This window comes from Streptomyces sp. GESEQ-4 (assembly GCF_017948455.1).
In the GTDB taxonomy this organism is placed as follows: domain Bacteria; phylum Actinomycetota; class Actinomycetes; order Streptomycetales; family Streptomycetaceae; genus Streptomyces.
Genome location: NZ_JAFFSU010000007.1, coordinates 284,610 through 341,116 on the forward strand (window position 1 = coordinate 284,610; position 56,507 = coordinate 341,116).

A 56,507-nucleotide genomic window follows, 5' to 3' on the forward strand; every position below is an offset into this window, starting at 1 on the left:
CGGGCATCGGAGCGCCACTGACGAGGAGAGAACGGCGCTATGCCGAAGAACAAGTCGCACAGCGGTGCCAGCAAGCGCTTCAAGGTCACCGGCTCCGGCAAGGTGCTCCGTGAGCGCGCCGGCAAGCGCCACCTGCTCGAGCACAAGTCGTCCCGACTGACGCGTCGCCTCACCGGCAACGCCGAGATGGCCCCGGGCGACGCCAAGAAGATCAAGAAGCTTCTCGGCAAGTGACGTACGGGCGCCTGGTCTTCTGATCACCGAGCGCCGTACGCCAAGACCGGGACCCCATCGATTCCGGGCCGTGTGAGTCCAACCACGGCCCCGCTACAAGGAGTTAACAAGTGGCACGCGTCAAGCGGGCAGTCAACGCCCACAAGAAGCGCCGGGCGATCCTCGAGCAGGCCTCCGGCTACCGCGGTCAGCGCTCGCGCCTGTACCGCAAGGCCAAGGAGCAGGTCACCCACTCGCTGGTCTACAACTACAACGACCGCAAGAAGCGCAAGGGTGACTTCCGCCAGCTGTGGATCCAGCGCATCAACGCCGCTGCCCGCGCCAACGGCATCACGTACAACCGCTTCATCCAGGGCCTGAAGGCCGCCAACGTCGAGGTCGACCGCAAGATCCTCGCCGAGCTGGCCGTCAACGACGCGCACGCGTTCGCCGCGCTCGTCGAGGTCGCGCAGAAGGCGCTGCCGGCGGACGTCAACGCGCCGAAGGCCGCGTGACGCTGGCGCTGAGCCTAGGCCGACGTGACTGAACGGACCCGTGGGTTTCGCCTGCGGGTCCGTTGCTGTGTGAGCACCGGTTGGTTCGGCACCGCCGAAAGCCGCCGTCGTGGTTGATCGCCGTTGCGGCGGAAGATAGTTGCTGAAGGTGAGTTGAATGTCCCCCGTCACCCCCGAGCTGATCTCCCCCCGGTCCCCCCGGGTCTCCGCCGCCCGGCGGCTGGCCAGGCGGAACTTCCGGGGGAAGGAGCGGCTGTTTCTCGCGGAGGGGCCGCAGGCCGTGCGGGAGGCGGGGGAGCAGGCGGACACATTGGTCGAGTTGTTCGCCACCGTCGAGGCCGCGGAGCGGTACGCCGACATCGTCGGGCGGGCCCGGGACATCGGGGTGCGCGTGCACCTCGCCTCCGAGCAGGTCATCGCCGAGATCTCGACCACGGTCACCCCGCAGGGCCTCGTCGGGATCTGCCGGTTCCTGGACACGCCGTTCGAGGAGATCCTCGCCGCCCGGCCCAAGCTGGTCGCCGTGCTCGCGCATGTGCGGGACCCGGGGAACGCCGGGACCGTGCTGCGGTGTGCCGATGCCGCCGGGGCCGAGGCGGTCGTACTGACCGACGCGTCCGTCGATCTGTACAACCCCAAGGCCGTGCGGGCCTCCGTCGGGTCCCTGTTCCACTTGCCGGTCGCCGTCGGGGTCCCCGTCGAGCGGGCCGTGGCGGGGCTCAAGGACGCCGGGGTGCGGATTCTCGCCGCCGACGGGGCCGGGACCGACGACCTGGACGACGAGTTGGACAACGGCACCATGGGCGGGCCGACGGCCTGGGTGTTCGGCAACGAGGCGTGGGGACTGCCGGAGGAGACCCGCGCGTTGGCGGACGCCGTCGTGCGGGTTCCGATCCACGGGAAGGCCGAGAGCCTGAACCTCGCCACCGCCGCCGCCGTATGTCTCTACGCGTCCGCCCGTGCACAGCGCGCCTCCGGAGGGTGCCGCTCCGTCACCGTGAGCTAGTAGGGTGACCTGCTCGGGGGCCCTGCGCCGTCGTGAGAGGTGGGGTACGGGGATGACCATCGGCACCAGCAACGCGCCGGGAGCACGGGACGTAGGGCGAGGGCCCGTGTCCCGGCCGTCCGGCGATGTCGCCGGGCTCGGCATCGACCCCGATCAGCTGCCGGACGGCCTCGTCGTCGCCGATGAGCACGGGTACGTCGTCTGCTTCAACGCCGCCGCCGAGCGCATCACCGCCGTCCCCGCCGCCGACGCCCTCGGCCGGCGGCTGGACAAGGCCCTGCCATTAGAGGACCTGGAGGGCAGGCGCTGGTGGCAGCTGACCGATCCGTACGGCGGGCTCGCCATCAGGGTCGGCCAGCCCGAGCGGAATCTGCTGCTGCCCGGCGGGCGTGAAGTCCTCGTCTCCGCGCGGTACGTCCGTACCGAACCCACCGGGCCCGTCCACCGCGTCGTCGTCTGTCTCCGCGACACCGAGGCCCGCCGCCGCACCGAGCGCAGCCATGCCGAGCTGATCGCGACCGTCGCCCACGAACTGCGCTCCCCCCTCACCTCCGTCAAGGGCTTCACGGCCACTCTCCTCGCCAAGTGGGAGAGGTTCACCGACGACCAGAAGCGGCTGATGCTGGAGACCGTCGACGCCGACGCCGACCGCGTCACCCGCCTCATCGCCGAGCTCCTCGACATCTCCCGCATCGACTCCGGGCGGCTGGAACTGCGCCGCCAGCCCGTCGACATCGGCGCAGCCGTCGGCCGGCACATCCAGGCGTACGTCGCCGCCGGACTGCCCGCCGACCGGTTCCTGCTCCGCGTCGAACAGCCGCTGCCCGATCTGTGGGCCGATCCCGACAAGGTCGACCAGGTGCTCAGCAATCTGCTGGAAAATGCCGTGCGGCACGGCGAGGGAACCGTCACGATTGACGTCACGCCCGCCACGTCCCCCCGCGAGGGAGAGGACATCGGCACATCGGTCACCGTGAGCGACGAGGGCCCAGGTATCCCGGAGGAGTCCATGAACCGCGTCTTCACCCGCTTCTGGCGGGGCAGCAAGCGCGGCGGCACCGGCCTCGGGCTCTACATCGTCAAGGGCATCGTCGAGGCCCACGGCGGCACCATCACGGTCGGCCGCGCCCCCGGCGGCGGCGCCGAGTTCCGATTTACGTTGCCCGTGAGCACTCCGGCCTACCTGGCCTGAGCAGCCCGCGGGCGCATTCGCACACCTCCACCCCGTTAGACTCGGCCTTTGGCACCCATGTGTCCCGGATACGGCCATGACGAGTCGGCGACGGGGACCTTCAGCCAGCCAATCGGAAGCACGGGAAGAGATGTCGGCACCGAATAAGTCGTACGACCCTGTCGAGGTCGAGGCGTTGAAACCGGAAGAGATCGAGCGCATGCGGGACGAGGCGCTCGCCGCCTTCGCCGCCGCGGACTCCCTCGACGCGCTCCAGGAGGCCAAGGTCGCTCACACCGGCGGTACCTCCCCGCTGGCCCTCGCCAACCGCGAGATCGGGGCACTGCCCCCGCACGCCAAGGCCGAGGCCGGCAAGCGCGTCGGCATGGCCCGCGGCGCCGTGAACAAGGCGCTCACCGCCCGCCAGGCAGAACTGGAGGCCGAGCGTGACGCCCGGGTGCTGGTCGAGGAGGCAGTGGACGTCACGTTGCCGTACGACCGCGTACCGGCCGGCGCCCGCCACCCGCTCACCACCCTCTCCGAGCGCATCGAGGACGTCTTCGTGGCCATGGGCTACGAGGTCGCCGAGGGCCCGCAGGTCGAGGCGGAGTGGTTCAACTTCGACGCGCTCAACATCGGCCCGGACCACCCGGCCCGCGGCGAGGCGGACACGTTCTTCGTGCAGGGCCCCGACGGCGGCGCCGAGTCGAGCGTCGTGCTGCGCACCCACACCTCGCCCGTGCAGATCCGCTCGCTGCTCGACCGTGAGCTGCCGGTGTACGTGATCTGCCCCGGCCGCGTGTACCGCACGGACGAGCTGGACGCCACGCACACCCCGGTCTTCCACCAGGTCGAGCTGCTCGCCATCGACGAGGGCCTGACCATGGCCGACCTCAAGGGCACGCTGGACCACATGGTGCAGTCGCTGTTCGGCGAGGGCATGAAGACGCGGCTGCGGCCGAACTTCTTCCCGTTCACCGAGCCGTCCGCCGAGATGGACATGGTGTGCTACGTCTGCCGCGGCGAGTCCGTCGGCAACCCCGACCGGCCCTGCCGTACCTGCTCCAGCGAAGGCTGGATCGAGCTCGGCGGCTGCGGCATGGTCAACCCGCGGGTGCTCACCGCCTGCGGCGTCGACCCGGAGAAATACAGCGGCTTCGCCTTCGGGTTCGGCATCGAGCGGATGCTGATGTTCCGCCACAACGTCGAGGACATGCGAGACATGGTCGAGGGTGACGTCCGGTTCACCCGGCCGTTCGGGATGGAGATCTGATGCGGGTCCCGCTTTCTTGGCTGCGGGAGTACGTCGACCTGCCGGAGACGCAGACCGGTCGTGACGTGCAGGCCAAGCTCATTTCGGCCGGTCTGGAGGTCGAGACCGTCGAGCAGCTCGGCGACGGCCTCAAGGGCCCCCTGGTCGTCGGCCAGGTGCTGACCATCGAGGAGCTGACGGAGTTCAAGAAGCCGATCCGCTTCTGCACCGTCGACGTCGGCACCGCCAACGGCACCGGTGAGCCCCAGGAGATCGTCTGCGGCGCCCGCAACTTCGCCGTCGGCGACAAGGTCGTGGTCGTGCTCCCGGGCGCGGTCCTGCCCGGCGGCTTCGCGATCAGCGCCCGCAAGACCTACGGCAAGACGTCCCACGGCATGATCTGCTCCAGCGACGAGCTGGGCATGGGCGACGACGGCACCAAGGGCATCATCGTGCTGCCGCCGGAGTCCGAGATCGGCAAGGACGCCATCGAGCTGCTCGAACTCGTCGACGAGGTACTGGACATCGCCGTCACCGCCAACCGCGGCGACTGTCTGTCCATCCGCGGCGTCGCCCGCGAGACCGCCATCGCCTACGGCCTCCCGCTGCGCGACCCCGCCCTCCTCGACGTCCCCGGCCCGAACGCCTTCGGCTACCCGGTCCAGGTCTCCGACCCGCTCGGCTGCGACCGCTTCACCGCCCGCACGGTCACCGGCCTCAGCTCCGAGGCGCGCTCCCCGATCTGGCTGCGGCGCCGCCTGCAGAAGGTCGGCATGCGCCCGATCTCGCTCGCCGTCGACATCACCAACTACGTGATGATGGAACTCGGCCAGCCGCTGCACGCCTACGACCGCTCCCTCGTCCAGGGCACGATCGGTGTCCGCCGGGCCACCGAGGGCGAGAAGATCGTCACCCTCGACGGCGTCGAGCGGAAGCTGCACGCCGAGGATCTGGTGATCACCGACGACCGCGGCCCGATCGGGCTCGCCGGTGTCATGGGCGGCGCCAACACCGAGATCGCCGACCACGAGGACGTCGAGAACGCGACGACCGACGTGGTGATCGAGGCCGCGCACTTCGACCAGGTCGCGATCGCCCGCACCGCCCGCCGTCACAAGCTGTCCTCCGAGGCGTCCCGCCGCTTCGAGCGCGGCGTCGACCCGCAGGCCGCCGCCGCTGCCGCCCAGCGCACGGTCGACCTGCTGGTCCTGCTCGCCGGCGGCACCGCCGAGGCCGGGGTCACCGAGGTCATCGCCCCGTCCGCGCCGCACACCATCACCGTCCCGGCCGACCACCCGGACAAGGTCGCCGGAGTCGACTACGGCCGGGAGACCGTCGTACGCCGCCTCCAGCAGGTCGGCTGTGATGTGTACGGGCAGGACGAGCTGATCGTCACCGTCCCGTCCTGGCGGCCCGACCTCATGGAGAAGAACGACCTCGCCGAAGAGGTCATCCGCCTGGAGGGCTACGAGAACCTGCCCTCCACGCTGCCCAAGCCGCCGTCCGGCCGGGGTCTGACGCACCGCCAGCGGCTGCACCGCCGCGTCGGCCGGGCGCTGGCCGGCGCCGGATACGTCGAGGCGCCGAACTACCCGTTCGTCAGCGAGCAGGTCTTCGACCAGCTCGGCCTGGACGCGGACGACCCGGCCCGCCGTGTCGTCAAGCTCGTCAACCCGCTCAACGACGAGGAGCCCGCGCTCCGTACGTCGCTGCTGCCGGGCCTGCTGGGCGCGCTGCGGCGCAACGACGGCCGCGGCTCGCACGACCTCGCCCTGTTCGAGACCGGGCTGGTCTTCCAGCCGCGCGAACAGCAGCGGGTCGCCGCCCCCCATCTGCCGGTCGACCGGCGTCCCACGGACGAGGAGATCGCCGCGCTGAACGCCGTGCTGCCGGAGCAGCCCCGGCATGTCGCGGTCGTCCTCGCGGGCGCGCGCGAGCAGACCGGCTGGTGGGGCGAGGGCCGTCCGGCCGGGTGGGCGGACGCGGTGGACGCGGGGCGCGTCGTCGCGCGGGAAGCCGGGGCCGACCTGATCGTCCGCGGCGGTCAGTACGGTCCGTGGCACCCGGGTCGCTGCGCCGAGTTCGTGGTCGTCCTCGACGGCACGGAGACGGTCGTGGGCCATGCGGGCGAGTTGCACCCCCGTGTGCTCAAGGCCCTGGGCCTGCCCGCGCGTACCTGTGCGATGGAGCTGGACCTGGACGCCCTGGAGCAGGTGGGCGACGGTGTCCCGCAGGCGCCGCGCATCTCCACGTTCCCGGTGGCCACGCAGGATGTCGCCCTGGTCGTCGACAAGTTCGTGCCGCAGGCCGATGTGGAGGCCGCGTTGCGTGAGGGCGCGGGTGAACTCCTCGAGGCGATCCGGCTGTTCGACGTCTATGAGAACGAGGACCAGCTCGGGGAGGGCCGCAAGTCGCTGGCGTACGCGCTGCGGTTCCGGGCGGGGGACCGGACGTTGACCGTGGATGAGGCGTCTGCTGCTCGGGATGCGGCGGTTGCCCTTGCGGGCGAGCGTGTGGGGGCGGTTCTGAGGGGCTAGGCGCCGTGGGGGACTGTGTGGTCTGCCGGGTGCGGGTTTTCGGTGGTTGATCGCGCAGTTCCCCGCGCCCCTAAAGGGGCGCTGCAGTCACCTCACTCAATGGGGTGACTTCTTCGGGCGAACTGGTTCTTCCTGGCCATGCGGTCGACAGAATCGGACCGGTCTTTCGGGGCCGGTCCGATTCTGTGCTGTCAGGGCCTATTGGGGGGCCATCGGCATGAACCGCATCAATGCTGGGGTTCCCCGCAGGCCGGGGCGCCGGGTGCTCGCGATCGGGCTGCCGACGGTGTGGGGCGCCATAGCGATCACGTACAAGATGGCCTGTCCGCTCGCCCAGCAGAACGGGTTCGGGGCGCGCATCGTCACCAGCGCCGTCTTCTTCGCCGTCGGGACGGGCCTGATCGTCCATGTCCGGCAGGCGCTGCTGCGGGAGCTGCGGCAGGTGCGCCGGGTCGCGGGCGCCGCCCAGAGTGTGCTGCTACGGCCGTTGCCGCCCCGCATCGACGGGCTGCACGTCGCCGCCGCCCAACTGTCCGCGGAGCGCGGCGCGGTCATCGGCGGCGACCTGTACGAGGTGATCGCCACCGAGCACGGCGTACGGGCGGTGATGGGCGACGTACGCGGACACGGTCTGACCGCCATCGGCACCGTCGCCGCCGTCCTCGGCAGCTTCCGTGAGGCCGTGCACGACGAGCCCGACCTCGGTGGTGTGCTGCGCAGGCTGGAGCGGGCGCTGGCCCGGCATCTGCGCGAGCGCGCCCGCGCCGCGCCCGACAGCCCGGTGGCCGAGGAGTTCATCACGGTGCTGCTCCTGGAGATCGGTCCGGACGGCGACATGCACGCCCTCAACTGCGGCCACCCCTGGCCGTACCGCCTCACCGGCACCCACGTGGAACCCCTCACCCACGCCGACCCCCTGCCCCCGCTGGGCCCGTTCCCCCTCCCGGCCGACCTGCCCGCCGTACGCTGCGGCCAACTACGCCCCGAAGAGGCACTGTTCCTCTACACGGACGGCGCCGAGGACGCCCGAGACGCTCATGGCCGGTTCTTCCCACTGCCGACCGTACTCACAGAGGCCCTCAGCGACGGCGTGAACACCCCCCAGCCCCTCCTGGGCACAGTCTTCACCCAACTCCTGCGCCACACAGCGGGCAGACTCACGGACGACGTGGCATTGCTGGTCCTACAGAACGACCGAACCAACGTGCAGCGCAACATGCCTATAGGGGCGCGGGGAACTGCGCGACCAGCCCCCACGCACCGGCTGCCGACAAACAACCTCCACTGAACGGCGCTTAGTCGCACCGCCAAGCCCCCGGCAGGGCCGCCGCACTGTACGAGGGGGAGCCGGCGGCCCGGCCGGCCTCTGACGAGGCATTTCAGTCAACCGGTCGGCAACTCTCCGCAACAGCGCACGCACGGTGCGGATTCGCGCACTCGGTTCACACCCCGTGTGAAGACGGAACCACTAATCTGACGCCACCGAGCCACCCGGGGGGCAACCCATGCAGCCCAACACTCTGCTCGACGCGATCCTGGACGAGGCGGGGGTCTCGCACGCGGGACTGGCCGCACATGTGAATCAGGCGGGACGGGCCCGCGGCCTCGCGCTCAGGTACGAACACACCGCCGTGGCGCGGTGGTTGAAGGGCCAGCGCCCCCGCGGCCAGGTCCCCGACCTGATCTGCGAGGTACTCGCCGCCCGACTGCAACGCCCCGTCACCCTCGACGACATCGGCCTCGGCGTGCCCGGTGAACCGTCCACCCCGCACGGCACCTCGCTGTCCGGTTTCGTCGAGCGGGCCACCGCGCTGTGGCGCTCGGACGAACAGCAACGCCCGCACATCCTGGGCGCCCCCGCCGTCACCGGCACGCCCGCCGTGATGCCGGTCTGGGAGTGGGAGAACCCGCCCGAGGACGTCGACGTCTCCCGCGGCGGACGGCACCGGGTCACCCCCTCCGACCTGGAGATGCTGCGCGCCGCCCGTACGCACTACGAGCAGATGTACCGCAAGGCCGGCGGCATAGCGACCCGCACCCGGATCGTCGGCTTCCTCAACTCCGAGGCCGCGCCGCTGCTGCGCGGCAGCTACACCGACGCCACCGGCCGCCAAGTACACCGGGCCACCGGCGGGTTGGTGGCGATCGCCGGGATCTGCGCGTACGACTCCGACGCCCACGGGCTGGCCCAGCGCTACTTCCACCAGGCGCTGAGGCTGGCGAAGGCCAGCGGGGACCGGGGGCTCGGGGCGTACATCATCGCGCTCCTCGTCAACCAGGCCCTGTTCATGCGGGAGCACCGCCAGGCCGTGGCCTTCGCGGAGGCCGCGCTGCGGGCTGCGGGCAAGCACATCACCCCGGCTCTCGCCTCCGACCTGTACGCGATGCAGGCGAAGGCGTACGCGCACCTGGGCGACGGCACGAGCGCCCTGTCCTGCATCCGGCGTGCCGAGACGGCCGCCGAACGCATCCGGCGCGGATACGAGCCCGACGAGACGGGCTATGTCCAGCCGGGACTCGTCAACGTCCAGGTGGCTGAGGCGCTTCTCAGCCTCGGTGAACTGGCGGCGGCGGGGGAGCATGCCGCGGCCGCTGTCGGTAACCCGGCCCACGATCGCGGGCGAGTGCACCGGCTCGCCATGCTCAGCACGATCGAGCTGCGGCAGGGCAACGCGGACAAGGCGGTGGCCACCGCGGTGCAGATGGCCGAACAGGCCCGGGGGATGGAGTCCCAGCGGCTGCGCGACAGACTCCGGGCGGTACGTGAGCACTTGATGCGCAGCGGCTGCGCGGGCACGGCCGAGGCCGCCGAACTCATCGATGGGGCACTGCGCGTACCGCTGTAATCGGGCGCTGGAACACCGACACTCATAGTCCCTGCTGCGATATTGCCACTTACTCGATGGAAGGTGGCAGAACCGTGCAGTGGACGAAACAGAACGAACAAACTGTGTATGAAAACCGCTGGTTCACCGTCAATCTGGCAGACGTGGAGCTGCCCGACGGCCGGCACCTGGACCACTTCCTCATACGGCTGCGGCCGGTCGCCGTGGCCACAGTGGTCACCGAGGCCAATGAAGTGCTCCTCCTGTGGCGCCACCGCTTCATCACCGACAGCTGGGGGTGGGAACTCGCGGCGGGCGTCGTCGAGGACGGCGAGGACATCGCCCGCGCGGCCGCCAGGGAACTCGAGGAGGAGACCGGATGGCGGCCGGGACCGCTGCGCCACTTGATGACCGTGGAGCCGTCCAACGGGCTCACCGACGCCCGGCACCACGTCTACTGGGCCGACCAGGGCGAGTACATCGGCCACCCCGTGGACGACTTCGAGTCGGACCGCCGGGAGTGGGTCCCCCTCAAACTCGTCCCCGACATGATCGCCCGTGGGGAGGTCCCGGCCGCCAACATGGCGGCCGCGTTACTGATGCTGCACCACCTCAGGCTGGGGCAGGACGCCTTGCCCTGATGCGACGTCCCTGATCAATGCCCTACCGCCTGCCAGATCGCCACGACGAGAGCACCCACGGCGGTGAGGGCGGCGACCGCGGGCAGCGGCCAGCGCGCGTGTTCCAGTGTGTTGATCCGGGTGTTCAGCTCGTCGAGTTCCTTGGCGGACTCCTCGGTACGGTGCGTGAGCAGAGCCAGGTCGCCCTCCACGCGGGCGTAGGCGACGTCGAGACGACGTCGTAACTCTGCGAGTTCACCGGTTACGACCGGATGCTCGGGATCGGCGGTCACGAGTCCGCTCCTTTCCGTAGTCGTTTCCATCCCTGGCATGCGCAGACAAAGTGAACTCGCCTGGTGGGCGTGTGGGGAGAGTGTGCGAGGGGCATATGCGAGCCCGGTGCGCACACGGTGTGTGAATGACATGGGCCCGGCACCTCTTCGGTGCCGGGCCCGTGTACTTGGCCGGAATCTGACCGTCTGTAATCAGCCGTAGGTGTAGAAGCCCGACCCCGACTTCCGGCCCAGCCGGCCGGCGTCCACCATGCGCTGCAGCAGCGGGGGAGCGGCGTACAGCGGCTCCTTGTACTCCTCGTACATCGAATACGCCACCGAGGCGACCGTGTCCAGGCCGATCAGGTCGGACAGCTTCAGCGGGCCCATCGGGTGGGCGCAGCCGAGTTCCATGCCGTTGTCGATGTCCTCGCGGCTGGCGATGCCCGACTCGAACATCCGGATCGCGGAGAGCAGATACGGGATCAGCAGAGCGTTGACCACGAAGCCGGAGCGGTCCTGGGCGCGGATGGCGTGCTTGCCGAGCAGCTTCTCGGCGAAGCCCTGCGCACGGCTGAGCGTGCCCTCGGAGGTTGTGAGCGCGGGGATCAGCTCGACCAGCTTCTGCACCGGGGCCGGGTTGAAGAAGTGGATGCCGATGACGTGGTCGGGCCGCGAGGTGGCGACCGCGAGCTTCACCAGCGGGATGGAGGAGGTGTTGGATGCGAGGATCGCGTCCGGGCGCGTCACGACCTGGTCGAGCACCTGGAAGATCTCGGTCTTCACCTGCTCGTTCTCGACGACGGCCTCGATCACCAGGTCGCGGTCGGCGAACTCGCCGAGGTCGGTGGTGAAGCCGAGCCGAGCCTGCGTCGCCTCCAGCTCCTCCGCCGTGATCTTGCCGCGCTCGGCCGCCTTGGAAAGGGAGTTGAGCAGCCGGGTGCGGCCGATCTCCAGGGACTCGCCGGTGGTCTCGGCGACCATCACGTCCAGTCCGGCGCGGGCGCACACCTCGGCGATGCCCGCTCCCATCTGTCCGCAGCCCACGACTCCGACGCGTTGGATGTCGGTCACATCGTCCCCTTACTGATCGACGCCTGCGACAGGCCGCCATTTGTGTGGAGCCTGCTCCGATCGTGCACGTTACCCGTAAGTATCGATGATCGATCGCCGGGGTGCGGGCATCCTGGGGCGCGGAGACGATCCGTGACCGAGCGGGTCCGCAGCGTATGGGGTGTACAGATGGGACGGTTGTCACGTCGGGCGTTCGCGGTGGCGGCGCTGGCGGCCCTCACGCCGGCGTCGAGTGCGTCGGCCGTGCCGCGCCATCCGCGGGCGGCGGCGGGCGAGATGCGCGGCATGTGGCTGGCGACCGTGGCCAACCGCGACTGGCCCTCCCGGGCGGGCCTGAGCCCGGCCCAGCAGCGGGCGGAACTGATCACCCACCTCGACACCGCGGTCCGCAACCGCCTCAACACCGTGATCTTCCAGGTCCGCCCGACGGCCGACGCGCTGTGGCCCTCGCCGTACGAGCCCTGGTCGCAGTACCTCACCGGCACCCAGGGCAAGGACCCGGGCTGGGACCCGCTCGGCTCGGCCGTGGCCGAGGCGCATGCCCGGGGCCTGGAACTGCACGCCTGGTTCAACCCGTTCCGCATCGCCAATCACACCGACCCGCAGCGGCTCGCCGCCTCGCACCCCGCGCGCAAGCACCCGGACTGGGTGGTGACGTACGGCGGGAAGCTCTACTACAACCCGGGGCTGCCCGAGGTCCGCGCCTTCGTCCAGGAGGCCATGCTCGACGCGGTGCGCAAGTACCCCGTCGACGCCGTGCACTTCGACGACTACTTCTACCCGTATCCGGTGGCGGGCCAGACCTTCGACGACGCCGCCGCCTTCGATCTGTACGGCGGCGGCTTCGGGAACCGGGCCGACTGGCGGCGGGACAACATCAACCGGCTGGTGGGCGAGATGGCAGCCCGGATCAAGTCGCTCAGGCCGGGCACCCAGTTCGGGATCAGCCCCTTCGGGGTGTGGCGCAACGCCGCCACCGACCCACTCGGCTCCGACACCCGGGCGGGGGTGCAGACGTACGACGACCTGTACGCCGACACCCGCAGGTGGGTCCGCGAGAACTGGATCGACTACATCTGCCCGCAGCTGTACTGGAACATCGGCCTCGCCGCGGCCGACTACGCCAAGATCCTGCCCTGGTGGGCCTCGGCCGTGCGCGGCAGCGGGACCCGGCTGTACGTCGGCGAGGCGCTCTACAAGGCGGGCGACCCGGCACAGCCCGCGGCCTGGCAGGACCCGGCCGAACTGTCCCGACACCTCACCCTGGCCAAGGAGCACCCGGAGGCGCGGGGGCACGTGTTCTTCGCGGCCAGGGAGGTCAGGGAGGACAAGACCGGGTCCATGGCCCGGGTGGTTGCCGACCACTACCAGCGGCCGGCGCGGACGCCCCGATGATGGAGGGGCAGGCCCTGCAGAGCAGCCGGGCTCAACGCCCGCCGGCAGGCTGAGTCGGGCTGCTTCAGGCCAGCCTTGCAACTGTCGCACTCGCGGCAGGAGTCGACGAGGCAACCGACGCCCACGCAGCGACCTGAGCGGCGTTCAGTCGATGCGGATGATTCCGCGGCCCAGTGCGGCGGTGACGGCGGCGGTGCGGTCGGCGACGTCGAGCTTGGTGTAGATGTGCAGCAGGCTTGTTGCTCTGCCCGCGGGCCACGGCGGACAGAACTTCGAGTTCCCGGCCGGCCAGGCCGGCACTCCGGTCGCCGCGCAGATGGGCGAGGACCTTGGCGGCCACCGAGGGGGACAGTGCCGCTCCTCCCCGGGCCGCAGTGCGCACGGCCTCGCACAGCTCGTGTCGTCCGGTGTCCTTGAGCAGGTAGCCGACCGCGCCGGCATCGATGGCGGCGGTGATGTCGGCGTCCGTGTCGTAGGTGGTCAGGACGAGGACCCGCACCTCGGGGTGGGCGGCGCGGATGGCGGCGGTCGCGGCGGTGCCGTCCATGCCGGGCATCTGCAGGTCCATCAGGACGACATCGGGTGCCAGTGACGCGGTCCGGCGCACTGCCTCGGCACCGGTGGCGGCTTCGCCGACGACCGTGAGGTCGGGCTGGGCGGCCAGCCCGTCGCGGACCACGGGGTGGTCGTCTGCGAGGAGGACCCGGATGGAGGGAGTGGCCGAAGTGCTCATGACGCCGGGGCCATCCGCTGGGTACCGGCCGCGGGTGACGGTGCGGAGGCCGAGGGCTCGACAGGGACGGAGACCGAAGGCCCGATCGGGAGCGGCACCGTGACGGCGACGGTCGTACCCTCGCCCGCGACGCTTTCCAGCGCGAACGTGCCGTCCAGGGCGGCGATGCGCTCGCGCATGGTGATCAGACCGATGCCGGCATGCCGGGCGGCGGGTGCGAAACCGGTGCCGTCGTCCTGGATGTCGATGGCCAGGGCGTCGCCGAGGTAGGACAGCGTGACCGACACGCTCGCCGCGTGGGCGTGCCGCCGGGCGTTGGTCAGCGCCTCCTGCACGACCCGTAGCAACTCGCCCTCGCTGCCGGCAGTCAGGGCGACCGGTCGGCCGGTCACGACCGTGTAAGCCTCGATGCCGGTCTCCTCCGTCAGCCGGGCAGTGAGCTCGCGGACCGCTTCCGCCAGGTGCGTGCGGTCCAGCGGCGCCGGGCGAAGCGCCTGCACGAGGCGGCGGCTCTCGACCAGGTTGTCCCGGGCCGTCCGCATGGCCTGCTCGACGCGGCGGGCCGCTGGAGAGCCGGGTGGCAGGTCGTCGCGTGCGGCGTCCAGCAGCAGGGAGATGGATGCCAAGCCCTGGGTCAGGGTGTCATGGACCTCTCGGGCCAGCCGACCTGGCCACCTACCACCCCACCTTCTTGTACGAGTCGCTGGGGTGTTTCGGTGTGGCCGCCCTGGTCATGTGGGCGGACCGCCGCTTCCGGGGCCGCTCGTTCGCGCTGTACGTCGCCGCCTACTGCGTCGGCCGCTTCTGGATCGAGTACCTGCGGGTCGACGAGGCCCACCACATCCTTGGCCTGCGCCTGAACGGCTGGACCACTCTGCTGGTTTTCGCGGCCGCCCTCGCCTACCTCATCGCTGCGACACGACACGCGTTCGACAGCCGTGGCGACGCCGCTTCCGACCGTCTCCCTCCGCGCCTGGACGCGACCAGCAGTCCCAGGAGCTGACCATGTCCCCTTTCACGAACTGGAGTTGTTTTCATCGCCTTTCTGCTCGCCTCCTTGGTGAACGCGTCGATCGCTGTGCTGGCGCACGCGATGAGCGCGCCGGACGACTTCAACCCGCTGGAGCCCTCGGCGTATGTCTTCCTGTTCGACGAGGGCGAGGTGACCGGTGTGGTGGCGCTGCTCGTGACGCACCTCGCGGTGACCGAGGATGGGTGCCTGGAAGATCCTTCTGCGCCTGTGTGCTCATGAAGTGCCGGTCTGCAACCCCGCGATGAGTCCGTCGAGTATCCGCAACTGGCGGGTGGGTGTGGTCAGGCGAGCCGCGAAGATCGCGTTGATCTGGAGTCCCATCAGCGTGGCCATCACAAGGTCCAAGAACGCATCGAGATCGCAGGACGGGTTGATCTCTCCCGCTTCAGCCGCAGTGCGCAGATACGAGAGCATCTGATCGCGCCAGCGCGACATTGCCTGGTCGTAGACGTCGATCAGTTCCTCATCGGCTACCGCGTAGTTCCAGAAGCCGATGACAACGCGGGCCTCATTGAGACGCACGTCGTCCAGGGGCATGATCTCGATGCAGAACTTGCGGAACGCGTTCACGCCGTTGATGCCGGCGATGGTGCGGGCGGCCCGCTGCTCGGTGGCTGCGTTGGCGCGCTCCAGCGCGGCCCGCAGAATTGCTGCTTTGGTGGGAAAGTATCGTGCGAGCGCACCGTTGGTGAATCCCGCTTCGGCGGCGAGATCCCGCATGTTCAGCGCCGCGAATCCTCGCCGCGCGACAAGGCGCCATACAGCTTCGATGATCTCTTCACGCCGCGCGTCGTGGTCCACGATCTTGGGCATGGTGAAACCTTACCAACGGGTAGGCGTCCGCATGCTGGTGGCTGTGGTCAGCACCATTGCGGCCGAACTGAGAACGTTCAAGGGCTCAGCGACGCACTTGGCGCCCCCTTCCCGGCAACCCGGTGAGGGGCTACATTGGAGCTATTAATCTACAACTGTAGACGGAAGGCTCTGGTGCGGCACCCGCACCTGATCCCCGGCGCCCAGGTAGGCGTCCAGCCCTCGTCATGACCATCACGACCTCATAGGACAAAGCGTGCCTGATCTCGAGCCTGATGAATTCCGCCGCCAGGGCCACCAACTGGTCGACTGGGTCGCCCAATACCGCACTTCGCTCCCCTCCCTGCACGTGCAGCCGAATGTCTCACCGGGCTCCGTGAAGGCTCAGCTTCCTCGTGAACTGCCTGAGCAGCCGTCCGAGGCGCTGGGCGATGATCTCGTCGCCCTGCTCAACGACGTGGTGGTTCCCTCGTCGCTCCACTGGCAGCACCCAGGGTTCTTCGGCTACTTCCCAGCGAACGCGTCACTGCTGTCGCTCCTCGGTGACATCGCATCGGGCGGGATCGGAGCGCAGGGAATGCTCTGGTCAACATCGCCGGCCGGGACGGAGATCGAGCAGGTCCTGCTCGACGGCCTGGCGGACGCGCTGGGACTTGGTCGCGAGTTCACTTTCGCCGGGGGCGGAGGCGGTTCGCTGCAGGATTCGGCCTCGTCGGCGTCTCTGGTGGCGCTGCTGGCTGCGCTGCAGCGCAGCAACCCGGACTGGCGCGAACACGGCGTGGACGGCACCGAGACGGTGTACGTCACTGCCGAGACCCACTCGTCACTGGCCAAGGCCGTGCGTGTGGCCGGGCTCGGCGCACGAGCATTGCGGATCGTCCCTTTTACCCAGGGCACGCTGTCCATGTCGGCGGATGCCCTGGCAGACATGCTGGCCAAGGACGCAGCCGCCGGAAAGAGGCCGGTCATGGTCTGTCCGACCGTGGGAACAACCGGCACGGGCGCCATCGACCCCGTCAGAGACGTCGCCCTGGCAGCACGTGAATACGAGGCGTGGGTGCACGTCGACGCCGCGTGGGCGGGAGTCGCGGCGTTGTGTCCCGAGTTCCGCTGGCTCCTGGACGGAGCGGAGCTTGCCGACTCGTTCTGCACCGACGCACACAAGTGGTTCTACACCGCCTTCGATGCCTCTTTCATGTGGGTGAGGGATGCCCGAGTGCTGCCGACAGCGCTGTCCATCACGCCGGAGTACCTGCGCAACGCTGCGACGGAATCGGGCGAAGTCATCGATTACCGCGACTGGCAGGTCCCGCTGGGCCGTCGTATGCGTGCGTTGAAGATCTGGTCGGTGGTGCACGGCGCCGGGCTGGAAGGCCTGCGCGAAAGCATCCGCGGCCACGTCGCCATGGCCGACTCCCTGGCCGGCAGGATCGAGAGCGAGCCGGGCTTCGCCCTGGCCACCCCGCCGTCACTCGCACTCGTATGCCTGTACCTCGTCGACCGGGACGGTTGCCCCGACGACGCTGCCACCAAGGCGGCAATGGAGGCGGTCAACGCCGAAGGGCATTCCTTCCTCACGCACACATCGGTCAACGGTCACTTCGCGATTCGCGTCGCAATCGGCGCGACGACGACGCTGCCCGACCACATCGACACCCTGTGGGACTCGCTTCGCAAGGCCGCTCGCCAGAGTGGTGCGTGACGTAAGAGCTACGCCCGTCTGCCGACGGCGAGACTCGTCTCACCTTGCCGCAAGAAGCTGGGCGAACCGGAACTCGGCGACAAGGTGTTCAAGAGCGGGCCAAGATCCTGCCCTGGTGGGCCTCGGCGTGCGCGGCAGCGGGACCCGGAGCGGGACTGGTGAGGTCCGGCGCGCAACAGCGCCCCTTCAGAGGCGCGGGGCTGTGTCGATATGCGGCTACCGCCGCGTGGGCGCGACCAGCCCCCACCGACCCGCAGCAAACGAGCCGCCCATCCAGCGGAGCGCTCAGTGTCGGGTTTCCTTGTGGCGGATCTCGGTGTCGGGTCCCGGTGAGCACACGCCCTCGTGCCCGTCCTCGAACCTGACGCGGTACGGGGGATTGCCCTCGCGTCCCATCACTTCGACGATCTCGCCGACCTTGTCGTGCTGTCCGACCACCCTGCCGTGCTGGACAAGCTGGTCGCCCACGGTTGCACGCATCTTGTAGGGCCTCCTCACGTCGTGCGGGAGCAGCGGTCCTTCGGCCTTGATTTTACGGCGCGGGGCGCCGGTTGGGACGGTGCCGTACGGCCTCCTCAGCCGCGCGCCCTCTGGGTGACGGCGATGCAGACGAGCACCGCCGCCGCCGTGAGCGGGGCGGCCACTGTCAGGTGCTCGCCCAGCAGCAGCACCGACCACACCAGTGTGAGCAGCGGCTGGGCCAACTGCAACTGGCTGGCCTTCGGGATGCCGATCGCCGCCATGCCGCGGTACCAGACGACCAGGCCGAGGAACTGCGAGCCGGCCGCGACCCACAGCAGTCCCGTCACGCTGTGCGCGGTCAACCGCACCGGCTCGTACGACAGGGCGAGCACCGCGGCGGGCACACCGATCGGCAGACACAGCGCCAGCGCCCAGCCGACGACCTGCCAGCCCGGCATGACGCGGGCCAGCCGACCGCCCTCGGTGTAGCCGGCCGCGCACACCAGCAGCGCCCCGAAGAGATACAGGTCGGCGGTGGTCAGCGCCCCGCCGCTCTGCTGCACGGTGAAGGCGACCACCGCGGCGGCGCCCACGAGCGCGGCCGTCCAGAAGGTGCGCGAGGGGCTGAGCGGGTCTGGCGAAGTCGGCTGCGATTCGGCAGCGCCCCGAAGGGGCGCGGGGCTGTGACATATGCGGCTCCGCCGCGTGGGCGCGACCAGCCACGACGGCCCCGCAGATTCTCGACGGCCGATGGTGGCACGTCCCGCGGAGCGCTTCGTGCCGACCCGCAGGGCGGAGCAGAGTGCGGTGGTCAGCGGGAGCAGGCCGACCACCACGGCGGCGTGCGCGGTGGTCGAGGTCCGCAGGGCGAGGGTCGTCAGCAGCGGGAAGCCGACGACGACTCCGGCGGCGACCACGGCCAGCCCCGGCCAGTGCGCGCGTCCGGGCAGCGGTACACGCAGCGCCAGCAGACAGCCGCCCGCGATCAGCGCCGCGAGCACGCTGCGCACGGCGACCAGGGACCACGGCCCGAACCCCTCCAGTCCCCATGCGGTCGCGGGGAAGGTGAGGGAGAAGGCGATGACTCCCAAGGCGGCCTGAAGAGTGCCGATCGAGGTACCGGGCCGACCGCTGACCGCTATCCCTGTCGGGGCGATAGCGCTACTCTGTGCTCTCATGCAAGAGCGTAGCAGTGTCGGTGAACTGGCGAATCGGTTGCGACGGGAACTCGACCGCTACTCACCGGGTGGAAAGCTCCCGTCTAGCCGGGCCCTCGTCGAGCGGTACCGGGTCAGCCCGGTGACCGTCTCGCGCGCCCTGGCGCAGCTGGCCGCCGAGGGACTGGTGGTGACCCGCCCCGGCGCCGGTGCCTTCCGCGCCCGGCCCCGGACGACGGCCACGCCCGCCGGGGACACCTCCTGGCAGGAGGTCGCGCTCAGTGCCGACGGCGCCTCCGACGTCGTACCGCGCTCCGTGGACGCGTCCGGAGTCGTGGTCTCGCTCGCCGCTCCGCCGCCCGGAGTGATCGAGTTCACCGGCGGCTATCTGCACCCCACCCTCCAGCCCGAGCGCGCCCTGACCGCCGCGCTGGCCCGTGCGGGACGCCGGCCCGGAGCGTGGGGCCGGCCGCCGTTGGACGGACTGCCGGAGCTGCGTGAGTGGTTCGCCCGTGAGATCGGCGGCACCGTCACCGCCGCCGAGGTGCTGGTCGGCGGGGGCGGCCAGGCAGCGCTGACCACCGCGTTCCGGGCGCTGGCGCCGCCCGGCGCGCCCGTCCTGGTCGAATCGCCGACCTACCCCGGCATGCTGGCCATCGCCCGCGCGGCCGGGCTGCGGCCGGTCCCGGTGCCGGTCGATCCGGACGGCGTGCGCCCCGCCCTGCTCGCCGACGCGTTCCGGGCGACCGGGGCCCGGCTCTTCGTCTGCCAACCCCTGTTCCAGAACCCGACCGGGGCGGTGCTCGCCGCGGACCGCCGCGCGGAGGTCGTCGCCATCGCGCGGGCGGCGGGCGCGTTCGTGATCGAGGACGACTTCGTACGACGGCTGGTGCACGAGGACGCGGGCCCGCTGCCGCGTCCGCTGGTCGCCAACGACCCCGACGGAGTCGTCGTCCACGTCAGCTCGCTCACCAAGGCCACCTCCCCCAGCTTCCGGGTGAGCGCGATCGCCGCGCGCGGCCCGGCGCTGGAACGCCTGCGCGCCATCCAGATCGTCGACACCTTCTTCGTACCCCGGCCCCTCCAGGAAGCCGCGCTCGAACTCGTCGGCTCGCCCGCCTGGCCACGCCATCTCCGGTCGATCTCGGCGGAGTTGAAGACCCGCCGAGACGCGATGACGGCCGCGTTGCGGACCGACCTCCCCGAACTCGCCCTGCCGCACATCCCGTCCGGCGGCTACCACCTGTGGCTGCGCCTGCCCGACGGCACCGACGAGGCCCCCCTCACCGCCGCCGCCCTGCGCGCGGGCGTCGCCCTCACCCCCGGCCGCCCCTACTTCAGCGCCGAACCCCCTGCCGGACACGTGCGGCTGAGCTTCGCGGCCGTGGCGGGGACGGGCGAGATCACGGAAGGGGTACGGCGCCTGCGTACGGCCTTCGACGAGGTGGCCGGACGAAAATGACAGGCAAGCCAGTCGGTATTTTCGAGCGAATTGCCCCTTCGATCCTGACCGTGAAGTAAGGCTTCGCGCACCCTGGGTAACTCCTGAGTAATCCCCCTTGACCTGCAACTTTCCGCGACTCACGATCCCCGTATGCAACTTCGCCTCACGTTCGTCGCCGCCGCGCGCAGCACGCCGCTGCTGGCGGAGCGGTTCGAGGACGACCGGCCGCTGGACCAGGCGGGCTGGGACGAGGTGCAGCGGGCCGCGCGGGAGCTCATTCCGCTGGCGGCGGCCGAGCTGCGCTACTGCTCGCCGACGCCGCGCAGCCGGGCCACCGGTGACGCCCTCGGGTATACGCCGCTGGTGCAACTCGCGCTGCGGGACTGCGACATGGGCCGCTGGCGCGGGCTCACGCTGGGGGAGGCGATGGCGCGTGAGCCGGAGGCGGTGGACGCCTGGCTGGCCGACCCGCGCGGCACGCCGCACGGCGGTGAGTCGCTGCTTGCCTTCATCACCCGGGTCGGCGACTGGCTCGACACCCGGCCGGTCGACGACGGGGGCCGGATCGTCGCCGTGGCCGAGCCGTCGGTGATCCGCGCGGCGCTGGTCTACGCGCTGAAGGCGCCGCCGTCGACGTACTGGAACATCGACGTCCGCCCCTTGTCGACGACCACGGTCACGGGCCGGGCGGGGCGCTGGAATCTGCGCCTCGAGGGGGTCTCGGCTCAGCCCACGCGCGCGTAGTCGGTCGTGAGGACCAGGTCCTTCGCCGGGCCGCGCACCCGCCACACCGTCCGCCAGTGGTCCGCGTCGGTGACGGTGAACTCGCCCCGGTAGAGGTCGGCCGAGCACGGATGGTCGGCCGTGTGCCGTCCCGAGGTCAGGTCCAGGTCGTGGAACGGGCGGCCGTCCGCGAACCATACGTCCGCCGCACCCGGCTCCCGGGACGGCAGGAAACGCAGGGTCCGCTCGGCGGGCCGGGGAACGCCCTGCCAGACGAACGTGCCGGACTCCTGGTGCAGCAGTCCGCCGCCTTCGAGCGGGCTGAATACGGTCGTCCCGCGGAACTCGCCACGCTCGTCGCCGGCGAGATCCCGCACCGACCGCTCGACCCGCCACTGCCCGGCCAGGTAGGCCAGTACGTCCGGCACTGGCCAGAACTCGCCCATTCCGTACCGCTTCCCGTCCCATGTGCTGCTGCGCGACCCATTGACGCGCCTGTGCCCCCTCCCTATCTTGCCGTTCGAAGTGCTGACCATAGTCCGATATTTCGAACAGCTAGAGCCGCGGAGTATCCATGTCACGCACCACCCGCCGGAGACAAGGCGTCACCGCCACCGCCCTCCTGATGGCGGCCGTCGCCCTGCCCGCTCCCGCGCACGCCGAGGACGTCACCGACTACGCGATCGCCGTCGACCCCGCCTCTCAGGGCGCGAAGATCGACGACACGATGTACGGCGTTTTTTTCGAGGACATCAACCGGGCCGCTGACGGCGGACTGTACGCCGAGCTGGTGCAGAACCGGTCCTTCGAGTACTCCACCGCCGACAACAGCTCGTACACGCCGCTGACCTCCTGGACGGCCGCGGGGTCGGCAGAGGTCGTGAACGACTCCGGGCGCCTCAATGACCGCAACCGCAACTACCTCTCCCTGGGCGCCGGTTCATCGGTCACGAACGCCGGATACAACACCGGCATCCGCGTCGAGCAGGGCAAGAGGTACGACTTCTCCGTGTGGGCCCGCGCCCAGAGCGGCACCACGCTCAGCGTCACCCTGAAGGACGCGCCGGGGACGCTGGCGAGCACCCGCCAGGTCGCCGCGAAGGGCGGCTGGACGAAGTACACGGCCACCTTCACCGCGACCCGCACCAGCAACCGCGGCCGCCTCACCGTCGCCTCATCCGGCGCCGCCGCGCTCGACGAGGTCTCCCTCTTCCCGCGCGACACCTACAAGCACCAGCCGAACGGCCTGCGCAAGGACCTCGCCGAGAAGATCGAGGCCCTGGACCCCGGCTTCGTCCGCTTCCCGGGCGGCTGCCTGGTCAACACCGGCTCCATGGAGGACTACAGCGAGGCCTCCGGCTGGCAGCGCAAGCGCTCGTACCAGTGGAAGGACACCATCGGCCCGGTCGAGCAGCGCGCCACGAACTCCAACTTCTGGGGCTACAACCAGAGTTACGGCCTCGGCTACTACGAATACTTCCGCTTCTCCGAGGACATCGGCGCGATGCCGCTGCCCGTCGTACCGGCCCTCGTCACCGGCTGCGGCCAGAACCGGGCCACCGACGACGAGGCGCTGCTCCAGCGGCACATCCAGGACACCCTGGACCTCGTCGAGTTCGCCAACGGCCCCGTGACGAGCAAGTGGGGCAAGAAGCGGGCCGAGATGGGCCACCCCAAGCCCTTCCACCTCACGCATCTCGGCGTCGGCAACGAGGAGAATCTGCCCAACGAGTTCTTCGCCCGCTTCCAGAAGTTCCGCGCCGCGATCGAGGCCAAGTACCCGGACATCACGATCATCTCCAACTCCGGCCCGGACGACGCCGGCGCGACCTTCGACACCGCCTGGCAGCTCAACCGCGAGGGCAAGGTCGACATGGTCGACGAGCACTACTACAACAGCCCGCAGTGGTTCCTGCAGAACAACGAGCGCTACGACAGCTACGACCGCGGCGGCCCGAAGGTCTTCCTCGGCGAGTACGCCTCCCAGGGCAACGCCTTCAAGAACGCGCTGTCCGAAGCCGCGTACATGACCGGCCTGGAGCGCAACGCCGACATCGTCAAGCTCGCCTCCTACGCCCCGCTGCTCGCCAACGAGGACTATGTGCAGTGGCGCCCGGACCTGATCTGGTTCAACAACCACGCCTCCTGGAACTCGGCCAACTACGAGGTCCAGAAGCTGTTCATGACCAACGTCGGCGATCGCGTCGTACCGTCCACCGCGACCGACACCCCCAACGTGAGCGGCCCGATCACCGGCGCCGTCGGCCTCTCGACCTGGGCGACCAGTGCGGCGTACGACGATGTCAAGGTCACCGGCGAGGACGGCTCGACGCTGTTCGGCGACGACTTCTCCGGTGACGCGTCGAAGTGGACGCCGGGCGGCACCGGCAGCTGGAGCATCCAGGACGGGCAGTACGTCCAGACGGATGCCGCCGCCGAGAACACCCTGGTCACCGCCGGTGACCCGGCCTGGAAGAACTACGACCTGCATGTGAGGGCCACCAAGAAGTCCGGCAAGGAGGGCTTCCTCGTCGCCTTCGGGGTCAAGGACACCGGCAACTACTACTGGTGGAACCTGGGCGGCTGGAACAACACCCAGTCCGCGATCGAACAGGCCGTGGACGGCGGCAAGTCGACGCTGATGTCCAAGGCCGGGTCGATCGAGACGGGCCGTGCCTATGACATCGACATCAAGGTGCGGGGCCGTCAGGTGACCCTCTACCTGGACGGCCAGGAGTGGGGCAGCTTCGCCGACGACAAGCCGGCCGAGCCGTTCCGCCAGGTCGTCACCAAGGACGCGAAGACCGGTGACCTGATCGTCAAGGTCGTCAACGCGCAGTCCGCCGAGGCCCGTACGGCCATCGACCTCGGCACCTCCAAGGTCGCCTCCAAGGCCCGGGTGACCACCCTGGCCGCCGGCCCCGACGAGGTGAACACCGAGACGGACACGCCGGTGACCCCGGCGACGTCCACCTTCCAGGGGGTCGCCAAGAAGTTCACGTACACCTTCCCGGCCAACTCGATCACCTTCCTGCGGATCAAGCAGCGGTAACCCGCCGGGCGGCTCAGGCGCCACCGAAGCACGCCTGAGCCGCCCGCACCGGTTGGGGTGCCGGATGGTCGTCCTCTGACTCCCGCGGCTCAGCTCAGGGACTCGAAGTACGCCTTCTGCGCGGGGTAGTAGTCGCCGAAGTCGGGGCGGTCGCCGTCTGTGCGTGCGGCGGTGAGCATGTCGAGGTAGTACTCCCAGCCGGGGCCGGTCGAGCCGAGGTGTTCCGTGGAGGTGAGGTGGTGGACCAGCCGGAGCTCGGTGGTACCGGTGTTCTCGGCCTCCCCCTCCGCGAGCAGCAGCTCCAGCGACCAGGAGCCTGCCTCGTCCTCCGTCGATGCCGCGAGCCGGTGAGGCGGCTCGCAAGCCTCGATCAGGAGGGAGCTCCAGGGCGCCTCCTCCTCGAACACCATCTGCACCTCGACGGTGCGCCCGGGAGCCGCCTCCCCGCGCCACGGCCCGAACCAGCGGGCGGTGCGCTCCGACTCGGTGACGCTCGCCCAGACGTCGTCGACGGGGGCGCGGTAGCTGCGGGTGAGGATCAGGTCGAACCCCGCGGGAGTGCGGACGAGCCGACCGGTGGGCGTGGGAGTCATGCCGTGTCCTCCTGTCGGCCTGCCGTGGGCCTCCTGTGCCTGACAGCATGAACGTATCCCGCCGTGGGCGTGGCGGCCCAGCCTGGGCACGGGATTGCATAAACGTGCAGCGAAACGTATAGTCATGCTCTCCAGGAGGAGGATGTCATGGCGGTACGTGCGGCAGTGGCCGGAGCGAGTGGGTACGCGGGCGGTGAGCTGCTGCGTCTGCTGCTGGTGCACCCCGAGGTCGAGATCGGCGCCCTGACCGGGAACTCCAACGCCGGTCAGCGGCTCGGCGCGCTCCAGCCGCACCTGCTGCCGCTGGCCGACCGGGTGCTCCAGGAGACATCGGCGGACGTCCTCGCCGGGCACGATGTCGTCTTTCTCGCATTGCCGCACGGACAGTCCGCGGCCGTCGCCGAGCAACTCGGCCCCGATGTGCTGGTGGTCGACATGGGGGCCGACTTCCGGCTGCGGAACCCGGGGGACTGGGAGAAGTTCTACGGTTCCGCGCACGCCGGGACCTGGCCGTACGGCCTCCCTGAACTGCCGGGTGCCCGCGCCGCGCTGGAGGGGTCCAAGCGCGTCGCGGTGCCCGGTTGCTACCCGACCGCCGTCTCGCTGGCCCTCTTCCCGGCGTACACGGCCGGCCTCGCCGGGACCGAGGCCGTGATCGTCGCCGCGTCCGGCACCTCCGGCGCCGGCAAGACGCCCAAGCCGCATCTGCTGGGCAGCGAGGTCATGGGGTCCATGTCGCCGTACGGCGTGGGCGGCGGTCACCGGCACACCCCCGAGATGATCCAGAACCTCAGCGCCGCCGCCGGCGAACCGGTCGCCGTCTCGTTCACGCCGACGCTAGCCCCCATGCCGCGCGGGATCCTCGCCACCTGCACTGCGCAGGCGAAGCCCGGCGTCACCGGCGACTCCCTGCGCGCCGCCTATGAGAAGGCCTTCGCCGACGAGCCCTTCGTCCATCTGCTGCCCGAGGGACAGTGGCCCGCCACGGCGTCCGTCCACGGTTCCAACGCCGTTCAGGTGCAGGTCGCGTTCGACGAGGCCGTGGGCCGCATCATCGCGATCAGCGCGATCGACAACCTGACCAAGGGCACCGCGGGCGGTGCCGTCCAGAGCATGAACCTCGCCCTCGGGCTCGACGAGACCACCGGGCTTTCCACGATCGGAGTCGCACCGTGAGTGTCACGGCAGCAAAGGGATTCACGGCGGCGGGCATCGCCGCCGGGATCAAGGAGAACGGCAACCCGGACCTGGCCCTCGTGGTCAACAACGGGCCCCGCCTCGCCGCCGCGGGCGTCTTCACCTCCAACCGCGTCAAGGCCGCGCCGGTGCTGTGGTCCGAGCAGGTCCTGAAGGGCGGGCAGGTCTCCGCCGTCGTCCTCAACTCCGGTGGTGCCAACGCCTGTACGGGGCCGAAGGGCTTCCAGGACACCCACGCGACCGCCGAGAAGGTCGCCGGCACGCTGGGGCTGAACGCCGCCGAGGTCGCGGTCGCGTCCACCGGACTCATCGGGATCCTGCTCCCCATGGACAGGCTGCTGCCCGGCGTCGAGACGGCCGCGGAGGCGCTGAGCGAGCACGGCGGTGAGAAGGCCGCCATCGCGATCAAGACCACCGACTCCGTCCACAAGACGTCCGTCGTGACCAAGGACGGCTGGAGCGTCGGCGGCATGGCCAAGGGCGCGGGCATGCTCGCCCCCGGCCTCGCCACCATGCTCGTCGTCCTCACCACGGACGCCGACGTCGAGAGCGGCGAACTGGACAAGGCCCTGCGGGCGGCCACGAAGGTCACCTTCGACCGCGTCGACTCCGACGGCTGCATGTCCACCAACGACACCGTCCTGCTGCTCGCCTCCGGCGCCTCCCAAGTCACCCCGGAGTACGCCGAGTTCGCCGAGGCCGTACGGGCCGTCTGCGACGACCTCGGCCAGCAGCTCATCCGGGACGCCGAGGGCGCCAGCAAGGACATCAAGGTCGAGGTGATCAACGCCGCGACCGAGGACGACGCCGTCGAGGTGGGCCGCTCCATCGCCCGCAACAATCTCCTCAAGTGCGCGATCCACGGCGAAGACCCCAACTGGGGGCGGGTGTTGTCCGCCATCGGTACGACGTCCGCGGCCTTCGAGCCCGACCGGCTGAACGTCGCCATCAACGGCGTCTGGGTGTGCAAGAACGGCGGCGTCGGCGAGGACCGCGACAAGGTCGACATGCGCTACCGCGAGGTGCACATCGTCGCCGACCTGGCCGCGGGCTCGGAGACGGCCACCATCTGGACCAACGACCTCACCGCGGACTACGTCCACGAGAACAGCGCGTATTCGTCATGAGCTCTACTCGTAAGCACACCGCCCTGCCCAAGGCCCAGATCCTCATCGAGGCACTGCCCTGGCTGGTCCGGCACAACGGCAAGACCGTCGTCATCAAGTTCGGCGGCAACGCCATGGTCGACGAGGAGCTGAAGGCCGCCTTCGCCCAGGACGTCGTGTTCCTGCACCACGCCGGCCTCAAGCCGGTCGTCGTGCACGGCGGCGGCCCGCAGATCAGCGCCGCCCTCGACAAGCACGGCATCGTCAGCGAGTTCAAGGCGGGCCTCAGGGTCACCACCGAGGACGCCATGGACGTCGTACGCATGGTCCTGGCCGGGCAGGTGCAGCGCGAGCTCGTCGGGCTGCTCAACCAGCACGGGCCGCTCGCCATCGGTCTGACCGGCGAGGACGCGCACACCATCACCGCCATCAAGCACCAGCCCGAGATCGACGGCGAGTTGGTCGACATCGGGCGGGTGGGCGAGATCACCGAGATCGACACGGGCGCGATCGAGGCACTGCTCGCCGACGGCCGGATCCCGGTCGTCTCCTCGATCGCCCGCTCCCAGGACGACGGACATGTCTACAACGTCAATGCTGATACGGCGGCTGCGGCACTCGCTGCTGCGTTGGACGCCGAAACCCTCATGGTCCTCACGGACGTCGAGGGCCTCTACGAGGACTGGCCGAACAGCGACGAGGTGATCAGCCGCCTCACCGCTTCCCAACTGGAGAAGCTGCTGCCGGAGTTGTCCTCCGGCATGGTGCCGAAGATGGAGGGCTGTCTGCACGCCGTGCGCAACGGGGTGACCACCGCCCGGGTCATCGACGGCCGCGTCCAGCACTCCATCCTGCTGGAGATCTTCACCGACGAGGGCATCGGCACGATGGTCGTGCCGGACGAGCAAGAGGGGGACGCCGTATGACCGCCAATCAGGACCTCACCACGCGGTGGCAGGGCGCGCTCATGAACAACTACGGCACTCCGCGACTGCCGCTCGTGCGCGGGGAGGGCGCGAAGCTCTGGGACGCAGACGGCAAGGAGTACGTCGACTTCGTCGGCGGCATCGCGGTCAACGCGCTCGGTCACGCCCACCCGGCGATCGTCGAGGCGGTGAGCCGGCAGGTCGCCTCGCTGGGGCATGTGTCGAACCTGTTCGTCGCCGAGCCGCCGGTCGCGCTCGCCGAACGGCTGCTGCAGATCTTCGGCCGGGACGGCAGGGTCTTCTTCTGCAACTCCGGGGCCGAGGCGGTCGAAGGGGCGTTCAAGATCGGGCGGCTGACCGGGCGGTCGCACATGGTCGCCACCGACGGCGGCTTCCACGGCCGCACCATGGGCGCCCTCGCCCTCACCGGACAGCCCGGCAAGCAGACCCCCTTCCTGCCGCTGCCCGGCGATGTCACCCACGTCCCGTACGGCGACGCGCAGGCGCTGGCCGCCGCGGTCACCCAGGAGACGGCTCTCGTCATCATCGAGCCGATCCAGGGCGAGAACGGGGTCGTGATCCCGCCGACGGGCTATCTGAAGGCGGCCCGCGCGATCACCGCCGCCACGGGCAGCCTGCTGGTGCTGGACGAGGTGCAGACCGGGATCGGGCGCACCGGGCACTGGTTCGAGTACATGGCGCACGAGGGCGTCCTGCCGGACGTCGTCACGCTCGCCAAGGGCCTCGGCGGCGGGCTGCCGCTGGGCGCGACCGTGGCCTTCGGGCGGGCGGCCGAGCTCCTCCAGCCCGGACACCACGGCACGACCTTCGGCGGCAACCCCGTCGCCTGCGCGGCCGGACTCGCCGTGCTCGACACCATCGCGAACGACGGGTTGCTGGAGAACGTCAAGCGGCAGAGCGAGAGCTTGCGCCACGGAATCGAGTCACTGAACCACTCGTTGATCTCCCACGTCCGGGGTGCGGGTCTCCTGCTGGGTATCGTGCTCACCGAGCCGCTTGCGCCACAGGTGCAGCACGCGGCCCAGGACGCCGGTTTCCTGGTGAACGCGCCCGCCCCCGATGTCGTACGACTGATGCCGCCCCTCAACCTGGGCGACGACGCGGTGGACGCATTCCTCCGGGCGCTCCCCGGTGTCCTGGACACGGTGACCGAAGGGGACGGACATTCCGGAGAATGAGACGACGATGAGCCAGGCGCAGGATCACGAGCAGCCGAGCGGGCCTGCCGTGCCGCAGACCCGCACCGCGCGTCACCGCCGGATCGTGGACATCCTCAACCGGCAACCCGTGCGGTCGCAGAGCCAGTTGGCGAAGCTGCTCGCCGACGACGGGCTGACCGTCACGCAGGCGACGCTCTCCCGCGACCTGGATGAGCTGAACGCGGTGAAGATCCGCAACACCGACGGCGACCTGATCTATGCGGTGCCGAGTGAGGGGGGTTTCCGTACGCCGCGTGCTCCGCTGGGGGGGTCGGCGAAGGAGGAGCGGATGCGGCGGCTCTCCGCGGAGCTGTTGATCTCTGCGGAGGCTTCGGCGAACCTTGTGGTGCTCCGTACGCCGCCGGGTGCGGCGCAGTTTCTCGCCTCGGCGATCGATCAGGCCGAGTTGCACGACATTCTGGGGACGATCGCTGGTGACGACACGTTGCTGTTGATCAGCCGGGATCCTACGGGTGGGCAGGCGCTGGCGGATCATTTGCTGCGGTTGGCTCAGAACGGGCACTGAGGGGTTGTGTGTCGGGTGCGGGTGTGTGGGGGCTTGTCGCGCCCACGCGGCGGAGCCGCATATCGATACAGCCCCGCGCCCCTGAAGGGGCGCTAGCGTCGCCGTTGGACATTGAGGCGGGCTGCCTGGCGCGTTAGGTGGTTGCGTTCCTCGAGGGTGGGGGCCTTTTGGGCTGCCTCGGAGTACAGGTGTGCCGCCGTGTCCAGGTCGCCGTCGCGTTCGTGGAAGTAGGCGGCTACGGCGGTGTAGCGGGGGAGTGAGGCGTCCAGCTCCGCCAGTGCCGCCAGGCCTGCGCGCGGTCCGTCTGCCTCGCCTACGGCTACCGCGCGGTTGAGGCGGACGATGGGGTTGTCGGTGAGGCGGGTCAGCTCGTCGTACCACTCGACGATCTGGACCCAGTCGGTCTCCTCGGTGCGGGGCGCGTCCGCGTGGAGGGCGGCGATGGCGGCCTGGGCCTGGAACTCGCCGAGCCGGTCGCGGGCGAGGGCCGACTGCAGGATCTCGACTCCCTCGGCGATCGCCTTGGTGTCCCACCGGCTCCGGTCCTGCTCGGCGAGCGGTACCAGGCTGCCGTCGGGCGCGGTACGGGCCGCGCGCCGGGCGTGGTGGAGCAGCATGAGGGCGAGCAGCCCGGCCACCTCGGGGTGTTCGATCGCCGCCGCTAGCTGCCGGGTGAGCCGGATGGCCTCGGCGGCGAGGTCGATGTCGCCGGAGTAGCCCTCGTTGAAGACCAGGTAGAGGACGCGCAGCACGGTGGCCACATCGCCGGGCTGGTCGAACCGCACGCCGGAGACGGTCCGCTTGGCCCGGCTGATGCGCTGCGCCATGGTCGCTTCGGGCACGAGGTAGTTCTGGGCGATCTGCCTGGTGGTGAGGCCGCCGACGGCGCGCAGGGTGAGGGCGACGGCGGACGACGGGGTCAGTGAGGGGTGGGCGCAGAGGAAGTAGAGCTGGAGGGTGTCGTCAGCCGCGGGCGCGGGGCCTGGTACCGGCTCCTCCTCTACGCGGTCCTCGCGTCGGCGTCGGGCGGTGTCCGCGCGGGTCGCGTCGAGGAACTTGCGCCACGCCACGGTGACGAGCCAGCCCTTCGCATCCCGCGGCGGGTCGGCCGGCCAGACGCGTACCGCCTCGACGAGCGCGTCCTGGACGGCGTCCTCGGCCGCCGCGAAGTCTGCTCCGCGGCGGACGAGGACGGTGAGCACGCTCGGCGTGAGGCTGCGGAGCAAGGCCTCGTCCATGGGTGGGGTCACTCCGTGACGGTGGGCTGCACGCCGTAGAACGGGCGCAGTTCCAGCCACTCGTGGATCGTCTTGCCGCCCGCCCCGGGCGCGGCGGACAGTTCCCCGGCCAGCTCGACGGCGCGCTCGTAGCTGTCGACGTCGATCACCATCCAGCCGGCGATGAGGTCCTTGGTCTCGGCGAACGGTCCGTCGGTGACCGGCGGGCGCCCCTCACCGTCGTACCGGACCCACGTCCCCTCGGGGGCGAGGGCCACCTCGCCGACGAACTCCCCGGTCTTCTCGAGCCGCTCCGCGAAGTCCCGCATGTACTGCACGTGCGCCGTGATCTCCTCGGGCGTCCACTGATCCATGGGCACGTCGTTGACCGCCGCCGGCGCGCCGCGGTAGTGCTTGAGCAGCAGGTACTTGGCCATCGTGATTCTCCTCGGTGTGCTGCGACCCATTGTGGCCGCGTTCACCCCAGGGACGGAGCCGACCACGGGTCCTCGACATCACCGAGGGAACTTTTTTGAGGCCTCCGCTGTAGCTGCGGGCATGCGTGCCGCCTGGGGCGATGGGGGTCCCCCCGCTCGAGCGAAGCCGAGAGTGGGGGAGGGTGGGCGCAGGCGGCACCCCGTCAGCGCTGGGCTGCGCGACCCACCCAGCCCAGCCACCGCGCCCCGTCACCCCAACCGCGCCGCCAACCCCCCGGTGCACCGCACCTCGTCCCCCGCCGTCACCAGCAACGCCTCCACATCCGGCAGCGACTCCAGCCACCGCAACCCCGCCCGCGAACCCATCGCAAACGCGGCGGTGGCCCAGCAGTCCGCCCACGTGAGTGAAGGCCCCACCACGGTCACCGCCACCAGGTCCGTCACGGCGGACCGCCCCGTCCGCGGATCGACGATGTGCGCGCCGCGCTCGGCCGTACCGGACGTGGCGACGGCCAGCTCCTCCACCCCCGCAGCCGACACGACTGCGGCAAGTCCCCCCGGCCGCAAGGGATCCGCCACCCCGACCCGCCACGGCCGCTGCGGCCCGGGGCTGCCGAGCAGCTGGACGTCACCCCCGCCGTTCACGCTCACCCCGCTCGCCCCGACCGCCGCCAGGGACCGCGCCGCCCGTTCGACGGCCCACCCCTTGACGATCCCGGTCGGATCGAGCCGCCCCTCGTACGACGTGCTGAACCAGCCCTCGCTCAGCCGCTCCGCCTCCGCGGCCAGCTCCAGCACCTCGGCGACCTCGGGATCACAGTCGCCGACGCTCAGCTCACCGCGGGCCAGCCGCGACACCTGGCTGTCGTCCCGGTAGGTGCTGAACACCTCGTTCACCTGGTGCAGCCCGGCGACCGCCTCCTCCAGTGCCGCCTTGACCGCACCGGGATCCCCGCCGCGGACGTCGAAGGAGAAGACGGTCCCCATGACCTCCTCCACATGACGCACCGCGGCGGGAGCTGCTGCTGCCGATTCGGCGTGCTCGGCCACCGCCTCAGACACCGGCCTGGTCCAACGCCGACTGCAGTGACTTCTTGTACCCGGCGCTGGTGTACGTCGCCCCGGACACCGCGTCGATGTCCGCGCTGCCCGCGGCCACCGTCTGCTGGTTGAGCTTGGGCACCGCGTTGTTGGAGACCTGGGTGCTCTTCCCGCCACTGGGCGCCTGCACCACCGCGGCCTGGACGATCTTGCCGTCGCGCATCGTGATCCGGACCTGCACCGGCCCGTACTCGGTCTGCGCGACCGCGCCGGTGACGGTCCCGGTCCCGTTGGTGACACCGCCGCCGGCGTCCTGCCCGGCACCAGCACCAGCACCAGCGCCGGCCTCGGCACCGGCATCGCCGCCGGCAGCAGGCGCGCTGGGGCTGGCGCCCGCGCCGGCCTCCGCCCCGCTCCCCGACTCCGCGCCGCCGCCGGCGGGCTTCACCTTGTCGAGCGCCGACTGCAGGGACTTCTTGTACCCGGCGCTGGTGTAGGTAGCTCCGGAGACCGCGTCGATGTCCGCCGTCCCGGCGGCCACCGCGGCCTGGTTGAGCTTGGGCACCGAGTTGCCGGTGATCTGCGTGCTCTGGCCGCCGGTCGGCGTCTGTACCGCCTCGGCCTTGGTGATCTTCCCGCCGTTGACGGTGATCCGGACCTGCACGGGCCCGTACTGCGTGTCGGCCACGTCACCGGTGACGGTCTGAGCCTGCGCGGCCCCGCCACCGCCCGCGCCCTGCCCCGAGCCGCCGCCCTGCGCCGCGGCCTTGTCGAGCGCCGACTGCAGGGACTTCTTGTACCCGGCGCTGGTGTAGGTCGCCCCGGAGACCGCGTCGATGTCCGCCGTCCCGGCGGCCACCGCGGCCTGGTTGAGCTTGGGGATCGCGTTGTTGTTGATCTGGGTGCTCTGGCCGCCGGTGGGGTTCTGTACCGCCTCGGCCTTGGTGACCTTCCCGCCGTTGACGGTCAGCCGGACCTGCACGGGCCCGTACTGAGTGTCGGCCGCGTCACCGGTGAAGGATCCGCTGCCGATCGCCTGGGCGCCGCCCTGGGCGGATTCCTGTGCGCCGATCGACTGGCCGGGTGCCGCGCCGCCCACCGCCTCGGAGTCGGAATCCGACCCCGGTTTCAGCGACAGCAGCAGTACGATCCCGGACACGGTGGCGGCGCCGGCCAGCACGACACGCCGAAGGGGATGGGTCTTCCTCATCGCTCCTGAACTCCTGATTCCCGAAGATTCCCGAAGGTCCTGAAGACCCCGAAGGTGGTGATGTTTCCCGTCGTCACATCTCGAACGACTCGTGATGGATACGGCGGGCGGGGACGCCCGCGCCGCGCAGTGCGTCGTACACGCCCTGCGCGAAGCCGGGCGGCCCGCACAGGAACACGTCGTGCTCGTCGATGTCCGGCAGCTTCTGGCGCAACCGCTCCGCCGAGATGTCCGGGCGTTCCCCGTCCGGGGAGTTGACGGCGTACATCAGCCGGGCGCCCCGCTCGTCGGCGATGGCGGCCAGCTCGTCCCAGAGGGCCAGGTCCTGGGTGCTGTTGGCCCGGTAGAGCAGCGTGATGTCACCGGAGGCGCCCGGCAGTGTCTCGAACAGCGCCCGCATCGGCGTGATGCCGACCCCGCCGGCGACCAGCAGCACCTTGCCGCGGCTGCGGCGCTGGGCGGTCAGCGCGCCGTACGGGCCCTCGGCCCACACGCGTGTGCCGGGCGTCAGCTCCCGCAGGCGTTCGCTGTGGTCGCCGATCGCCTTCACCGTGATCCGCAGCATGTCCGGCCGCGGCGCCGCCGACAGCGAGTACGGGTGCGAGCTGAACCGCATGCCCGGCGCCAGGAACCGCCAGCGGAAGAACTGGCCCGCCTCCGCGCCCATCCGGTGCAGCTTCCGGCCGCCGATCAGCACGGACACGATCCCGGGCGTCTCCTCGATGACCGCCTCGACCCGCAAGCGGTGGCGCATGTTCAGCCGGATCGGGGTGAGGATCCGGTACCAGATCACCAGCGCCGTCACCGTGCCGTACAGCCCGTACCAGGCGGTCTTCGCGAGGGGCTCGACGGCGAACTCGTTGCCGGTGCTGAGCTGGTGCCAGAAGGCGAGGAACACCGCCGCGTACGTCAGCAGATGGACGTGGTACCAGGTGTCGTACGGAATCATCCGGCGGATTCCGCCGATGGAGATGATCCCGATGAAGAACAGCAGACCGGTGCCGATGGCGGCCTTGCCCATGTCCGGCAGCTGGTTGACGGAGTCGACCGTCTGCTGGGCGATGTAGCCGAGGTCCTTGCCGGCCTGGCGGGCGTAGCCCCACATGATCAGGAAAATATGGGCGACGGTCAGGCTGAGCGTGTAGCGGCCGCTCATCGCATGCCAGCGCGCCACCCGGTCCGAGCCGACCCGGCGCTCCAGCGCGGGCACCCGGGCCATCTGCAGCACGACCAGCGCCATCAGGTAGCCGGCGAGCAGACCGGTGATCCGGCCCGCGGCGATGATCTTGCCGGTGGTGTCGCCGATGGACGGGGTGTTGCTCCACCACAGCCAGATCACTCCGGCCGCGCCCGCCCACACGGCGAGCAGCAAGAGGGTCGCCGGGGAGCGGCGCGGACGAATGCGGCGCATCGTCTGGCGGCGGGCGGCGCGGCCGCTTGCGAGCGTGGTGGTCACGGTTCCTCCGTGAGAACGGGCTGTGGCCTTGGCCCACAGATACGTGCCGCGACGGCAGTGTGTTCAGCCGCTCCTCGAGTCCCGTGTGCCGGAAGCGACTCGCAGTGACCGTCGCCGGTCCCGCACGGCGCCCTACCCTTGCGCGGGGCAGGAGGAGACGGGTGTCACCGACGTCGCGACGGTGTCGGGCAGGGTGACCCGCTCACGGTCGCCGCCCTTCCCCTCGATGCCGAGTACGACGGCATCGGGCCCCGAGGCCAGGAAGGCTCCGCACCGGTCACCGGTGGTCGTTCCGACCCGGACCAGATGATCCGGAGCCGACTCGGTCGTCGACCAGGCGACGGCGATCGCCGCGGCCGCGAGCACGATCCCGGCACAGCAGCACAGAGCGGCCAGGCGCAGAGATCGCGTGACCCGGCCGATCTCACGCGTGGTCCAGCGCTTTAGACCCTGACCGCCGATCAGCCTGGATCTCTCATCCATCCGGCCGTGCGCGGCACGGGTCGCCAGGACGGAACCGGCGACCAGGAGCAGGAACGCCAGAGCGATCAGCCCGGAGGCGATGTTCCCCGCCGCTGTCGGGAGCTGGGCCAGATCGTCCCTGCCCTTGAGCACCACCAGGACAGTGAGCAGAGCGGCCAGGCCGGTGAGACCGGAGCGCCAGCCCTCGGCCTGTCTGCGCAACTCACCGAGCTGCGTGAACTCCAGTTCATCGGCGAGCAGGTCCCACCGCTCGTCGGACTCCAGGCTCACCGGGCCCCGATCCTCGCGAGGGCGCCGAGTACCCAGCTGGCGCCGCAGCCCACTCGGCCCGCGTGACCGTCGGACGGCCGGTTCGGATGGGGGTGCCCACAGGCACAGAAGTACCGCTCGGCCAGCAGCACCTCTTGGTCCATCGCCTGGTCCGTCGCGGCTTCGGGGTTCCTGCGCAACCGGAGCCACGAGGGCACAGACGGCGCCCCCTTGGTCCCCGTGCCGGGCACGATGCGCCGGATCTCGCGCCGTGTTCTGCCATGGCACCGGGGGCAGTGGCCCTCGACGACGACACCGAGGCCGTCATCGGAGTCGCGCCAGGTGAAGGGGAACGTGGTACGGCCGACGTCGGTGGCGGCGTACTCGGCGTCGAAGTCGTGGCTGCGGGGCGGTTGTTCAGGCATCGTCCCCCTCCAGACGCAGGTCGAACATGGCGGCGTACAGGCGCAGCCGCCCTCTGATCCAGTCCTCGGTCTCTCCGGTGGCCTGCGCTGCGAGCGTGATGTGCCGTGTCGTCACCAGGCCCTCCACAGCGGGCAGTACGCCGTCGAAATGTCTGCTCAGCAGGGCGAGGTCCTGCCACAAGGGGACTACGCCGGGCACGGACGGCAGCGTGACCGGGACCGGCCACAGGGGAAGGTAGGGCTCGATGCGGCGGACCGTGTCCGGGAGCGGTTCGCCGAGCCGGGCGGCGACGCTGACCAGGTCGAGGGGCGAGGGCGGCTGGTTGTGGTCGCTCACCCAGTGATCCGGGTCGAGAGCGGCCAGGTCGTGCCGGGTGGGGGGTGAGTCGGGCAGCGCCGCGGACGCGGCCCGGGACAGATCCGGCACCAGGGCGCCGAGGGGACGCAGCGCCGCCAGCCGTGCATAGGCCGCAGCGGTGCCGATCTTGAGTTCCGCCGCGAAGTCGGCCAGCAAATAGGGCGTGAGCGGCCCCCATACACTCGGCAGATAGTAGTTGTTTGCCCGGGGCTGTTCGGTCAGGGCGCCGCACTCTGTGGCAGACGGACGGTGATCGGCGAGTTCCTCGGGGAGCACCGGCACCGTCAGACCGAAACGGGGCGCCTCGCGCTCGGCGATCCCCCACACCTCGCGCAGGGATTCGTGCAGGAATCCGGCGGACTGGAAGAGGGAGGCCGTGGTCAGCCGGTCCGTGGGCCAGTTCTCCGCCTCGTTGGAGACCTCCTTCCCCGACAGGACGAAGCGCGTGCGCAAGGGGAGATCCCGCCAGGCCAGGAGGGGGCCGAGGTCGTCCGGGACATCGAGGCCCGCGGTGCGCAGCTGCTCGACGGCGTGGAGGAATCCCTGCTCGACGCCGGTCCATGGCCGTGCCAGCCGCCCCAACTGCTCGAGCCCCACGCCGTCCTCCAGCCGGTGACCGTCTCCGATGCAGTCGTTGATGAGTGCGACGACGACGGAGGTGGGGACGACCTGCGACGCGAGCGAGTCCTGGGCATAGTGGCGCTCGTGGATCAGGCCGAGACGGGCAGCCGCGTGGGCCAGGCACTCCTCGGCCTCGGCGAGGCTGATGCCCCGACCGGACGCCAGGTCGAACGTCGCTGTCCAGGGCAGGGCGTCGTGCCCGTCGCTGTCGACGCGGACACGATTCTTGAGGACGGTCTGGACATCGGCATCGAGTTCCGCCCAAGCGGTGACCTGTTCAGCCGGGGGAGCGGTCCAGCCGAGCCACTCGAAGCGGGAGAGCGTGGCCAGGATCTCGGAGGTCGGCAGCCCCAGGTTCCGGCTGGTCGTGTGGATCTGCTCCGGTGTGCTCACTCGGAGCAGGCTGGGGCTGTACACGTCATCGCTGGGCAGTGTCAGCCTGTCGATGTCGTCGGCCGTGCACACGTAGTCCTCGTGATGCGCCGGGACGGCAGGCCAAGGCGTCTCGCGGCCCAGGACGGCGTAGCGGGCGCACCGTCGGACCACCTCTCCGAGCGGCAGCGCCAGTCGCTCGGACGCCAGCACCGCGCCGCCGAGGTCGTAGAGCTTTTCCGAGCTGTCTAAGGCGATGCTTCGCGGGTTGGAGAATGCGTCGACGATGGCGCGGTCATCCTGGTCCGGAACCAGGGACGGAACCTCTCCGGAGACCGGCGACGCTCCTTTCCGCTTGTGGACCGGGCGAAGTCGCCGCCTCCGCTTGATCACCTCATTCACCGGCAAGCGTCGGCGTCCGGCGTACGCGACCACTCCCCACCAGGTATTGGCGATCCCCCAGATGTCGGCGTCTCCGGGTTCTGGAACCGGATATCCCTCCAGGCTCAAAGGCTGCGCCGGAGTGTCCGAGCCCTGGGCCAGCGCGAGGACGGCGGCTCTCCAGGGCGCGGTGTACTGGAGATCCGTGTCCCCTCCAAAACGCTCGGATACCTGCCACCTGTCGCCGATCGCCTGATCCAGACGGAACCAGCCCTGCGCGTCGAGAGAATGGACGTCCGACACGCCCCTGCGCACCGTCAGCCCCTTGCCGCGCCACTCGCTGTGCAGGATGGTGGCGGCGGCCAGTTCGTCGGTTTCCAACTGCCAGAGCCACTCCATGGTGAGCTCCGGCCACCCCGCGAGGGCAGCGGCGCCCGCGCGCCAGTTCTGCTCGGCCCAGGAACGGTCGTAGTCCTGGAGCTCCTTCCGGTTCACACTGAGTCGCCCCGCGTGCGGACCGGTCAGGTTGAGTACGTAGCCGAACGGCTGCTGATCGGTGGCGATGCCGTCGCACAGTACCGCGCCCTGCCCGGGCACCCACCACAGCACGCCCGGGACGGCTTCGAGCGCCTCGGCGACCGCGCCGGCGTCCTGGTGCAGCACGCCAGGGGCCCATGGGCGATCGAGACCGGACGAGTCACTCACGCGCAGTTTGAACTCGCTGACCCGGACCAGCTCGCGCAGCGTCTTCACACACGACAGTCCGTCGGTCGCGGGGCCCTCGCGCAGGTACAGGCGGACGAGAGTGCCGCCGCCCGACAGACTGTCCCCCGTCCCGTCGTGACGCTTGATGCGGAAAAGACTGCCGCTGCTCGGAATGTCGACCTGGAGCGCGTGATCGTCCTGAATGCCCTCCTGGTTGACCTGACGAGTCACGATGGTCATCTCGTCGGCGAGCATGAAGTAGCTGAACACACCGATACCGAAACGGCTGTTGGGATAGAGCCGTAGTCCGGGGTCGTGGCGCAGCCAGCGCGACTGCTCGCGGCGGAAGGCCTTCGACTGCTCGAAGCGACTGCCGGCCCGGGTGAACGTGTACTTCAACTGCTCGGCGCTCATGCCCACGCCGTTGTCCCGGCACTCCACATAGCGGCCGCGGGCGTCCTCGCCCTGTCTGATGGTGATGCGGCCGGACCAGTCGGCCGGGTTCCCGCCCATGCTGGTGAGGTACTTCCAGCGCATCGCACGGTAACGGCACGCGTCCATGGCGTTCTGGTACAACTCGCGCAGGGCGAGATGGGGTTCTCCGGAGTAGAGCTGCTCGCCCATCAGCAGCTCGCGGACCTCGGTCTGAGCCAGGCGGAAGCGCAGCAGGGGCGTCTCGTACGCCGGGACGTTGCCGACCTGGGCAGGGCCCACCCCTCGCGGAGTGACCTTCCTCGGCACCGCCGCCAGCAGTCCCGCCTCCGCGGCCGGCCGCGTGTCGGCCAGCGTCAGGACCTCCTCGGCGATCTGGTCCGCCCGCTCGGCCACCTCGGTGAGAGCGGCATGCAGGGCCTGATGCTGGCAGAGCGCGTCGAGATGCAGCGCGTCACGGTCCTCCTCCCAGGCCAACTGGCGGACGAGACCGATGACTTGGTGCGCCTGCACCGGGTCGCTCACGGCCAGGTGCTCGGCCACGATCTCGGGGAAGGTGCGCACGTCCACGGCGAGTACGGCCGCGAGGCGCAGCAGCGCGGTCAGTGGCTGGATCCGCAGTGTCTGGTGGTTGCCGTTGAGGAGCACCTTGCCGCGGGCGTGCGGGTGCGCGTCCTCGCGCGGTTCGGGCAGCCCGATGGCGGCGGCGGCAGAGCACAGCAGCTCGGACAACTCCTTGACCCGGCCGTCCGCCCTGTCCTGTCCGAGCAGCAGTGAGGCGAGGTCGTCGGCCGGACCGGCGGGCACCGGGGCGCTGTCCGTCTCGAAGCGCTCGGCGATCCAGCGGTGCACCAGCCACATGGTCACGGTGGTCGCGTCCTGCGCGCGGTTACGGGCGCGGCAGTCGGCCACTTTGCGGGCCACGCGCGCGTACTGGTCGATGACCTGCTCGTAGTGCCTGCGATCGTCGTTGGGCAGGATCTGCGGGTCGAGGGTCAGGGGATCGGCCTCGGCCGCACGGCTGAGCCGGTCCGCCCAGGCGGCCTCGTGGAGAAAGGGGGCGGCCACCAGGACCGCCGCCTCCACGGCCGAGAGTGTGGCGGTGTCCGGCAGCAGCCGCGGCAGCCGATCGCCCAGCAGACGGATGGGGAACAGGTCGTCGACCCATGGATCCGGCTCGGGCATGCGCTTACGGGCCGTGTGGAGTGTGTCCGCGCAGCCCTTCACCCACGTCTCCAAGGACTGCAGCAGACCGGGTACGCAGGCCTGCTGGCTCTGCTCGACGCGCTTCCACAGCGGGCAGCCCCGTACGGCGTCGCGCCAGGCCTCCAGAAGTTCCTGGCCCTCGCAGATCTCCGCGGCCCGGGTCTCCGCCTCCAGGTTGGTGCCGTACCGGATGGCTGCCAGCTGTCGTACCTGATGCCGGTCCGCCTCGGCCTGAGCCGCCTGCCGGGCCATCGTGAAGACGCTCTGGACGGTGCGCGCGGATGTCATCGAGTCCAGGGCCTCGACGAGTCCTCCGGTGAAGAAACTGCCCCGGGGGGTGAAGCCACTGAGTTCCCCGGGCGAGCAGCCGGTCATCACGGCGAATCCGCCGTGCGGCGGGCCGTTGTCGATGCTGTTGCCGAAGGGCACGCCGTCGTCGGGCATCTCGGTACGGCAGGCGTCGATGAGCCAGAGGACCGTTGCCGCCTTACAGCTCTTGAGCAGGGGACTGATCTTCGCCGGCAGGAGCGAGTCGATGTACGGCTCCTCCCAGTTCCCGTCCTCGGGCGGGGTCACGTCCCACGGGACGAGGAAGTCCTCCGTGCCGACACGGATGCCGTGCCCGGTGAAATAGAGCAGCAGCGTGCCGCCCTCAGGTATGTCCCGGGCCACTTCGCTGATGGTCGCCCTGATACGGGAGCGGCCCGCGTCCGCGTTGTGCAGCGTCCGCACCTCGTAGTCCGAGTCGTGGAGCACCGTCTTCATCCGTGTGAGATCGGCGGCCACGGCCGCGTCGAGAGATTCGGCACCCGATGGTGCCGCGGATGTGTCCCCGACCCCGATCAGCAGTGCCCTGCGTGCTGAACGCCCCATGTCAGTCCCCCCGTTTCGGCGTCAACATGATGGCACCGCGGACAAGCAACGCGAAGGGGATACAAGGAACCTGACGACGGTTCAGCGGCGGAGCGGAGGGTCAGTACCGCGTGATCGCCGTCCGCCCGCTCGTCGTCCCGATCGCGAGGTGCGGTCTGCGGCCGGGGTCGGCCCACTGGAGGATCCGCCGCATCGCGTCCGCCGGCACCGACACGCAACCGGCCGTCGCCCCGCGCCCGTTGACATGCAGGAAGATCCCGGCCCCGCGGTGGCGGACGGGCTCGCGGTAGTTGAAGTCGACGACGAGCGCGTGGTCGTACTGCGTGGTGTACGAGATCAGCCGCTCCGACTCCGCGGCCCGGCAGTCGGCCGCCAGGGGCTCGGTCCAGCGGTTGTAGGAGCGCGAGTCGTTGTCCTGGCACCACCAGGAGTTCCGGCGCACGGGACGGTAGGTGTACGTCGTCCCGCGCGGCGCCGCTTTGATGCCGAAGGCGTACGGCATGCCGTACAGCCCGGTCGGCGTGGTGTTCGTGCCCTGCTTGCGCGTGGCGCCCTCGACCAGGCCGTTCGCGCCGAAGCGGGCGGCGGCGGAACCCGCCTTCACCCAGCGGCCGTCGCTCAGGTCCCACCAGGTGACCGTGCCGGTCGTGGCGCCGGTCCGGGGTGCCACGGCCGTGATCAGCTGGGTGCCGCCGCCGGTGTCCGCCATCCGCGCGGGCAGCGGCGGGGCGCCCTCGGGCGCGGCACCGAGCAGGAGGAGGGGCGAGGCGGCGAGGGCGACGACGACACCGGGGCGCATGCCTCAGACCGTAGACGGGGGCAGCGGCAACGGCAGCCCGGGTAGGCCATCCAGGCTGGTCCCGATGTGATCCTTCTTCTGGAAATAGGCGCTGAGCGAGGCGTCGTCCTCGCGCGCGAAGCGCTTGGCGTGCAGGTCGCGGTCCGTGTCGTACGTCATGAAGGGCACCGCGTAACCGCAGGTGTCGCGGACGAGTTCGGCCGTCACGACGATGATCGCGCGCAGCCCGTGCGGCGTCGGGTCGATGTCCGGGAAGCGGGAGAGGAGTTCCCCGAAGCGGGGGTCGTCGCGGAAGACCGGCTCGCCCCTGCCGTGCACCCGGACGATGTTGGGCGGGCCCTGGAAGGCGCACCACATGAGAGTGATCCGGCCGTTCTCCCGCAGATGAGCGACGGTCTCCGCGTTGGATCCGGCGAAGTCGAGGTAGGCCACGGTGTGGTCGTCCAGCACCGCGAAGGAACCTTTGAGGCCCTTGGGGGAGAGGTTGACCGTGCCGTCGGCGGAGAGCGGGGCGGTCGCGGTGAAGAAGAGGGGCTGCTCCTCGATGAACGTGCGGAGCCTGCCGTCTATGCGCTCATAAGTCTTTCCCATGGCTAACGATTATGAGCGCAGTTAGTTCGCCTGTCTAATGAATTCCCCGATCCGGTTGTGTGATCCGGCTGCCGGACCGTGGCCGCCCCGGCCGGCGCTCACACGGGGCGGCCACAGCGCCTGTCACGTCACTGGGTGAGCGTGCAGGCGGCCAGGGAGTCCAGGCCCTGGGGCTTCTCGGCGGTACGGCCGATGGCGGTGGCGATGCGGTTGACCGTGGCGACGCGCTTGTCCTCCAGCGGGCCGAGGATGGCGTTCTGCACGAAGTTGGGTCCGCCCTGGCCCACGGTGTCGACCAGCCGCTGGTTGGCCTCCGCGACCTGGGCGTCGAGCAGCGTCAGGTTGCGGTCGACCTCGGCCTGGGCGGAGGCCGGGATCGCGGGCAGCTCGGACTCGACGTCCGGGCAGCTGATCGCGCCGGCTCCGGTGTTCCCGGCCTCGTCGCCGGTGTCGCCGGCGTCCCCGGCTCCCTCGGTCGGCGGGGCCTCGACCTCCTCGCCGGCGCCGGCCTCCTCGCCCGCACCGGCCTCTTCCCCGGCGCCCGCTTCCGCACCGCCGCCGGCTTCCTCGCCCGCACCCGCGCCGCCGCCCGCGTTCAGGCTGCAGGCGGCGAAGGCCTCCAGCCCCTCCGGCTTCGCCGCCGCGCGGCCGATGGCGGTCTCGATGCGGTTGAGGGCGGCGACGCGCTTGTCCTCGAGCGGGCCGAGGATGGCGTTCTGCACGAAGTTGGGTCCGCCCTGCCCGACGGTGTCGACGAGCCGCTTGTTGGCTTCGTCGATCTGGGTCTGCAGCTGGGCCAGGTTGCTGTCGACCTCGGCCTGGGCGGAGGCCGGGATCGCGGGCAGCTCGGAGGTGACGTCCGGGCAGCTGATCGTGCCGGGACCCGCGAGGGTCCGGACGCCGTCGCCGCTCTTGGACGTCTCCCCGGCGAGGGCGGACTGGGCGATCACCGCGCCGGTCAGCACGACCGCGGCGGCGCCGCCGATGAACGCGACGCGTCGCTTGTTGTACTTCGGAAGAGCCCTGGACATGCGGATGCCTCACTCGGGTCAGGGTCGATTCGGTGGGTTCCGAACGACTCGGTCGTTTACAAACGCGGCGCCTGCGTCCGGCGAGAGATACGGGAAAGCGATTTCCCGCGTTCAAATCCATCCGCGATTCACCTCCTGGGCCCCCGAGATTGACGAACCATGCAGACTCCTGCATACTCATGCATGTCAGCGAACACTGTGAGGAGAATCCCGTGACCGAGCGCGTCGTACTCGCCTACTCAGGCGGACTGGACACCTCCGTCGCCATCGGCTGGATCGCCGAGGAGACGGGCGCCGAGGTCATCGCCGTTGCGGTCGACGTCGGCCAGGGCGGCGAGGACCTGGACGTGATCCGCAAGCGCGCCCTCGCGTGCGGTGCCGTCGAGGCCGAGGTCGCGGACGCCAAGGACGAGTTCGCCGAGGAGTACTGCCTCCCGGCGATCAAGGCCAACGCCCTCTACATGGACCGCTATCCGCTGGTCTCGGCCCTCTCCCGGCCGACGATCGTCAAGCACCTCGTCGCCGCCGCCCAGAAGCACGGCGCCACCACGGTCGCCCACGGCTGCACCGGCAAGGGCAACGACCAGGTCCGCTTCGAGGCGGGCATCGTCGCCCTCGCCCCGGACCTCAAGTGCATCGCCCCGGTCCGCGACTACGCGATGACCCGGGACAAGGCGATCGCGTTCTGCGAGGAGAAGGCCCTCCCGATCGCGACCACCAAGAAGTCCCCGTACTCCATCGACCAGAACGTCTTCGGCCGTGCCGTCGAGACCGGCTTCCTCGAGGACATCTGGAACGCCCCGATCGAGGACGTCTACGAGTACACGCAGAACCCCGCGCTCCCGCGTGAGCCCGACGAGGTCGTCATCACCTTCAAGGCGGGCGTCCCGGTCGCCATCGACGGCAAGCCCGTCACCGTCCTGCAGGCCATCCAGCAGCTCAACCAGCGCGCCGGCGCCCAGGGCGTCGGCCGGATCGACATGGTCGAGGACCGCCTCGTGGGCATCAAGTCCCGTGAGGTGTACGAGGCTCCCGGCGCGATCGCGCTGATCACGGCCCACCAGGAGCTGGAGAACGTCACCGTCGAGCGCGAACTCGCCCGCTACAAGCGGCAGGTCGAGCAGCGCTGGGGCGAGCTGGTCTACGACGGCCTGTGGTTCTCCCCGCTCAAGCGCGCCCTGGACGGCTTCATCGACGAGGCCAGCCAGCACGTCAACGGCGACATCCGGATGACCCTGCACGGCGGCCGCGCGGTCGTCACGGGCCGGCGCTCCGAGACCTCGCTGTACGACTTCAACCTCGCCACGTACGACACCGGCGACACCTTCGACCAGGCCGCGGCCAAGGGCTTCATCGACATCTACAGCCTGTCGTCGAAGATCGCGGCGAAGCGGGACCAGGCGTAAGCCTCGCCCGTACCGACCTGACAGCCGCCTCCTCACCTGCAAGGGTGGGGAGGCGGTCGCACATTCACGATTCTCCGAGGAGCAGAGCAAAGTGAGCAGCAACAGCGGTGACGTACGGCTCTGGGGCGGCCGTTTCGCCGACGGTCCCGCCGAGGCCCTGGCGAAGCTGTCCGCGTCCGTCCACTTCGACTGGCGGCTCGCGCCCTACGACATCGCCGGTTCGCGCGCTCACGCGCGCGTGCTGCACAAGGCGGGGCTGCTCACCGAGGAAGAGCTGACGCGGATGCTGGCCGGGCTCGACCAGCTGGAAGCGGACGTGGCGGACGGCTCGTTCGTCGGCACGATCGCCGACGAGGACGTGCACACCGCCCTGGAGCGCGGCCTGCTGGAGCGCCTCGGCCCCGACCTCGGCGGCAAGCTGCGCGCCGGCCGCTCGCGCAACGACCAGGTCGCGACCCTCTTCCGCATGTACCTGCGGGACCACGCCCGCATCATCGGCGGCCTGATCGCCGACCTTCAGGACGCGCTGATCGGCCTCGCCGAGGCCCACCCGGACGTGGCCATGCCCGGCCGCACCCACCTCCAGCACGCCCAGCCGGTGCTCTTCGCCCACCACGTCCTGGCCCACGTCCAGTCCCTGTCCCGGGACGCGGAGCGCCTGCGTCAGTGGGACGAGCGCACGGCGGTATCCCCGTACGGCTCGGGCGCCCTGGCGGGCTCCTCCCTCGGCCTGGACCCGGAGGCGGTGGCGAAGGACCTCGGCTTCGAGCACGGGTCGGCCGCCAACTCCATCGACGGCACCGCGTCCCGTGACTTCGTCGCCGAGTTCGCCTTCATCACCGCGATGATCGGCGTGAACCTCTCCCGGATCGCCGAGGAGGTCATCATCTGGAACACGAAGGAGTTCTCCTTCGTGACCCTGCACGACGCGTTCTCCACGGGCTCGTCGATCATGCCGCAGAAGAAGAACCCGGACATCGCCGAGCTGGCCCGCGGCAAGTCAGGCCGCCTGATCGGCAACCTGACGGGCCTCATGGCCACGCTCAAGGCGCTCCCGCTGGCGTACAACCGCGACCTCCAGGAGGACAAGGAGCCGGTCTTCGACTCCTGCGACCAACTGGAGGTCCTGCTCCCCGCCTTCACCGGCATGATGGCCACCCTCACCGTCCACCGCGACCGCATGGAAGAACTGGCCCCGGCCGGCTTCTCCCTCGCCACCGACATCGCCGAGTGGCTGGTCAAACAGGGCGTCCCCTTCCGCGTCGCCCACGAGGTCGCCGGCGAGTGCGTCAAGGCCGCCGAGACCGAGGGCAAGGAACTGAACGACTTGACGGACGAGCAGTTCGCCAAGATCAGCGCCCACCTGACCCCCGAGGTCCGCTCGGTCCTGAACGTGCCGGGTGCCTTGGCCTCACGCAACGGACGGGGCGGTACGGCCCCGAGCGCGGTGGCGGTGCAACTGGCGGAGATTAAGGCAGACGTGGCGCAGCAGCACGCGTGGGCGACTGCCAAGAAGCAGAGTTAGGCGCCCTGAAAGCGGCGAAGCCGCTTTTTCAGGGGCGCGGGGAACTGCGCGACAAGCCACGACGAACCCGCACTCGCCAACGCACCGCACAACCCGAGCTCTGACGCGAAGGTCATCACGGGTTACGTTGTGGGGAAGCCGAACGGAGCCGACCCCACGGAGCCCGCGATGCCCTTCGCCCGACTGGCAACAGCAACGACCCCCACCTGCCACATCGGCCTAGGCCTCGCCGCCGTAGGGCGCCCCGGCTACATCAACCTCGGCCGAGACCAGGACCTCGGAGAGAACCGCAGCGTAGACACCCTCCGCACCCGCACCAACGAACTCCTCGACGCCGCCTACGCGCAAGGCGTCCGCTACTTCGACGCGGCCCGCTCTTACGGCCGTTCCGAGGAGTTCCTCGCCGACTGGCTGAACGCCCACCCCGACGTGAACGACGTAGTCATCGGCAGCAAGTGGGGCTACACCTACACCGCCGGCTGGACGGCGGACGCCGAGACGCACGAGGTCAAGGACCACAGCGTCACGACGTACGAGCGCCAGCGCGCCGAGACCGACGCCCTGCTCGGCGACCGGCTCGACCTCTACCAGATCCACTCCCTGACCCCGGACAGCCCGGCCCTCACCGACAAGGAACTCCACGCGAGGCTCGCCGAGGCCGCCGCCCAGGGCCTCACCGTCGGCTTCTCCACCAGCGGCCCCGCCCAGGCCGACACCATCCGCGCCGCCCTCGCCGTGACGGTCGACGGCGAACCCCTCTTCCGTACCGTCCAGTCGACCTACAACGCGTTGGAGACATCCGCCGGCCCCGCCCTCGCCGAGGCCCACGACGCCGGACTCACGGTGATCGTCAAGGAGGCCATGGCCAACGGACGGCTCGCGGAACCGCACGCGCCGGACGCGCTGAAGGCCGTAGCCGAAGAAACGTCTCTGGGCTGCGATGCCGTCGCCCTCGCGCTGATCCTGCGGCAGCCGTGGGCCGGGGTCGTCCTCTCGGGCGCCGCGACCGTCGTCCAACTGGCCTCCAACCTGCATGCCGCGGTCGTCGACCTCGACGACGCTCAGCTGTCCCGGCTGGCCGCGCTGGTCGAGGACCCGTCCGCGTACTGGGAGCGGCGCGGGCAGCTGCCCTGGCACTGAGAAACCGTGAGCGGACCAAGCCCGTGAGACGGCCATGCCCTGCGTGAGACAAAGCTGTCTCACGTGGGCTATGGTTGTCTCATGGCTGTCGACCGTGACCACGTGCTGCGCAGCGCAGCCGCCCTGCTCACCCGTAAATCCACCGCGACCATGGACGAGGTCGCCAAGGCCGCCGGGATCAGCAGGGCCACGCTGCACCGCCAGTTCGCCGGGCGCGACGTGCTCGTCCGGGCGCTCGAGTCGCTCGGCATCGCGGAGTGCGAGGCCGCGCTGGACAGGGCCCGCCTGGACGAAGGCGGCGCGAGCGATGCCGTAAGACGGCTCGTCCGCGAGATCGAACCGGCAGCTGCTCTGCTGGCCTTCCTTTACAGCGAGAACCAGCTGTTCGAGGGCGGGCAGCAGAACGAGGGCTGGACCCGGATCGACGACCGTGTGGCGGCCCTGTTCCGGCGCGGTCAGGCGGCCGGCGAGTTCCGTATCGACCTCACGCCGGCCTGGCTCACCGAGGCGCTCTACGGCCTGCTGGCCTCCGGCGCCTGGGCGGTGTCCGAAGGCCGCGTGGCCACCAACGACTTCACCTTCATGATCGTCGAGCTGTTGCTCGGCGGCGCACTGCGGAGAGAGGAATCATGACCAGCACCCTGCGGCCGGCGAACCCGACCGAGGCGGTGAAGCGCCCCGGCCGTTGGCTGGCGCTGGCCGTCCTCGTGCTCGCCGTGCTGCTGGTGGCCGTCGACGCGACCGTCCTCGGCCTGGCGACCCCCTACATCAGTGAGGATCTGAAGCCCACGGGCAACCAGCTCCTGTGGATCGGTGACGTCTACTCGTTCGTGATCGCCGGTCTGCTCGTCTCCATGGGCAGCCTCGGCGACCGCATCGGCCGCAAGCGCATCCTGCTCATCGGCGCCACGGCGTTCGGCGCGATATCCGTGCTCAACGCCTACGCGACGACCCCGGAGCTGATGATCGCGGCCCGGGCGCTGCTCGGTGTCGCGGGCGCGACGCTGATGCCGGCCACACTCGCCCTGATCCGCAACCTCTTCCACGACCCGCGCGAACGCAGCCTCGCGGTCGGCATATGGGGCGCCACCGCTTCCGCGGGCACCGCGATCGGGCCGATCGTGGGCGGCTTCCTGCTCGAACACTTCTGGTGGGGCTCGGTCTTCCTGATCAACCTGCCCGTGATGGCGGTCCTGGTCCTCGTCGGCATCAAGATGCTGCCGGAGTCACGCAATCCGAACCCCGGTCCCTGGGACCTGCTCAGCGTCGTACTGTCGCTCGTCGGCATGGTCGCGCTCGTGTACGCCGTGAAGGAGGCCGCGAGCCACGGCCTCACCTGGGAGACGGCCGCCGCCGCCGTGCTGGGCCTGGCGTCGCTGTACGGCTTCGTGCGGCGCCAACTCACCCTGCCCACGCCCCTGCTGGACATGCGGCTGTTCCGCAACCGCGGCTTCAGCGGGGCCGTCCTGGCCGACCTGCTGACCATCTTCGGCCTGTCCGGCCTGGTCTTCTTCCTCTCGCAGTACCTGCAACTCGTCCAGGGCCGACGCCCGTTCGAGGCGGGCCTGGCCGAACTGCCCGCCGCCATCGGCGCGGTGGCCGCCGGCCTGATCGCCGGCCGCGCGGCCCGCCGCTTCTCCGTACGCACCGTCGTCTCCGGCGGCCTCGCGGCAGTCGGCCTCGCCCTGGCCGCCCTCACGGTCATCGACCAGTCCACCGGCTACCCCCTCCTCGGCGCCGCCCTGCTCGTCGTAGGCATCGGCGCGGGCTTCTCCTTCACCGTCACCGCGGACGTCATCCTCTCCAGCGTGCCGAAGGAGGAGGCAGGCGCGGCATCGGCGGTGTCCGAGACGGCATACGAACTCGGCGCGGCCCTGGGAATCGCCCTGCTGGGCTCGATCGTGACGGGCGTGTACAGGGGCTTTGCAGGTCCGGCAGGGACTCCGGACGCGGCACACGAGTCGCTGGGCGGCGCGGTGGAGGCGGCGTCGGGGATGCCCGCACAAACGTCGGCGGCAATGCTGGACGCGGCCCGCAGTTCGTTCGTCGACGGCCTCGCCCTGGCGTCGGGCGCGGGTGCGGTGGTGCTGCTCGCAGCGGCGGCAGCGGCATGGTTCCTGCTCCGCAACCAACGGCTGGACAACGCCGCTTAGGGGCGCGGGGAACTGCGCGACCAGCCCCCACGCACCCGCACCCGCGAACCGCCACCGACCAGCCCCCACACTAGGCTTTAAGCCCGTTTTCGCCCCCGCCTGATGGTCTTGGCTCCGTACCCGACGTCGTTCCCCACGGCCGAAGGAGCCACAGACCATGACACGTCGTACACGCAAACTCCTCGTCACCGGCGCCGCACTGGCAACCGTCAGCCTCGCCGGAGGCGGCATCGCACTCGCCGTCGACGGAGACGAGGCCCCGCGCGAGACCGTGAGGTTCGTCGTCACGGATCACGACGACTGCCCGGACAAGGACAGCACCGCCCCGTCCGACGACCCGGCGTCCGCGCTGTGACCGCCGAACCCCCGGAGGGCACCGGCAAGGTCCTCGAACACGCCCTGTTCGAGGTCAAGAGGGTCATCGTCGGCCAGGACCGCATGGTGGAGCGCATGTTCACCGCGATCCTGGCCCGCGGCCACTGTCTGCTGGAGGGCGTGCCCGGAGTAGCCAAGACCCTGGCCGCGAAAACCCTCGCCCATGTGGCCGGAGGCGAGTTCGCCCGGCTGCAGTTCACCCCCGACCTCGTCCCCTCCGACATCACCGGCACGCGGATCTACCGTCCGTCCCGGGAGGCGTTCGACATCGAACCCGGCCCGGTGATCGCCAACGTCGTCCTCGCCGACGAGATCAACCGCGCCCCCGCCAAGGTGCAGTCCGCGCTCCTGGAGGTCATGGGCGAGCACCAGGTCTCCATCGGCGGCACCACGATCCCCGTCCCCGAGCCGTTCCTCGTCCTCGCCACCCAGAACCCGATCGAGTCCGAGGGCGTCTACCGTCTCCCCGAGGCCCAGCGCGACCGATTCCTGCTCAAGGTGGAGGTTCCCGCGCCCAGCGAGTCCGAGGAACTCGCCATCCTCTACCGGATGAGCGTCGACCCGCCGAGCCCCCGCCGCATCCTCACCCCGGAGCGGCTGATCGCGCTCCAGCGCACCGCGGACCAGGTGTTCGTGCACCACGCGGTCGCCGAGTACGCCGTACGACTGGTCTGCGCGACCCGCGAACAGGCGGGCCCGGAGCGGAGGCTGGCGCACGGCGCGGGACCGCGGGCCACGCTCGGCCTGGTCGCCGCCGCCCGCGCCCTGGCCCTGCTGCGGGGCCGCGGATACGTCCTGCCCACCGACGTCAGCGACTTGGCGCACGAGGTCATCGCACACCGTCTCGTCCTGTCCTTCGACGCGCTCGCCGACGGCATCGCCCCCGGCGCGATCGTCGACGAGGTCCTGGCGGCGGTCGAGCAGCCCCGTATCAGCCCCCGTCAGGCCGCCGAGGAGGAAGCGGCATGAGCGGCAGCACCCCGACGCTCCACGAACTCACCCCCGAACAGGCCCTGAAACACCTGGAGTTGATCTTCACCCGGCGTCCGGACGGACTCCTCCAGGGCGACCACGCCTCCCTGCTGCCCGGTCCCGGCAGCGAGGTCTCGGAGACCCGGCCGTACGTCATCGGCGACGACGTACGCCGGATGGACTGGAACGCCACCGCCCGCACCACCGTCCCCCACGTCCGACTCACCCTCGCCGACCGCGAACTCACCACCTGGATCGTCCTCGACGCCTCCGCGAGCATGGACTTCGGCACCGCCCGCATGGAGAAACGGGACCTCGCGGTGGGCGCGGCGGCGGCCGTCGCGTTCCTCACCGAGCGGACCGGCAACCGGCTCGGCGCGCAGCTCACCGGGCCGCACGGCATCCAGCGGATCCAGCCGCGCACCGGACGCCACCACATGCTGACCATCCTGCGCGCCGCCCTCGAACGCCCCCGGGTGACCGAAGGCGTCCCCGAACACACTCTCGCCGACGCCCTGGTGGCCCTGCGCGCGCTGCCCGCACGCGGGCTCGTCGCCGTCGTCTCCGACTTCCTGGAGACCGGCTGGGAGCAGCCGTTGCGCGTCGCCACCCGCCGCCACCAGGTCCTCGCCATCGAGACCGTCGACCCGCGCGAGCTGGAGCTGCCCGACGTCGGACTGCTCACCGTCGTCGACCCGGAGACCGGACGCAGGCGCGACATCCCCACCCACGCACGGAAGGTGCGCGAACGGTATGCCGCCGCCGCGCTGGAGCAGCGGGCCGTCATCAAGCAGTCCATACGCCGCGCGGGCGCCGCCCACCTCAGGCTCCGTACCGACCGGGACTGGGTGAAGGACGTCGTCCGGTACGTCGAGGACCAGCGGCGCCGAGCGGGCGGCGGCGCCGCATGAAGGAGGTCCGATGAGTCTGCGTTCACCCGGCTGGCTGCTGCTCCTGGTGCCGCTCGCCGGCCTGATCGGCGCGTATCTGCTGGTGCAGCGGCGCCGGCGCCGGTACGCCGTCCGATTCACCAACCTCGATCTGCTCGACAAGGTCGCGCCAAGCCGGCCCGGATGGCGGCGGCACGTCCCCGCCGCCGCCTTCTGCGCCACGCTCGGGCTGCTGGTCGTCGGCTTCGCGCGCCCCACCGCGGATGTACAGGTACCGCGCGAGCGGGCCACCATCATGATCGCCTTCGATGTCTCCGGCTCCATGGAGGCCACCGACGTCGAACCCACCCGCATGGACGCGGCCAAGCGCGCCGCCGTCACCTTCGTCGACCGGCTGCCTGAGCGGTTCAACGTCGGACTGGTGCCGTTCAGCGGTACCACCACCGTCGCGGTCCCGCCGACCACCGACCGCGTGGTGCTGCGCCGGGCCATCGAACAGCTCACCCCGGGTCAGGCCACGGCGATCGGCGACGCCGTGATGGCTTCGCGGGATGCCATCCGGACCCTCGACAAGGAGGCCGAGACCGAGCCGCCGCCCGCGCATGTCGTGCTGCTGTCCGACGGCGCCAACACCGCGGGCCGCTCGGTGGAGTCGGCCGCCGCGGAGATCGCCGCCGACCGTATCCCGGTCTCGACGATCGCGTACGGCACCGAGGACGGGGTGATCGAGTTCCCGGACGGCCGTGTCCTGCAGGTCCCCGTCGACGGCCCCGCACTGGAGGGCCTCGCCGAGCGCACGGGCGGCGACTTCCACGAGGCCGCGTCCGGCGAGGAACTCCAGGCCGTGTACGAGGACATCGGCAGCTCGGTCGGCTACCGCACCGAGGAACGCGAGGTCTGGCAGTGGTTCGTGGCCGCGGGCCTCATCACCGCCCTGGCCGCCGCGGCGACCTCGCTGCTCTGGTTCTCCCGGCTGCCCTGACGGCTCATTCACCGACGTTGGAGGAACGATGCCCGACCAGTCGCACACCGGCCCTCCCGGCTCACCGGGGGAGCAGGGGCTTGACGCACCGGACTGGGGTGGAGGCGCGGCGCCGCGGGAGGCGCCCATGCCCGACGTTCCGCACATCGGTCTCGGCCACCCGCGCGGCCCAGCCTTTGTGCCCGGGCGGCCCCCGGCGCCCCTCGACCCGTACGCACACACCACTCCCGTCACTCCCACCCCCTACACCACCCCGCAATCGCCGCCCCCGTCCCCTCCCCGCACCGCCGGTACCCGTACCCGCCGCCCCCTCACCGCCGCGGTCCTCGCCGCCGTCCTCGCGGGCGGGTGCGCCGGATACGTGGCCGGAGCCTTCGGGGACAGCGACCCCGCCGCCCCGGCCGCCACCGTCCCCTCCGGTGACCTCGAAGCCGTGGCCGCCCGGGTCCTGCCCAGCGTGGTCTCCGTGGTGACCGCGTCCGGGCAGGGGTCGGGGTTCGTGTTCGACGAGCGGGGGCGGATCCTCACCAACGCGCATGTCGTGAACGGGAGTTCGCGCGTGTCCGTCGAGTTGCAGGACGGGCGCCGGCTCAGCGCCCAGGTGATCGGCGACGACCCCGCGCACGACGTGGCGGTACTGGAGCCGGAGACGGCACGCGGGCTGCGGGCCGCCGAGCTCGCCACCGCCGGACGCCCGGCCGTCGGCGACACGGTCCTCGCCATCGGCTCCCCGCTCGGCCTCAGCGGCACCGTCACCTCCGGCATCGTCAGCGCCCTCGACCGACCCGTCACACTGGGCGAAGGCACGGGCGGCGGACGGCAGCAGCGCGCGCTGCAGACCGACGCCTCGATCAACCCCGGCAACTCCGGCGGACCGCTGGTCGACGCCGACGGACGGGTCATCGGCATCAATACGGCCATCGCGACGTTGGACCGGCAAAGGGGCGGCTCCATAGGCATCGGCTTCGCGATCCCCGTGGCCGACGCCGCGGACGCCGCGGAGACCATCATCGACGGTGGGTAGGTGGTCGTACATGAGACTGCTCGTGGTCGAGGACGAGGAGGACCTGGTCGTCGCCCTCAAGGTCGGGCTGGTCAGGGCGGGCTACGCGGTCGACGTCGCCCCGGACGTGGACACCGCGACCGAGAAGCTCGCCGTCAACGACTACGACCTCGTCCTGCTGGACCTGAACCTGCCCGACGGCGACGGCTTCGCGGTGTGCCGCGCCATCCGCACCACCCCCGGGGGCCCCCGCATCCTGATGCTCACCGCCCGCGACCGGCTCGCCGACCGGGTACGCGGCCTCGACGAGGGCGCCGACGACTACCTGGTCAAACCCTTCGCCCTGCCCGAACTCCTCGCCCGCATCAGGGCGTTGCTCCGCCGCGAGGACGGCGGCACCTCGGTCGTCGAGGTGGGCGAACTGCGCCTGGACACGGCCCGCTTCGAGGCGTTCCGCGGCGCACGCCAACTCCAGCTCACACCCAAGGAATTCGGCGTCCTGCACTATCTGATGACCCGCCCCGGACGGGTCGTACCGACCGAGGAACTGCTGGAGCACGTCTGGGACGAGCACGCGGACCCGTTCACCAACACCGTGCGGGTCACCGTCGGCTCGCTGCGCCGGAAGATCACCGGTGACGGGGATCCGCTCATCGAGACGGTGATACGGCAGGGCTACCGGCTGAAGGAGACGTCATGAAGTCCCTCCTACGGCGTCTGCGGCTCCCGGCGTTCACCCACACCATCCGCTTCCGCCTCACCGTCCTCTACTCCGGCCTCCTCTTCGTCCTCACCGCCCTCGTCCTGCTCGGCACCTATCTCGCCGTCGAGCGCAGCGGGGAGGCGAAGCCGGTCACCAAGCAGTTCTCGGTCACGAAGATCGTGAACGGCGAGGAGGTCGGGGAGTTCGATGCCGTGAAGGTCGAGCAGGTCGAGGCGGCCGTCAACTACGAGACGCTCGCCAACCTCCGCCGCTTCTCCCTCGCCCTGCTCGGCGGCCTCGCCGTCGCCAGCCTCGCCATCGGCTGGATCCTCTCCGGCCGCGCGCTGCGCCCCGTACGCGCCATCTCCCGTACGGCCGCCGACATCCAGGCCACCGACCTCTCCCAGCGCATCCGGCTGGGCGGCCCCAAGGACGAGCTGCGGGACCTCGCCGACACCGTCGACTCCATGCTCGACCGGCTCGACGAGGCGTTCCGCGCCCAGCGCCAGCTGATCGACGACGCCTCCCACGAACTGCGCAGCCCGCTCGCCATCATCCGCGCGAATGTGGACGCCGTCCTCACGGCCGAGGAGTCCGACGAGGAGGAGCGGCGCATCGCCGCCCGCAGCGTCGACCGCGCCACCTCCCGGATGACCCGCCTGGTCGAGGACCTCCTCGCCACCGCCCGCCGCAGCGCGCCCGCCCTCGCCGACGCCGACGTCGACCTGGCCACCGCGGCATCCGAGGCCTGCGAGGACTTCACCCCCCTCGCCGCCGAACGCGGCCTCACCCTCCACCGCCGCCTCGCCACCGGCCTCACCGTCATCGGCGACCACGACGCCCTCCGCCGCGCCGTCGGCAACCTGCTCTCCAACGCCGTACGACTCTCCCCACCCGACACCCTCATCACCGTCGCCGCGGGCCGCACCGAGGGCTGGCTCTGGGTCGCCGTCCGAGACGAGGGCCCCGGCATCATCGACGACGACCAGTCCCGCGTCTTCGACCGCTTCTGGCGAGCGAAGGGCAACGGCGGCAACCGAGACCGGCACGCAGGCCTGGGCCTCGCGATAGTCCGCCAGATTGTGGAGTCACACGGCGGCCAGATCCGCCTGTTCTCCCGGGTGGGCGAGGGCTCGACGTTCGTGCTGTGGTTCCCCGCGCCGGGCGCAAAAACAAGCGGCGGACCGCCGGAGGAACAACCAACGTGACCCTGCAATGGGGCCGCGGTGGTGCGCCCCTTCAGGGGCGCGGGGAACTGCGCGACCAGCCCCCACGAACCCGCAGACGACTACGCAGCCTTGGCCTTAGTCGCGTACATATCCACGTACTCCTGCCCCGACAACCGCATGACCTCAGCCATCACGGAATCGGTCACAGCCCGCAAAACGTACCGGTCGCGGTCCATCCCCTCGTACCGCGAAAACTCCATGGCCTCACCAAAACGGACAGTCACGCGGCCAGGCCGCGGAATCCCCGCACCCCCCGGCTGCAACTTATCCGTGCCGATCATCGCGAACGGCACAACCGGCGCCCCGGTCATCAGAGTCAGCCGGGCGATCCCCGTACGCCCCCGGTACAGCCGCCCGTCGGGCGAGCGCGTGCCCTCCGGGTAGATGCCGAAGACCTTGCCCTCCTCCAGGATCCGGCGCCCGGTCATCAGCGCGGCCACACCCCCGCTCGCACCGTCCCGGTCCACCGGGATCATGCCGACGCCGGTGAAGAACCAGGCCATCACCCGGCCCTTGAAGCCCTTGCCGGTGACGTACTCGTCCTTGCCGATGAAGAGGACCTGACGGTCGCAGACCAGCGGCAGCACGATCGAGTCGATGAACGTGAGGTGGTTGCCGGCCAGGATGACCGGACCGTCGCCGGGGATGTGCTCCGCGCCCTCCACCCGGGGGCGG

The 56,507-nt window shown here is 70.4% G+C and carries 54 protein-coding genes (1 of these 54 only partly in view); 33 read left to right on the forward strand and 21 right to left on the reverse strand.

Annotated elements, in window-relative coordinates; genetic code table 11:
- Nucleotides 1-39: 39 nt before the first annotated feature.
- The 9 genes from rpmI (at nt 40) to KCH48_RS16885 (ending at nt 10,160) form a co-directional block, all read left to right on the forward strand.
- A complete protein-coding gene (gene rpmI, locus KCH48_RS16845) occupies nt 40-234 on the forward strand; it encodes a 50S ribosomal protein L35 (protein WP_007829094.1) in 195 nt (64 codons plus the stop codon).
- A gap of 110 nt (nt 235-344) precedes the next feature.
- Entirely contained in the window at nt 345-728 is a 384-nt protein-coding gene (rplT, locus tag KCH48_RS16850; RefSeq protein WP_210574925.1) for a 50S ribosomal protein L20, read from the forward strand.
- Between the two features lie 157 nt (nt 729-885).
- A complete protein-coding gene (locus KCH48_RS16855; protein WP_210574926.1) occupies nt 886-1,734 on the forward strand; it encodes an RNA methyltransferase in 849 nt (282 codons plus the stop codon).
- 52 nt (nt 1,735-1,786) lie between these two features.
- Nucleotides 1,787-2,926, forward strand: a complete 1,140-nt coding sequence (locus KCH48_RS16860) for an ATP-binding protein (protein ID WP_210574928.1) — start codon at nt 1,787-1,789, stop codon at nt 2,924-2,926.
- A 130-nt stretch (nt 2,927-3,056) separates the two neighbouring features.
- Nucleotides 3,057-4,178 carry a phenylalanine--tRNA ligase subunit alpha gene (gene pheS / locus KCH48_RS16865; protein WP_210574930.1) on the forward strand — a complete coding sequence of 374 codons (1,122 nt, stop codon included), beginning with the start codon at nt 3,057-3,059 and terminating at the stop codon, nt 4,176-4,178.
- Nucleotides 4,178-6,694 carry a phenylalanine--tRNA ligase subunit beta gene (gene pheT / locus KCH48_RS16870; protein ID WP_210574932.1) on the forward strand — a complete coding sequence of 839 codons (2,517 nt, stop codon included), beginning with the start codon at nt 4,178-4,180 and terminating at the stop codon, nt 6,692-6,694. The genes pheS and pheT overlap by 1 nt, the downstream gene beginning before the upstream one ends.
- 217 nt (nt 6,695-6,911) lie before the next feature.
- Nucleotides 6,912-7,982, forward strand: coding sequence for a PP2C family protein-serine/threonine phosphatase (locus tag KCH48_RS16875; protein WP_210574934.1), 1,071 nt, complete (start codon nt 6,912-6,914; stop codon nt 7,980-7,982).
- A gap of 217 nt (nt 7,983-8,199) precedes the next feature.
- Entirely contained in the window at nt 8,200-9,540 is a 1,341-nt protein-coding gene (locus KCH48_RS16880) for a transcriptional regulator (RefSeq protein ID WP_210574936.1), read from the forward strand.
- A 74-nt stretch (nt 9,541-9,614) separates the two neighbouring features.
- On the forward strand, nt 9,615-10,160 hold the full coding sequence (locus KCH48_RS16885; RefSeq protein WP_210574938.1) for an NUDIX hydrolase: 546 nt from the start codon (nt 9,615-9,617) through the stop codon (nt 10,158-10,160).
- 14 nt (nt 10,161-10,174) lie between these two features.
- Here the strand turns inward: KCH48_RS16885 and KCH48_RS16890 are convergent, their stop codons facing one another.
- The gene (locus KCH48_RS16890) at nt 10,175-10,432 is read right to left on the reverse strand and encodes a hypothetical protein (protein WP_210574939.1); all 258 of its coding nucleotides are present in this window, start codon (nt 10,430-10,432) and stop codon (nt 10,175-10,177) included.
- A gap of 192 nt (nt 10,433-10,624) precedes the next feature.
- A complete protein-coding gene (locus tag KCH48_RS16895; RefSeq protein WP_210574940.1) occupies nt 10,625-11,485 on the reverse strand; it encodes a 3-hydroxybutyryl-CoA dehydrogenase in 861 nt (286 codons plus the stop codon).
- A gap of 168 nt (nt 11,486-11,653) precedes the next feature.
- Between KCH48_RS16895 and KCH48_RS16900 the strand changes: the two genes are divergently transcribed.
- Nucleotides 11,654-12,880: a glycoside hydrolase family 10 protein gene (locus KCH48_RS16900; RefSeq protein ID WP_210574941.1), complete on the forward strand. Its 1,227-nt coding sequence runs from the start codon at nt 11,654-11,656 to the stop codon at nt 12,878-12,880.
- A 64-nt stretch (nt 12,881-12,944) separates the two neighbouring features.
- Here the strand turns inward: KCH48_RS16900 and KCH48_RS16905 are convergent, their stop codons facing one another.
- Both KCH48_RS16905 and KCH48_RS16910 read right to left on the reverse strand, forming a co-directional pair.
- A complete protein-coding gene (locus KCH48_RS16905) occupies nt 12,945-13,613 on the reverse strand; it encodes a response regulator transcription factor (RefSeq protein ID WP_307840895.1) in 669 nt (222 codons plus the stop codon).
- On the reverse strand, nt 13,610-14,239 hold the full coding sequence (locus KCH48_RS16910) for a sensor histidine kinase (protein WP_246885385.1): 630 nt from the start codon (nt 14,237-14,239) through the stop codon (nt 13,610-13,612). The genes KCH48_RS16905 and KCH48_RS16910 overlap by 4 nt, the downstream gene beginning before the upstream one ends.
- A 65-nt stretch (nt 14,240-14,304) precedes the next feature.
- Here KCH48_RS16910 and KCH48_RS16915 point away from each other — a divergent pair, with 65 nt between their 5' ends.
- Both KCH48_RS16915 and KCH48_RS16920 read left to right on the forward strand, forming a co-directional pair.
- The gene (locus KCH48_RS16915; RefSeq protein WP_374104687.1) at nt 14,305-14,616 is read left to right on the forward strand and encodes a prolipoprotein diacylglyceryl transferase family protein; all 312 of its coding nucleotides are present in this window, start codon (nt 14,305-14,307) and stop codon (nt 14,614-14,616) included.
- A 54-nt stretch (nt 14,617-14,670) separates the two neighbouring features.
- Complete coding sequence (locus KCH48_RS16920) at nt 14,671-14,865, forward strand: hypothetical protein (protein WP_210574942.1); 195 nt, start codon at nt 14,671-14,673, stop codon at nt 14,863-14,865.
- On the opposite strand, the gene KCH48_RS16925 is transcribed toward KCH48_RS16920, so the two are convergent.
- Nucleotides 14,860-15,459 (reverse strand): TetR/AcrR family transcriptional regulator, encoded by a 600-nt coding sequence (locus KCH48_RS16925; RefSeq protein WP_210574944.1) that lies wholly within the window; start codon nt 15,457-15,459, stop codon nt 14,860-14,862. The two genes, KCH48_RS16920 and KCH48_RS16925, sit on opposite strands and share 6 nt — an antisense overlap.
- Before the next feature lie 256 nt (nt 15,460-15,715).
- On the opposite strand from KCH48_RS16925, the gene KCH48_RS16930 reads away from it, so the two are divergent.
- On the forward strand, nt 15,716-17,161 hold the full coding sequence (locus tag KCH48_RS16930; RefSeq protein ID WP_210574946.1) for an aminotransferase class V-fold PLP-dependent enzyme: 1,446 nt from the start codon (nt 15,716-15,718) through the stop codon (nt 17,159-17,161).
- A gap of 285 nt (nt 17,162-17,446) precedes the next feature.
- On the opposite strand, the gene KCH48_RS16935 is transcribed toward KCH48_RS16930, so the two are convergent.
- Nucleotides 17,447-17,641 carry a DUF1918 domain-containing protein gene (locus tag KCH48_RS16935; protein ID WP_210574947.1) on the reverse strand — a complete coding sequence of 65 codons (195 nt, stop codon included), beginning with the start codon at nt 17,639-17,641 and terminating at the stop codon, nt 17,447-17,449.
- A gap of 95 nt (nt 17,642-17,736) precedes the next feature.
- The gene (locus KCH48_RS42260; protein ID WP_246885386.1) at nt 17,737-18,801 is read right to left on the reverse strand and encodes a DMT family transporter; all 1,065 of its coding nucleotides are present in this window, start codon (nt 18,799-18,801) and stop codon (nt 17,737-17,739) included.
- Here KCH48_RS42260 and KCH48_RS16950 point away from each other — a divergent pair.
- Both KCH48_RS16950 and KCH48_RS16955 read left to right on the forward strand, forming a co-directional pair.
- Nucleotides 18,800-20,242, forward strand: a complete 1,443-nt coding sequence (locus KCH48_RS16950) for a PLP-dependent aminotransferase family protein (RefSeq protein ID WP_210574948.1) — start codon at nt 18,800-18,802, stop codon at nt 20,240-20,242. The two genes, KCH48_RS42260 and KCH48_RS16950, sit on opposite strands and share 2 nt — an antisense overlap.
- 132 nt (nt 20,243-20,374) lie before the next feature.
- Entirely contained in the window at nt 20,375-20,968 is a 594-nt protein-coding gene (locus KCH48_RS16955) for a histidine phosphatase family protein (protein ID WP_210574949.1), read from the forward strand.
- On the opposite strand, the gene KCH48_RS16960 is transcribed toward KCH48_RS16955, so the two are convergent.
- On the reverse strand, nt 20,950-21,393 hold the full coding sequence (locus tag KCH48_RS16960) for a DUF6314 family protein (RefSeq protein WP_210574950.1): 444 nt from the start codon (nt 21,391-21,393) through the stop codon (nt 20,950-20,952). The two genes, KCH48_RS16955 and KCH48_RS16960, sit on opposite strands and share 19 nt — an antisense overlap.
- 128 nt (nt 21,394-21,521) lie before the next feature.
- On the opposite strand from KCH48_RS16960, the gene KCH48_RS16965 reads away from it, so the two are divergent.
- The gene (locus KCH48_RS16965) at nt 21,522-23,999 is read left to right on the forward strand and encodes an alpha-L-arabinofuranosidase C-terminal domain-containing protein (RefSeq protein WP_210574952.1); all 2,478 of its coding nucleotides are present in this window, start codon (nt 21,522-21,524) and stop codon (nt 23,997-23,999) included.
- Nucleotides 24,000-24,088: 89 nt separating this feature from the next.
- On the opposite strand, the gene KCH48_RS16970 is transcribed toward KCH48_RS16965, so the two are convergent.
- On the reverse strand, nt 24,089-24,592 hold the full coding sequence (locus KCH48_RS16970) for an SRPBCC family protein (protein ID WP_210574953.1): 504 nt from the start codon (nt 24,590-24,592) through the stop codon (nt 24,089-24,091).
- A gap of 147 nt (nt 24,593-24,739) precedes the next feature.
- Here KCH48_RS16970 and argC point away from each other — a divergent pair, with 147 nt between their 5' ends.
- Genes argC through KCH48_RS16995 form a run of 5 tightly spaced genes read left to right on the forward strand, consistent with a single transcriptional unit; the run spans nt 24,740 to nt 29,567 of the window.
- Nucleotides 24,740-25,768, forward strand: a complete 1,029-nt coding sequence (gene argC, locus KCH48_RS16975; RefSeq protein ID WP_210574956.1) for an N-acetyl-gamma-glutamyl-phosphate reductase — start codon at nt 24,740-24,742, stop codon at nt 25,766-25,768.
- A complete protein-coding gene (argJ, locus tag KCH48_RS16980) occupies nt 25,765-26,916 on the forward strand; it encodes a bifunctional glutamate N-acetyltransferase/amino-acid acetyltransferase ArgJ (protein ID WP_210574958.1) in 1,152 nt (383 codons plus the stop codon). Before argC ends, argJ begins: the two co-directional genes overlap by 4 nt.
- On the forward strand, nt 26,913-27,821 hold the full coding sequence (gene argB / locus KCH48_RS16985) for an acetylglutamate kinase (RefSeq protein WP_210574959.1): 909 nt from the start codon (nt 26,913-26,915) through the stop codon (nt 27,819-27,821). Before argJ ends, argB begins: the two co-directional genes overlap by 4 nt.
- Complete coding sequence (locus KCH48_RS16990; RefSeq protein ID WP_210574961.1) at nt 27,818-29,020, forward strand: acetylornithine transaminase; 1,203 nt, start codon at nt 27,818-27,820, stop codon at nt 29,018-29,020. Before argB ends, KCH48_RS16990 begins: the two co-directional genes overlap by 4 nt.
- Before the next feature lie 7 nt (nt 29,021-29,027).
- A complete protein-coding gene (locus KCH48_RS16995; protein WP_210574963.1) occupies nt 29,028-29,567 on the forward strand; it encodes an arginine repressor in 540 nt (179 codons plus the stop codon).
- Between the two features lie 92 nt (nt 29,568-29,659).
- Here the strand turns inward: KCH48_RS16995 and KCH48_RS17000 are convergent, their stop codons facing one another.
- From KCH48_RS17000 to KCH48_RS17050, 11 genes are all read right to left on the reverse strand, one after another.
- Nucleotides 29,660-30,805, reverse strand: coding sequence for an RNA polymerase sigma factor (locus tag KCH48_RS17000; RefSeq protein WP_210574965.1), 1,146 nt, complete (start codon nt 30,803-30,805; stop codon nt 29,660-29,662).
- A gap of 8 nt (nt 30,806-30,813) precedes the next feature.
- Nucleotides 30,814-31,221, reverse strand: coding sequence for a YciI family protein (locus KCH48_RS17005; RefSeq protein WP_210574966.1), 408 nt, complete (start codon nt 31,219-31,221; stop codon nt 30,814-30,816).
- Nucleotides 31,222-31,470: 249 nt separating this feature from the next.
- On the reverse strand, nt 31,471-32,208 hold the full coding sequence (locus tag KCH48_RS17010; RefSeq protein ID WP_246885446.1) for an FAD:protein FMN transferase: 738 nt from the start codon (nt 32,206-32,208) through the stop codon (nt 31,471-31,473).
- A gap of 67 nt (nt 32,209-32,275) precedes the next feature.
- Complete coding sequence (locus KCH48_RS17015; RefSeq protein WP_210574970.1) at nt 32,276-33,472, reverse strand: FMN-binding protein; 1,197 nt, start codon at nt 33,470-33,472, stop codon at nt 32,276-32,278.
- Between the two features lie 73 nt (nt 33,473-33,545).
- Nucleotides 33,546-34,928 (reverse strand): ferric reductase-like transmembrane domain-containing protein, encoded by a 1,383-nt coding sequence (locus KCH48_RS17020; protein WP_210574972.1) that lies wholly within the window; start codon nt 34,926-34,928, stop codon nt 33,546-33,548.
- A 132-nt stretch (nt 34,929-35,060) separates the two neighbouring features.
- Nucleotides 35,061-35,681 carry a hypothetical protein gene (locus KCH48_RS17025; protein ID WP_210574974.1) on the reverse strand — a complete coding sequence of 207 codons (621 nt, stop codon included), beginning with the start codon at nt 35,679-35,681 and terminating at the stop codon, nt 35,061-35,063.
- Nucleotides 35,678-36,085: a hypothetical protein gene (locus KCH48_RS17030; RefSeq protein ID WP_210574976.1), complete on the reverse strand. Its 408-nt coding sequence runs from the start codon at nt 36,083-36,085 to the stop codon at nt 35,678-35,680. The genes KCH48_RS17025 and KCH48_RS17030 overlap by 4 nt, the downstream gene beginning before the upstream one ends.
- Complete coding sequence (locus KCH48_RS17035; RefSeq protein WP_210574977.1) at nt 36,078-41,033, reverse strand: caspase family protein; 4,956 nt, start codon at nt 41,031-41,033, stop codon at nt 36,078-36,080. The genes KCH48_RS17030 and KCH48_RS17035 overlap by 8 nt, the downstream gene beginning before the upstream one ends.
- 100 nt (nt 41,034-41,133) lie before the next feature.
- Nucleotides 41,134-41,832 carry a L,D-transpeptidase gene (locus KCH48_RS17040; RefSeq protein ID WP_210574979.1) on the reverse strand — a complete coding sequence of 233 codons (699 nt, stop codon included), beginning with the start codon at nt 41,830-41,832 and terminating at the stop codon, nt 41,134-41,136.
- Between the two features lie 3 nt (nt 41,833-41,835).
- A complete protein-coding gene (locus tag KCH48_RS17045) occupies nt 41,836-42,423 on the reverse strand; it encodes a pyridoxamine 5'-phosphate oxidase family protein (RefSeq protein WP_210574982.1) in 588 nt (195 codons plus the stop codon).
- Between the two features lie 128 nt (nt 42,424-42,551).
- Complete coding sequence (locus tag KCH48_RS17050) at nt 42,552-43,454, reverse strand: hypothetical protein (RefSeq protein WP_210574983.1); 903 nt, start codon at nt 43,452-43,454, stop codon at nt 42,552-42,554.
- A gap of 212 nt (nt 43,455-43,666) precedes the next feature.
- Here KCH48_RS17050 and KCH48_RS17055 point away from each other — a divergent pair, with 212 nt between their 5' ends.
- The 12 genes from KCH48_RS17055 (at nt 43,667) to KCH48_RS17110 (ending at nt 55,811) form a co-directional block, all read left to right on the forward strand.
- Nucleotides 43,667-44,860: an argininosuccinate synthase gene (locus tag KCH48_RS17055; RefSeq protein ID WP_210574985.1), complete on the forward strand. Its 1,194-nt coding sequence runs from the start codon at nt 43,667-43,669 to the stop codon at nt 44,858-44,860.
- 91 nt (nt 44,861-44,951) lie between these two features.
- A complete protein-coding gene (gene argH / locus KCH48_RS17060) occupies nt 44,952-46,385 on the forward strand; it encodes an argininosuccinate lyase (protein WP_210574987.1) in 1,434 nt (477 codons plus the stop codon).
- 168 nt (nt 46,386-46,553) lie between these two features.
- Nucleotides 46,554-47,525 carry an aldo/keto reductase gene (locus tag KCH48_RS17065; protein ID WP_210574989.1) on the forward strand — a complete coding sequence of 324 codons (972 nt, stop codon included), beginning with the start codon at nt 46,554-46,556 and terminating at the stop codon, nt 47,523-47,525.
- An 81-nt stretch (nt 47,526-47,606) separates the two neighbouring features.
- A complete protein-coding gene (locus tag KCH48_RS17070; RefSeq protein ID WP_210574991.1) occupies nt 47,607-48,158 on the forward strand; it encodes a TetR/AcrR family transcriptional regulator in 552 nt (183 codons plus the stop codon).
- Complete coding sequence (locus tag KCH48_RS17075) at nt 48,155-49,678, forward strand: MFS transporter (RefSeq protein WP_210574992.1); 1,524 nt, start codon at nt 48,155-48,157, stop codon at nt 49,676-49,678. Before KCH48_RS17070 ends, KCH48_RS17075 begins: the two co-directional genes overlap by 4 nt.
- A gap of 157 nt (nt 49,679-49,835) precedes the next feature.
- Nucleotides 49,836-50,033, forward strand: coding sequence for a hypothetical protein (locus KCH48_RS17080; RefSeq protein ID WP_210574993.1), 198 nt, complete (start codon nt 49,836-49,838; stop codon nt 50,031-50,033).
- Complete coding sequence (locus tag KCH48_RS17085) at nt 50,030-51,022, forward strand: AAA family ATPase (protein WP_307840896.1); 993 nt, start codon at nt 50,030-50,032, stop codon at nt 51,020-51,022. Before KCH48_RS17080 ends, KCH48_RS17085 begins: the two co-directional genes overlap by 4 nt.
- On the forward strand, nt 51,019-51,936 hold the full coding sequence (locus tag KCH48_RS17090) for a DUF58 domain-containing protein (protein ID WP_210574994.1): 918 nt from the start codon (nt 51,019-51,021) through the stop codon (nt 51,934-51,936). Before KCH48_RS17085 ends, KCH48_RS17090 begins: the two co-directional genes overlap by 4 nt.
- A 10-nt stretch (nt 51,937-51,946) precedes the next feature.
- Complete coding sequence (locus tag KCH48_RS17095) at nt 51,947-52,897, forward strand: VWA domain-containing protein (RefSeq protein WP_210574995.1); 951 nt, start codon at nt 51,947-51,949, stop codon at nt 52,895-52,897.
- 127 nt (nt 52,898-53,024) lie between these two features.
- The gene (locus KCH48_RS42920; RefSeq protein ID WP_210574996.1) at nt 53,025-53,921 is read left to right on the forward strand and encodes a S1C family serine protease; all 897 of its coding nucleotides are present in this window, start codon (nt 53,025-53,027) and stop codon (nt 53,919-53,921) included.
- 10 nt (nt 53,922-53,931) lie between these two features.
- Nucleotides 53,932-54,600 carry a response regulator transcription factor gene (locus tag KCH48_RS17105; RefSeq protein ID WP_210574998.1) on the forward strand — a complete coding sequence of 223 codons (669 nt, stop codon included), beginning with the start codon at nt 53,932-53,934 and terminating at the stop codon, nt 54,598-54,600.
- Nucleotides 54,597-55,811: a cell wall metabolism sensor histidine kinase WalK gene (locus tag KCH48_RS17110; RefSeq protein WP_210574999.1), complete on the forward strand. Its 1,215-nt coding sequence runs from the start codon at nt 54,597-54,599 to the stop codon at nt 55,809-55,811. Before KCH48_RS17105 ends, KCH48_RS17110 begins: the two co-directional genes overlap by 4 nt.
- An 80-nt stretch (nt 55,812-55,891) precedes the next feature.
- Here KCH48_RS17110 and KCH48_RS17115 read toward each other — a convergent pair whose 3' ends face one another.
- Nucleotides 55,892-56,507, reverse strand: the 3' portion of a protein-coding gene (locus KCH48_RS17115; RefSeq protein ID WP_210575058.1) for a 1-acyl-sn-glycerol-3-phosphate acyltransferase. The gene runs 56 nt beyond the window's last position; only the last 616 of its 672 coding nucleotides appear in the window; its start codon lies beyond the right edge, outside the window — the gene reads right to left on this strand; the stop codon is at nt 55,892-55,894.

Excerpts from the sequence above, each read along its gene's own strand:
- rpmI (WP_007829094.1), top strand. The coding sequence starts at position 40 with ATGCCGAAGAACAAGTCGCACAGCGGTGCCAGCAAGCGCTTCAAGGTC.
- KCH48_RS16855 (WP_210574926.1), top strand. The coding sequence starts at position 886 with ATGTCCCCCGTCACCCCCGAGCTGATCTCCCCCCGGTCCCCCCGGGTC.
- KCH48_RS16860 (WP_210574928.1), top strand. The coding sequence starts at position 1,787 with ATGACCATCGGCACCAGCAACGCGCCGGGAGCACGGGACGTAGGGCGA.
- pheS (WP_210574930.1), top strand. The coding sequence starts at position 3,057 with ATGTCGGCACCGAATAAGTCGTACGACCCTGTCGAGGTCGAGGCGTTG.
- pheT (WP_210574932.1), top strand. The coding sequence starts at position 4,178 with ATGCGGGTCCCGCTTTCTTGGCTGCGGGAGTACGTCGACCTGCCGGAG.
- KCH48_RS16875 (WP_210574934.1), top strand. The coding sequence starts at position 6,912 with ATGAACCGCATCAATGCTGGGGTTCCCCGCAGGCCGGGGCGCCGGGTG.
- KCH48_RS16880 (WP_210574936.1), top strand. The coding sequence starts at position 8,200 with ATGCAGCCCAACACTCTGCTCGACGCGATCCTGGACGAGGCGGGGGTC.
- KCH48_RS16900 (WP_210574941.1), top strand. The coding sequence starts at position 11,654 with ATGGGACGGTTGTCACGTCGGGCGTTCGCGGTGGCGGCGCTGGCGGCC.
- KCH48_RS16905 (WP_307840895.1), bottom strand. The coding sequence starts at position 13,613 with ATGAGCACTTCGGCCACTCCCTCCATCCGGGTCCTCCTCGCAGACGAC.
- KCH48_RS16925 (WP_210574944.1), bottom strand. The coding sequence starts at position 15,459 with ATGCCCAAGATCGTGGACCACGACGCGCGGCGTGAAGAGATCATCGAA.
- KCH48_RS16935 (WP_210574947.1), bottom strand. The coding sequence starts at position 17,641 with ATGCGTGCAACCGTGGGCGACCAGCTTGTCCAGCACGGCAGGGTGGTC.
- KCH48_RS16950 (WP_210574948.1), top strand. The coding sequence starts at position 18,800 with ATGCAAGAGCGTAGCAGTGTCGGTGAACTGGCGAATCGGTTGCGACGG.
- KCH48_RS42260 (WP_246885386.1), bottom strand. The coding sequence starts at position 18,801 with ATGAGAGCACAGAGTAGCGCTATCGCCCCGACAGGGATAGCGGTCAGC.
- KCH48_RS16955 (WP_210574949.1), top strand. The coding sequence starts at position 20,375 with ATGCAACTTCGCCTCACGTTCGTCGCCGCCGCGCGCAGCACGCCGCTG.
- KCH48_RS16960 (WP_210574950.1), bottom strand. The coding sequence starts at position 21,393 with ATGGGCGAGTTCTGGCCAGTGCCGGACGTACTGGCCTACCTGGCCGGG.
- KCH48_RS16965 (WP_210574952.1), top strand. The coding sequence starts at position 21,522 with ATGTCACGCACCACCCGCCGGAGACAAGGCGTCACCGCCACCGCCCTC.
- KCH48_RS16970 (WP_210574953.1), bottom strand. The coding sequence starts at position 24,592 with ATGACTCCCACGCCCACCGGTCGGCTCGTCCGCACTCCCGCGGGGTTC.
- argC (WP_210574956.1), top strand. The coding sequence starts at position 24,740 with ATGGCGGTACGTGCGGCAGTGGCCGGAGCGAGTGGGTACGCGGGCGGT.
- argB (WP_210574959.1), top strand. The coding sequence starts at position 26,913 with ATGAGCTCTACTCGTAAGCACACCGCCCTGCCCAAGGCCCAGATCCTC.
- KCH48_RS16990 (WP_210574961.1), top strand. The coding sequence starts at position 27,818 with ATGACCGCCAATCAGGACCTCACCACGCGGTGGCAGGGCGCGCTCATG.
- KCH48_RS16995 (WP_210574963.1), top strand. The coding sequence starts at position 29,028 with ATGAGCCAGGCGCAGGATCACGAGCAGCCGAGCGGGCCTGCCGTGCCG.
- KCH48_RS17000 (WP_210574965.1), bottom strand. The coding sequence starts at position 30,805 with ATGGACGAGGCCTTGCTCCGCAGCCTCACGCCGAGCGTGCTCACCGTC.
- KCH48_RS17005 (WP_210574966.1), bottom strand. The coding sequence starts at position 31,221 with ATGGCCAAGTACCTGCTGCTCAAGCACTACCGCGGCGCGCCGGCGGCG.
- KCH48_RS17010 (WP_246885446.1), bottom strand. The coding sequence starts at position 32,208 with ATGGGGACCGTCTTCTCCTTCGACGTCCGCGGCGGGGATCCCGGTGCG.
- KCH48_RS17015 (WP_210574970.1), bottom strand. The coding sequence starts at position 33,472 with ATGAGGAAGACCCATCCCCTTCGGCGTGTCGTGCTGGCCGGCGCCGCC.
- KCH48_RS17030 (WP_210574976.1), bottom strand. The coding sequence starts at position 36,085 with ATGCCTGAACAACCGCCCCGCAGCCACGACTTCGACGCCGAGTACGCC.
- KCH48_RS17035 (WP_210574977.1), bottom strand. The coding sequence starts at position 41,033 with ATGGGGCGTTCAGCACGCAGGGCACTGCTGATCGGGGTCGGGGACACA.
- KCH48_RS17040 (WP_210574979.1), bottom strand. The coding sequence starts at position 41,832 with ATGCGCCCCGGTGTCGTCGTCGCCCTCGCCGCCTCGCCCCTCCTCCTG.
- KCH48_RS17045 (WP_210574982.1), bottom strand. The coding sequence starts at position 42,423 with ATGGGAAAGACTTATGAGCGCATAGACGGCAGGCTCCGCACGTTCATC.
- KCH48_RS17050 (WP_210574983.1), bottom strand. The coding sequence starts at position 43,454 with ATGTCCAGGGCTCTTCCGAAGTACAACAAGCGACGCGTCGCGTTCATC.
- KCH48_RS17065 (WP_210574989.1), top strand. The coding sequence starts at position 46,554 with ATGCCCTTCGCCCGACTGGCAACAGCAACGACCCCCACCTGCCACATC.
- KCH48_RS17070 (WP_210574991.1), top strand. The coding sequence starts at position 47,607 with ATGGCTGTCGACCGTGACCACGTGCTGCGCAGCGCAGCCGCCCTGCTC.
- KCH48_RS17075 (WP_210574992.1), top strand. The coding sequence starts at position 48,155 with ATGACCAGCACCCTGCGGCCGGCGAACCCGACCGAGGCGGTGAAGCGC.
- KCH48_RS17080 (WP_210574993.1), top strand. The coding sequence starts at position 49,836 with ATGACACGTCGTACACGCAAACTCCTCGTCACCGGCGCCGCACTGGCA.
- KCH48_RS17090 (WP_210574994.1), top strand. The coding sequence starts at position 51,019 with ATGAGCGGCAGCACCCCGACGCTCCACGAACTCACCCCCGAACAGGCC.
- KCH48_RS17095 (WP_210574995.1), top strand. The coding sequence starts at position 51,947 with ATGAGTCTGCGTTCACCCGGCTGGCTGCTGCTCCTGGTGCCGCTCGCC.
- KCH48_RS42920 (WP_210574996.1), top strand. The coding sequence starts at position 53,025 with ATGCCCGACGTTCCGCACATCGGTCTCGGCCACCCGCGCGGCCCAGCC.
- KCH48_RS17105 (WP_210574998.1), top strand. The coding sequence starts at position 53,932 with ATGAGACTGCTCGTGGTCGAGGACGAGGAGGACCTGGTCGTCGCCCTC.
- KCH48_RS17110 (WP_210574999.1), top strand. The coding sequence starts at position 54,597 with ATGAAGTCCCTCCTACGGCGTCTGCGGCTCCCGGCGTTCACCCACACC.